The 57,671-nt window shown below is 43.4% G+C and carries 43 protein-coding genes (1 of these 43 cut by a window edge); 14 read left to right on the top strand and 29 right to left on the bottom strand.

Annotated features, from left to right (window positions below; all coding sequences use genetic code 11):
• A protein-coding gene (locus tag BET10_RS12875; protein ID WP_070985991.1) for a porin family protein crosses the window boundary here: on the bottom strand, positions 1-312 show its 5' portion. It extends 279 nt beyond the left edge of the window; only the first 312 of its 591 coding nucleotides appear in the window; the start codon lies at positions 310-312; the stop codon falls past the left edge of the window.
• 242 nt (positions 313-554) lie between these two features.
• On the opposite strand from BET10_RS12875, the gene BET10_RS12870 reads away from it, so the two are divergent.
• Positions 555-935 carry a hypothetical protein gene (locus BET10_RS12870; RefSeq protein ID WP_070985990.1) on the top strand — a complete coding sequence of 127 codons (381 nt, stop codon included), beginning with the start codon at positions 555-557 and terminating at the stop codon, positions 933-935.
• Between the two features lie 20 nt (positions 936-955).
• Here the strand turns inward: BET10_RS12870 and BET10_RS12865 are convergent, their stop codons facing one another.
• From BET10_RS12865 to BET10_RS12845, 5 genes are read right to left on the bottom strand one after another with little or no spacing between them, the layout of a single operon-like run.
• The gene (locus tag BET10_RS12865) at positions 956-2,305 is read right to left on the bottom strand and encodes a sensor histidine kinase (RefSeq protein ID WP_070985989.1); all 1,350 of its coding nucleotides are present in this window, start codon (positions 2,303-2,305) and stop codon (positions 956-958) included.
• On the bottom strand, positions 2,302-2,967 hold the full coding sequence (locus tag BET10_RS12860) for a response regulator (RefSeq protein WP_070985988.1): 666 nt from the start codon (positions 2,965-2,967) through the stop codon (positions 2,302-2,304). The genes BET10_RS12865 and BET10_RS12860 overlap by 4 nt, the downstream gene beginning before the upstream one ends.
• Before the next feature lie 19 nt (positions 2,968-2,986).
• Positions 2,987-6,025 carry an efflux RND transporter permease subunit gene (locus tag BET10_RS12855; protein WP_070985987.1) on the bottom strand — a complete coding sequence of 1,013 codons (3,039 nt, stop codon included), beginning with the start codon at positions 6,023-6,025 and terminating at the stop codon, positions 2,987-2,989.
• 11 nt (positions 6,026-6,036) lie between these two features.
• Positions 6,037-7,104 carry an efflux RND transporter periplasmic adaptor subunit gene (locus tag BET10_RS12850; protein WP_070985986.1) on the bottom strand — a complete coding sequence of 356 codons (1,068 nt, stop codon included), beginning with the start codon at positions 7,102-7,104 and terminating at the stop codon, positions 6,037-6,039.
• Positions 7,094-7,843, bottom strand: coding sequence for a MipA/OmpV family protein (locus BET10_RS12845; protein WP_070985985.1), 750 nt, complete (start codon positions 7,841-7,843; stop codon positions 7,094-7,096). The genes BET10_RS12850 and BET10_RS12845 overlap by 11 nt, the downstream gene beginning before the upstream one ends.
• A gap of 290 nt (positions 7,844-8,133) precedes the next feature.
• Here BET10_RS12845 and BET10_RS12840 point away from each other — a divergent pair, with 290 nt between their 5' ends.
• From BET10_RS12840 to BET10_RS12825, 4 genes are all read left to right on the top strand, one after another.
• Positions 8,134-9,246: a response regulator gene (locus BET10_RS12840; protein ID WP_240503697.1), complete on the top strand. Its 1,113-nt coding sequence runs from the start codon at positions 8,134-8,136 to the stop codon at positions 9,244-9,246.
• Between the two features lie 84 nt (positions 9,247-9,330).
• Entirely contained in the window at positions 9,331-10,386 is a 1,056-nt protein-coding gene (locus tag BET10_RS12835; RefSeq protein WP_070985984.1) for an HD domain-containing phosphohydrolase, read from the top strand.
• Positions 10,387-10,452: 66 nt separating this feature from the next.
• Complete coding sequence (locus tag BET10_RS12830) at positions 10,453-13,131, top strand: response regulator (RefSeq protein ID WP_070985983.1); 2,679 nt, start codon at positions 10,453-10,455, stop codon at positions 13,129-13,131.
• A gap of 64 nt (positions 13,132-13,195) precedes the next feature.
• On the top strand, positions 13,196-15,871 hold the full coding sequence (locus BET10_RS12825) for a PAS domain-containing hybrid sensor histidine kinase/response regulator (RefSeq protein ID WP_070985982.1): 2,676 nt from the start codon (positions 13,196-13,198) through the stop codon (positions 15,869-15,871).
• Positions 15,872-16,136: 265 nt separating this feature from the next.
• On the opposite strand, the gene BET10_RS12815 is transcribed toward BET10_RS12825, so the two are convergent.
• Positions 16,137-18,422: an aminotransferase class V-fold PLP-dependent enzyme gene (locus BET10_RS12815; protein ID WP_070985980.1), complete on the bottom strand. Its 2,286-nt coding sequence runs from the start codon at positions 18,420-18,422 to the stop codon at positions 16,137-16,139.
• A gap of 307 nt (positions 18,423-18,729) precedes the next feature.
• Here BET10_RS12815 and BET10_RS12810 point away from each other — a divergent pair, with 307 nt between their 5' ends.
• Complete coding sequence (locus tag BET10_RS12810; RefSeq protein WP_070985979.1) at positions 18,730-20,580, top strand: S8 family peptidase; 1,851 nt, start codon at positions 18,730-18,732, stop codon at positions 20,578-20,580.
• 358 nt (positions 20,581-20,938) lie between these two features.
• Here the strand turns inward: BET10_RS12810 and BET10_RS12805 are convergent, their stop codons facing one another.
• The 3 genes from BET10_RS12805 to BET10_RS21850 all read right to left on the bottom strand — a co-directional run bounded on the left by BET10_RS12805 (position 20,939) and on the right by BET10_RS21850 (position 22,274).
• On the bottom strand, positions 20,939-21,439 hold the full coding sequence (locus BET10_RS12805) for a hypothetical protein (protein WP_070985978.1): 501 nt from the start codon (positions 21,437-21,439) through the stop codon (positions 20,939-20,941).
• A 104-nt stretch (positions 21,440-21,543) separates the two neighbouring features.
• Positions 21,544-21,852, bottom strand: a complete 309-nt coding sequence (locus tag BET10_RS21855) for a hypothetical protein (RefSeq protein ID WP_240503696.1) — start codon at positions 21,850-21,852, stop codon at positions 21,544-21,546.
• Positions 21,849-22,274 carry a DUF4336 domain-containing protein gene (locus BET10_RS21850; RefSeq protein ID WP_240503695.1) on the bottom strand — a complete coding sequence of 142 codons (426 nt, stop codon included), beginning with the start codon at positions 22,272-22,274 and terminating at the stop codon, positions 21,849-21,851. Before BET10_RS21850 ends, BET10_RS21855 begins: the two co-directional genes overlap by 4 nt.
• A 594-nt stretch (positions 22,275-22,868) precedes the next feature.
• Here BET10_RS21850 and BET10_RS12790 point away from each other — a divergent pair.
• Positions 22,869-23,942 carry a PepSY-associated TM helix domain-containing protein gene (locus BET10_RS12790; RefSeq protein ID WP_070985976.1) on the top strand — a complete coding sequence of 358 codons (1,074 nt, stop codon included), beginning with the start codon at positions 22,869-22,871 and terminating at the stop codon, positions 23,940-23,942.
• A 60-nt stretch (positions 23,943-24,002) separates the two neighbouring features.
• Here BET10_RS12790 and BET10_RS12785 read toward each other — a convergent pair whose 3' ends face one another.
• The 8 genes from BET10_RS12785 to BET10_RS12750 form a co-directional block, all read right to left on the bottom strand.
• A complete protein-coding gene (locus tag BET10_RS12785) occupies positions 24,003-24,476 on the bottom strand; it encodes a VOC family protein (RefSeq protein WP_070985975.1) in 474 nt (157 codons plus the stop codon).
• An 82-nt stretch (positions 24,477-24,558) separates the two neighbouring features.
• Positions 24,559-25,011: a GNAT family N-acetyltransferase gene (locus BET10_RS12780; RefSeq protein ID WP_070985974.1), complete on the bottom strand. Its 453-nt coding sequence runs from the start codon at positions 25,009-25,011 to the stop codon at positions 24,559-24,561.
• Between the two features lie 30 nt (positions 25,012-25,041).
• Complete coding sequence (locus tag BET10_RS12775; protein WP_070985973.1) at positions 25,042-26,895, bottom strand: AAA family ATPase; 1,854 nt, start codon at positions 26,893-26,895, stop codon at positions 25,042-25,044.
• A 258-nt stretch (positions 26,896-27,153) separates the two neighbouring features.
• Positions 27,154-27,735: a nucleoside deaminase gene (locus BET10_RS12770; protein ID WP_070985972.1), complete on the bottom strand. Its 582-nt coding sequence runs from the start codon at positions 27,733-27,735 to the stop codon at positions 27,154-27,156.
• 57 nt (positions 27,736-27,792) lie between these two features.
• Complete coding sequence (locus BET10_RS12765; protein ID WP_070985971.1) at positions 27,793-28,305, bottom strand: cupin domain-containing protein; 513 nt, start codon at positions 28,303-28,305, stop codon at positions 27,793-27,795.
• 110 nt (positions 28,306-28,415) lie between these two features.
• Positions 28,416-30,407: a flavohemoglobin expression-modulating QEGLA motif protein gene (locus BET10_RS12760; protein ID WP_070985970.1), complete on the bottom strand. Its 1,992-nt coding sequence runs from the start codon at positions 30,405-30,407 to the stop codon at positions 28,416-28,418.
• Positions 30,391-31,437 carry a glutathione synthase gene (gshB, locus tag BET10_RS12755; RefSeq protein ID WP_139158579.1) on the bottom strand — a complete coding sequence of 349 codons (1,047 nt, stop codon included), beginning with the start codon at positions 31,435-31,437 and terminating at the stop codon, positions 30,391-30,393. Before gshB ends, BET10_RS12760 begins: the two co-directional genes overlap by 17 nt.
• Before the next feature lie 154 nt (positions 31,438-31,591).
• The gene (locus BET10_RS12750; RefSeq protein ID WP_070985969.1) at positions 31,592-32,218 is read right to left on the bottom strand and encodes a LysE family translocator; all 627 of its coding nucleotides are present in this window, start codon (positions 32,216-32,218) and stop codon (positions 31,592-31,594) included.
• Between the two features lie 114 nt (positions 32,219-32,332).
• On the opposite strand from BET10_RS12750, the gene ygjK reads away from it, so the two are divergent.
• Together ygjK and BET10_RS12740 are read left to right on the top strand one after the other, a co-directional pair.
• Positions 32,333-34,663 (top strand): alpha-glucosidase, encoded by a 2,331-nt coding sequence (ygjK, locus tag BET10_RS12745; protein WP_083330534.1) that lies wholly within the window; start codon positions 32,333-32,335, stop codon positions 34,661-34,663.
• A gap of 76 nt (positions 34,664-34,739) precedes the next feature.
• Entirely contained in the window at positions 34,740-35,486 is a 747-nt protein-coding gene (locus BET10_RS12740; protein ID WP_240503694.1) for an alpha/beta hydrolase family protein, read from the top strand.
• 50 nt (positions 35,487-35,536) lie between these two features.
• Here the strand turns inward: BET10_RS12740 and BET10_RS12735 are convergent, their stop codons facing one another.
• Both BET10_RS12735 and BET10_RS12730 read right to left on the bottom strand, forming a co-directional pair.
• Complete coding sequence (locus BET10_RS12735; protein WP_070985968.1) at positions 35,537-37,720, bottom strand: DUF6359 domain-containing protein; 2,184 nt, start codon at positions 37,718-37,720, stop codon at positions 35,537-35,539.
• Positions 37,721-37,832: 112 nt separating this feature from the next.
• A complete protein-coding gene (locus tag BET10_RS12730; RefSeq protein WP_070985967.1) occupies positions 37,833-39,872 on the bottom strand; it encodes a bifunctional 2',3'-cyclic-nucleotide 2'-phosphodiesterase/3'-nucleotidase in 2,040 nt (679 codons plus the stop codon).
• A gap of 252 nt (positions 39,873-40,124) precedes the next feature.
• Here BET10_RS12730 and BET10_RS12725 point away from each other — a divergent pair, with 252 nt between their 5' ends.
• Together BET10_RS12725 and BET10_RS12720 are read left to right on the top strand one after the other, a co-directional pair.
• Complete coding sequence (locus BET10_RS12725; protein WP_070985966.1) at positions 40,125-40,901, top strand: thioesterase II family protein; 777 nt, start codon at positions 40,125-40,127, stop codon at positions 40,899-40,901.
• 75 nt (positions 40,902-40,976) lie between these two features.
• A complete protein-coding gene (locus tag BET10_RS12720) occupies positions 40,977-41,468 on the top strand; it encodes a hypothetical protein (RefSeq protein ID WP_070986132.1) in 492 nt (163 codons plus the stop codon).
• Positions 41,469-41,560: 92 nt separating this feature from the next.
• Here the strand turns inward: BET10_RS12720 and BET10_RS12715 are convergent, their stop codons facing one another.
• From BET10_RS12715 to BET10_RS12680, 9 genes are all read right to left on the bottom strand, one after another.
• A complete protein-coding gene (locus BET10_RS12715) occupies positions 41,561-42,778 on the bottom strand; it encodes an Nramp family divalent metal transporter (protein WP_070985965.1) in 1,218 nt (405 codons plus the stop codon).
• 51 nt (positions 42,779-42,829) lie between these two features.
• Positions 42,830-43,951, bottom strand: coding sequence for a methyl-accepting chemotaxis protein (locus tag BET10_RS12710; protein WP_240503693.1), 1,122 nt, complete (start codon positions 43,949-43,951; stop codon positions 42,830-42,832).
• Entirely contained in the window at positions 43,938-44,495 is a 558-nt protein-coding gene (locus BET10_RS21845; RefSeq protein ID WP_240503692.1) for a cache domain-containing protein, read from the bottom strand. The genes BET10_RS12710 and BET10_RS21845 overlap by 14 nt, the downstream gene beginning before the upstream one ends.
• Positions 44,496-44,540: 45 nt before the next feature.
• Complete coding sequence (locus tag BET10_RS12705) at positions 44,541-45,398, bottom strand: substrate-binding periplasmic protein (RefSeq protein ID WP_070985964.1); 858 nt, start codon at positions 45,396-45,398, stop codon at positions 44,541-44,543.
• A gap of 35 nt (positions 45,399-45,433) precedes the next feature.
• Complete coding sequence (locus BET10_RS12700) at positions 45,434-48,040, bottom strand: TonB-dependent receptor domain-containing protein (protein WP_170829150.1); 2,607 nt, start codon at positions 48,038-48,040, stop codon at positions 45,434-45,436.
• Between the two features lie 248 nt (positions 48,041-48,288).
• Positions 48,289-49,218: a hypothetical protein gene (locus BET10_RS12695; protein WP_070985962.1), complete on the bottom strand. Its 930-nt coding sequence runs from the start codon at positions 49,216-49,218 to the stop codon at positions 48,289-48,291.
• On the bottom strand, positions 49,206-49,925 hold the full coding sequence (locus BET10_RS12690) for a glycoside hydrolase family 25 protein (RefSeq protein WP_083330532.1): 720 nt from the start codon (positions 49,923-49,925) through the stop codon (positions 49,206-49,208). The genes BET10_RS12695 and BET10_RS12690 overlap by 13 nt, the downstream gene beginning before the upstream one ends.
• Before the next feature lie 99 nt (positions 49,926-50,024).
• Positions 50,025-52,427: a hybrid sensor histidine kinase/response regulator gene (locus tag BET10_RS12685; RefSeq protein ID WP_070985961.1), complete on the bottom strand. Its 2,403-nt coding sequence runs from the start codon at positions 52,425-52,427 to the stop codon at positions 50,025-50,027.
• Between the two features lie 183 nt (positions 52,428-52,610).
• Complete coding sequence (locus BET10_RS12680) at positions 52,611-53,078, bottom strand: DUF3293 domain-containing protein (protein ID WP_070985960.1); 468 nt, start codon at positions 53,076-53,078, stop codon at positions 52,611-52,613.
• Positions 53,079-53,559: 481 nt separating this feature from the next.
• On the opposite strand from BET10_RS12680, the gene BET10_RS12675 reads away from it, so the two are divergent.
• The 3 genes from BET10_RS12675 to BET10_RS12665 all read left to right on the top strand — a co-directional run bounded on the left by BET10_RS12675 (position 53,560) and on the right by BET10_RS12665 (position 57,092).
• Positions 53,560-53,949 (top strand): hypothetical protein, encoded by a 390-nt coding sequence (locus BET10_RS12675; protein WP_070985959.1) that lies wholly within the window; start codon positions 53,560-53,562, stop codon positions 53,947-53,949.
• A 242-nt stretch (positions 53,950-54,191) separates the two neighbouring features.
• Positions 54,192-55,208, top strand: a complete 1,017-nt coding sequence (locus BET10_RS12670; protein ID WP_070985958.1) for a DUF4097 family beta strand repeat-containing protein — start codon at positions 54,192-54,194, stop codon at positions 55,206-55,208.
• A gap of 297 nt (positions 55,209-55,505) precedes the next feature.
• Positions 55,506-57,092: an ATP-binding cassette domain-containing protein gene (locus BET10_RS12665; protein ID WP_070985957.1), complete on the top strand. Its 1,587-nt coding sequence runs from the start codon at positions 55,506-55,508 to the stop codon at positions 57,090-57,092.
• The last annotated feature ends 579 nt before the right edge of the window (positions 57,093-57,671 follow it).

The raw sequence follows: 57,671 nt of genomic DNA, 5'->3' as shown, positions 1-57,671 counted from the left end.
ATCAGCAATTGGGTAAGTTAGTTTTAACAAAAGTGAACTTTGCAGATCCATATCTTCCTTATAAGAATGCGAGAAATCAGTCGCTGTAGTCCTCGCTAACACCCCCGATGTCCCCGTTGCAAATCGCCCCTCAAAAGCAACGTACTCATTCAGTTGATAACCCAACACAATCCCCGCAGTGTTAAAATCATTGCCCGGAGCATCAATATCTTGTTGGTTATAAAGAGCACCGACGTAAACATCACTTGCCATTGCATTTTGAGTATAAGCCGCTCCAAGCATAATCATGGCTGCAGGTAATAACACTTTCATTTTTAGCCCTTTCTTAAAATTCTGAGTAATAATTCAATTTTGTTAGAAGTGCTAACAATCGAGTGAGAAATTAACTTATATTTCAGTAAATTAATATTCCTATATTGTAAAAGTTTGTTCGGGTTATGGGGTCAGCGATGCGCAGCTTTGGATAATACGTATTTCACCTATCATAAAGTTGCGAATTAATGCAATTGCCCCTAAAGTGGACAAGCGCTTTGGTATCACTCAGGAAGGACTGTATGAATACGCTCATTTTCATCGCTGGTGTGATAGGTCTGATCACGTTTTGTATCCATGTATTTGCAGGGCAAATCGACCCTGTTAGACCTTTTCTAAACTCAAATCTTGCCGACATTCCCAAAGCCACTTTGCTGGCATGTTGGCATATGGTCTCTCTTACCCTGTTGCTCGGTAGTTTATCTTTGAGCTACATTGGCTGGCACAACTTATCTACGTACAACACTGTCGTCATGGCTATGTCTATCAGCTATATGTTGTTCGCAACCGTATTTATTGTGGTCGGTTGGTATTTTTTCTCTGCCAAGGTATTTGTAAAATTACCTCAGTGGGTACTGTTGCTGCCTATTGGTTTGCTCAGCTTGGCAAGGGTGCATCTATAATGGATGTATCTATGGTTGGATTAAAACAGCACTTTAAACGTGGCTCCTCCAAGTTCATTTTTACACTTGACCGTTAAGTGGGCTTGATGGCGATGCGCTATTTCTTTCACAATTGCTAACCCCAGCCCACTGCCAGTTAATACAGACTGCTCCTTGCGCCAAAAACGTTCAAACAACTTGTCTTTGTTTTCTTCATCAATACCGGGGCCGTTATCTAAGACTTCAATGTAGTTATTTGACGTTCGAACGATAATGCTGGCTTTATCTTTGCTGTGCCGAAGTGCGTTTTCAATCAGGTTTTTAACCATGATATGTACAGCCGCCTTATCGGCTTGAACTAACTCACCACTTTCATCGGGTTCCAATGACAACTCTTTATCCAACGAGACCGCCAGAGGTGCCAACATCATACATACCTCCTTACTGAGCATCAGTAAACTCAGTGGGCTTCTTTCATTGCCAAACTGCCTTTGTGCGCGTGATAAATCCAATAGCTGTTGTACAACCCGAGTCATATATCCCACATCAGCTAACACCCCTTCACTCGTCGCACTATCCATATCAGCGAGCTGCACCCGCGTATTAAGCACTGCCAGTGGCGTTTTTAATTCATGAGCAGCGTTGGCAACAAAACGTTTTTGTTCATCAAAGCCTGTTTCTACGCGATCCATCGCCTGATTAAGTGAATTTACGATCGGTTGAATTTCTATTGGTAAACCGTGCGAGCTTAAGCGAAAACTCAGCTGCTCTGGCGTAATCGCTTCAAGCTGACTGGCAACCTCTCTTACTGGACGTACAATTGAACGAATGGATAAAAACCCCACCAACATAAACACCACAAATGCAGCTACCATAGTCACTATTGATACCTGACTTAGCACAGGCATCACCGCTTCATTGGCAAACTCGCCAATCAAGTCGTTGCGTGCAAGGTCGACATAAACCGCTGTTCCCTGTACGTCATACTCAAGACGGTAACGGTCAATGCCTGCTTGATGGGAGTACCCCTTTGGTAAAGCGGAATCCAGCGCCGCCAACGCCTGTGAGCCGGCCTCAGACGAGATTGAATTCAGTATTACTTGGCCACTATTTTGCTCTACTACCCGAAAAGCAAGGTTATTAAATAATGCATCATAGCCCCATTTCTCAGCGACATTTTCTGGGTGATATTGCAGCCGTTGCTGCTCATCGAAATGCAATTGCTGAACAATGTCTTCGCTCATGCCATACATGCTGCTTTCAACCGCTAAGTTAGCGAAATTGATGGAAAACAAATACAAAGTGACCCCGATTAAGGTGAATACGGCGGAGCCTATTAGTAAAAAGTGCAGATAGATCTTTTTAGCAAGCGAATGTTGGCGAAAGTTCATGTCAGAATATACCCAATGCCGCGTAAGGTTTTTATGGTAGAGTCAGCGCAAGCAGCTTCAAGCTTCTTACGAATACGGTGTACTGCCACTTGAATTGCATTGTCCGTTACCTCAAACCCCAGCGCATAAATCGCATCATATAACGCGTCTTTACCCACAGTCAGTCCAGCATTTCGCAACAAATACTCCAAAATAGCGACCTCGGTCTTGCCCATACTCAGGTTGCTGCTGCCCACCATTACCCGCCTTGCTTTGGTATCTAACGCTAAATTGCCCTGAGCTAGCAAGTTTCCGGTGTAACTGTTTGGCCTTCTAAGTAATGCCCTCAGGCGGGCTTTGAGCTCATCAATTGAAAACGGCTTATTTAGGTAATCATCCGCGCCTAAATCTAACCCTTTGATTCTGTCATCAACACTACCACGAGCGGTTAAAATCAAGATGGGTACTGGGTTATGCCCTTGGCGAATACCTTGAATTACTTCTAAGCCATCCTGATCTGGCAAGCCAAGATCAAGAATAATGGCATCGTATTGCCAGCATGACAGCAATGCCCAAAGTTGAGACGCATCGTTGGCAACATCAACAGCATGTCCGTCTTGAGCAATTGCTTGTTGTATAAATTGTGCAAGCTGTTGGTTATCTTCGGTGATCAATATACGCATTTGGCGTTCAGTTTCCTTGCTAAACGTTACACTCAGCATGTTGTAATGCCCTCTTTGGTATGCACCCATGGATCACTATTGGCATAACGAACAGTATTACCAGCGTGGATGAAACCAACCCACCGATCACGGCCCAAGCTAATGGAGGCCAAAGAGGACTGCCACTAAAGGTCAGCGGCACCATGCCAATGATGGTTGTGAGTGTAGTTACTATAACAGGTCTGATCCGACTTTGTACCGCTAACTGAATAGCTCGTTTTTCACTCATGTCTTGCGCTAGGTTTTGCAACGTCGCATCAATTAGCAAGATGGTACTGTTGACCACAATACCTGTTAGTGCAAGCACGCCTAAAATTGACATAAAACCAAACGGTATACCCACCAAAGCTAACATTACAGGTGCCCCTAAGATGCCAAAAGGAATACTCAACACGACCACGCTCATCCACCTCAGTGAGTTAAATTGAACGATTAGGGCCAAGAGCAACAAAGCGATACCAGCCGGTAAGGTAGTCACCAAGGCTTGGTGAGCATTGTGGGCCTCTTCCAGTTCTCCACCAAACTCCAGCCGTACGCCATAGTGTGCGGCGATAGCCAATAATTCTGGCTGCAATGTTTCTAGTAATTGCTCTTCATCCACCCCAGATGCAACATCACTTTTGATAGTTAACACTGGAGAGCCATTCATTCGCTGTGAAAAACTGGGGGCACCGCGCATATTTTGGCTTGCCAGTGCGGCCAATGGCACAACATTTCCAGCGGTATTAATGATTGGCGTGTTCAATAAGTCCGTACTGCTTTGTGAGGCCTGTGAGTCATAAATCACCAGATCGATTGGCTCGTGTAAAAAATGCAGCTTAGTCGCCACCAACCCAGAGCTTCTCCAAGCAATATATTGGCTGACTTGTGATTCTAGCAACCCCTGCTGTATCAGCAGTGACTCATCAAATTGTATATTCAGCTGAGTGCTACCGTACGTGTAGCCACGACTTAAATTTGTTAATGCTTTATGCGTTCGCAATCGTTCCAGTATGACCTCTGCGGCCCTCATGCTTTGAATGCGGTCATCACCCAGTATTCTTAGTTCAACGGGGCTTTCGATAGGCGGCCCTTGACCTAGTTCTCTTGCATGTATCACCAACGCCTCAAACTTCGTTTTAAGAACCTGATTAAGCTCACTGACCAGCGCTTTAACTGAAACGCCTTTATGTGTTTCAAATACCACTCTGGCGACATGTGCTTCACTGGGCTGTTGTACTAGATTGTAATAAAAACGTGGCCCCGAAAACCCAGCAAACATCCAGGTTTTAGTGATATCATCCCGCTCATTTAGGTACTGCTCAACAGCTCGCCCTATATTTGTGGTATTTGCAATATGACTACCTATGGGCAGCTGAATATCAACATACGCCTGATTTCGGTTTGTTTTTGGAAAGAACTCACCAGGTTGTGACTTAACGTTTATCAATACGGCTATGGCCACAGCACAATATAACAGTGTACGTCTGGGCGCATTGAGTGACGCGTAGGCTATTCCGCTACCAATCGTTTCTAGCCTATCCTTAGACGCCTGCTGAGCACGGCGTAACCATGCAATCTCTAAATTCAATAGCTGAAATAAAACCGGTATCAAGGTCAACGATATTAAATAGCTGGCGATGATGCACAAGATCACCAACAGGGGAATTGTTGCTATAAAATCAGCGACACTGCCTTTTGCCAGCAACATAGGCACAAATGCAGCAACCGTGGTTAATGTTGCACAAGCCAGTGGCCCTTTGAGCTCTGTTACAGCTTTAATTGTAGAATCAAATTTGCTTTGTCCTTGCTCTAAAAAATGAGTTATCCGCTCAGTGACAATAATACCGTTATCAACCATCAACCCCAAAGACAATACTAACCCTGCGATGGTCATTTGATGGATCACACCATCAAATGAGGTAAACACAGCTATCACGCTCAGTACCGCAGCTGGAATAGATAAAGCAACGATCAAAGCACTACGCACTGACATTAAACATAGCAGCACTAGGACTACACCTGTCACACTCAAAAGTAGCGACTGCATCAAGCCTTCAATGCGCTTAACAGAGAACTCAGGTTGAAACAATTCGATGCTCACTGGCGCTTGAGTGTAGCGCGCGTTGATCTGCGCTATAAGTGATTTAATCTCCTCACCTACGAGTTCAACGTCTACAGCATTTGGCACTAAGGTAATAGCAAGTCCTAATACTTGCTTACCATTTTTCCAAAATAGCTCATCTGCTAGTGGGTTTGTCCGATAGTGAATATCAGCAATACTCGACAACGGTACATACGCACCGCTTGGGGTCAGTATCTGTTTTTGTGACAGATAGTGTACATCGCTCAGCCTATCAACAGCGCCAAGCCCCATCCCTGTCATGTTGCCTGATAGAGCGGCGTATAAATGTTGGCTGTTTGCCTGCTGTAACCGCTCAGCTAAATCCAAAGGAGACACTCCTGTGCTTAGCAGCTTAGATTTAGGAAAATCCACAGCTAACTGCAAGCCGGGATCACCCACCAAAGTAACGTTACGCACAGCACTTATAGCGAGTAATTGCTCACGTACCTTTAAGGCAAGTTGCCGATCTGATATTAGTCCGCCACCACTATCTATAGACAACAGGATCCCTTGCGTATCTTGTGCCCTGTCAACAATGTCGATTTGGGCATTATGAATGGTGCTTTGTAACTCGGCCAAGCGCTCTTTGATCCTTTGCCAGAGTGCATCCGTCTGGTACTCATCTTCTTGCAACTCAACATCCACTGTTGCGGATCCCAACTTTACCCGTACGTTGAGGCGGCTAATCTCATCGATACTGCTCAACGCTCGTTCGATGGGCTTTACGATAGAGTCCGTAAGTTGCTGCACACTCGCGCCTGGGCTAGACACCACAATAAAGCCATTTCTGTACGCAAAATGTGGATCTTCTTGCTTACTCGCAAAATGCCAGCCCGCAATGCCTGTTACGCAAAGTAGAAGCACCATACTCAGCGCCAATCGCGTGTTCAAATACCATGGCAGTCGATTTTTCACAGGCCTTCTCCTCATTTCTCAGAGGCTAAGTTCAGTGCCAACTTAGCCTCTGAAACAATCATCGCGTGCCCGCCCAAGTATTCGTTCGCACTGATCAAGAATGTATCTCCGACAGTGGCCACAGGCTTCACTAACACCTTTCGGGGAACCGCTTCATCAAGTAAAAGGTATGGACGATTAAATGGGTCGTAACGCAATGCATATGCTGACACTTCATAGAGAATGTCATCGCTCACAGGCAGTAAGAGCTGCACACTTCGGCCAAAGTGTTGCTCGCTGGTAAAGCTTTGCGAAGCGCTATCAAGTTCTATCGTCACTGTAAACCAAGGTGAGTGCGAGTTGCTCGGTAATGTGCGTTCCACCACACTCCCCTGCAGTTGCAGATCCAAACTCGGCACGGCTAAATTGACTAATGAGTCGCGTGATAATTTTAGCGCTTCTTGCTCAGGCAACTTGAATGCCACTCTATAAGCATCACTAGTTTGGAACCTAAGGATTGATTCACCGACCTTTACAAAGTCTCCAAGCCTTGTGTAAATGTCGCTTATCACACCAGCAGATTGAGCACGTATCTGATGATCAATTTGTAAATTAGCGATCTCCGTTAGCTGTGCTTGTGCGAGGTTCACCGACTGTAACGCTACTTCTTTGGCTGCTACTAGCCGATCCAAATCGGCCTCGCTTTGCAATCCCAAAGCCACCAACCTATTTGTCCTTTGCTGTTCCTCTTGTGCATTTTGCAGGCGAATTTTTTCCCGCTTCAACTTTGCTTTAGCAGCATCCAATTGCGCCTTCAACTCAGGAGAGTACAGTGTTACGAGCACATCGTTTTTGGCAACCTGCTGCCCAGCACTGACATGTAATTGAGCAACCCTTGCTACAGAAAATGAGGCGATATCAAAGCTTTCTCTACCTTCGATACGCCCATAAAACACTTTATTTGGTGCTTTATGAGCAACTTTTATCGGTAATGAAGCAGCCTCAAAATATAAATCTTTATTTTCAAATAAAACCGCTGCATTTACCTGAACGGCAACAGTGCACAGCAAAGAAGTAATTAGAAAAATTTTAGAAAACATAAACATAACCTAATATAATTTGAGCGTAGCCTGATTTATCTATCAAAGGTGAATCTTTGATTTCACTGGCGTAGCTGGTGTAACTAACATCAGCCTTAAGCATATGATGTTTGCCAAAAAACCAGTCTGAGCTCACGCCTATTTCATAACTTACAGAGCCATCACCTTGGTACAACGGACGGTTAATGCGAGCCTCTGTGGCACTTACACCATAGTAGTAATCCACTAAGTCTTCGCTTTCATAGCTTGCTGATATGTATGGTTTTACTGTACCTTTTTCGAAGCGAATTGGCGTACCAAAGCTCACACTGACCTCATAACCTTCATGGGTACTGGTCAAGTCGTGGATGAGCTCCAAACCAAACTCACCAAAATCGGTATCTAGTTCCGCCGACACGCCCATATCAAAACTCATATCTCTGTCTTCCATGCCAGCATAAAAATCTGCGTCGTCTGCTTCATAGCCATCCAAACGTAAATGGCCTGTGAGTGAAATTTCATAATTATCGGTGTCGATGATTTTGTAGTTAGCTCTGGGGCCAAGCAGTGAGAAGTTGCCATATTGAATTGCCAAAACGGGTACCAATATTGTTTCATTGCCTATGTCGATATAACCCTGATCTTGAGCAATCGCCGCAATTCCTACTCCCCAGCTAAATTCTTTATTATTTGCTTTAGGCTGTGCTATTGCCCCCGAACACGCCAATACCAATGTTGATAAAAATAGACCTCTAAACATCACTCATTTCCTTTTTTAGATTGTTTGTAAATTGAGCTAACCATTTGCTCAACAATATTTGTTATGGCTAATTTAGGTGCTCAAGCTTTCTACAAACTTACAGTTTGCAAAAAAGTCAGAATGGGAAGAGTGATACTCAAGAAACAAGCTTTATGCTCTGCATTGTACAAACCTAAAAATTTAGTGAGGCGTAGACATTACAAAAAGTTGCGATGCTAATTATTGCGGGGCCTATCTTCTTTGGCTATTTTTAAGACATTGCTCTAAAAACTTTGTGCTAAGGAAACCATGTGAAGATACTGTCTGTTGACGATAACCCGCAAAATAGAACGGTGTTAGAAAAGGCTCTCAATAAACAATACGATATCGTCTCTTCTGATGGCTCAGAGCCGATTATTCCTTTGCTGGAGTGCCACCAACCAGACGTTGTGTTGATGGATATTATGCTAGGGCAGTCTTATTCGGGTTACGATTTAACCAAAGAGATTCGAGCAACTCCCACTTTTGAAGAGTGTGAAGTCATCTTTATTTCAGCCTTGACTTCAAGCGAAGATAAACTTGCAGCCTATGGTAGTGGCGGTGACGATTACATTGCCAAGCCAGTCGATTTTAAAGAACTCAAAGAAAAACTAAAACGCGTCAAACTGCGTATCGAAGAACGTAACTCGCTCAAAGAGCAGTATGAAATGGCTTCCACAACCGCCTTTACGTCTATGCAGCAAGCCAGTGAGTTGGGGGAGTTAGTGACTTTTTTTACAGAAAACTTGCCAGTAACTGACATCAGCCAATTATTCAATAATATTAAGCGCTTTTTTAGCAATTCAGGTGTTAACTGCTGCGTTGAATTTAGAGTAGCGGGTGAGTTTTATCAGTTCCCCGAGCAAAGTCTCACCAACTTAGAAAGAGAAATTTTAGAATTGGGTCGTAGCGCAAAGCGTATTGTCCCATTCGGTGCCAATATTCTGTTCAATTCACCGCAGTGCTCCATGCTTGTGAAAGGTCTTCGTATCAATGATGAAGACGTAATTGGTCGCGTTCGAGATAATTTTGCCATTCTTTTGACCATCGTTGATAGTCGCATCGACTTCATTGAAGGTCAGATCGAAAAAGGCAATATTCGTAAAAAAGCACTGAATAACCTCAAGACTCAGCTGTTGGATGATTTCGGTACCATTAAAAACCTGTGCGAAAGTCAGGACAAGAAAATCGTCAAACTAGTGAATGACTTGTCTGAAGCAATCCAATTAAAAATCATTACCTTAGGTCTTGATGAAGAGCAAGAGTCAGAACTAATGTGTTTAGTAGACGAAACTAAGGATGTGGTTGAAGAAACTCTAGGGCTGTCGTTCGTGATTGAAGACAAGCTGTTTAATATTACCGAGCGACTAAAAACCGTTGAATAAAGCAAATCTGCATTTTATGCGATGCCCTCTAGAACGAATTTACTTCGAGCGCGCCTCGAACATGACAATTAGGCCAAAGCGACTGTGAAAGACTTGAGAAACAACTCTACCATTCTAGCGATAGATGATAACCCCACCAATCTAAAGCTTTTGCACAGGTTACTTAGTGCAAAAGGGTATAGCCATGTTCACTTGCTTACGGACTCCCGAGAAACCCTAAGCACATATAAAATGCTTCGCCCAGACCTGATCTTATTGGATATTAACATGCCATATATGGATGGTTTTGAGGTGATGGATGCGCTGTTTTCTTTGCAAGAGCCGCTCATGGCACCCATTATCGTTATTTCCGCGCAACAAGGCTCTGAGACAACTCTAACTGCGTTAGAAAAAGGCGCACGAGACTACATTACCAAGCCATTCGAGAGAAATGAGTTGTTACTACGAGTGCAAAATTTATTAGATGCGCACTTAGCACATAAGCTGCTTAATGATCAGGCTCAGGTACTAGAAAATATGGTGGAACTTAGAACCAAAGAATTGAACGATACACGCCTGAGTGTTGTGCAACGATTAGGTATGGCCGCTGAATATAAAGATGAAGAAACAGGCAACCATATTTTAAGAATGAGTCATTTATGCCAACTATTAGCGCAAAAAATGGGGTTACCCCCAAAAGACTGTGAACTCATCTTACATGCCAGCCCAATGCACGATATCGGCAAAATCGGCATACCAGATTCAATTCTTTTAAAACCTGGTGCTCTAGATGCACATGAATGGGAGGTAATGAAAACTCACGCTCAAATTGGCGGCCAGTTGCTAGGCGATGATGACTCTGACTTGATGATAATGGCTAGAAATATCGCACTCACTCACCACGAAAAGTGGGATGGTAGTGGCTACCCTAATGGCTTACAGCAAGAAAGTATACCAGTTGAAGGCCGAATAGCTGCCGTAGCAGATGTGTTTGACGCTCTGACTTCTCAAAGGCCATACAAACAAGCTTGGAGTATTCAAGAGGCTATTCAATATATTACAAGCCACAGCGGGACCCACTTTGACCCACAGGTTGTTGATGTATTCATTGCCCATATTGACGATGCCATACTCATTAAGAATCAATTTCAAGATGAATAACACAGTGCAAATACACACAAGGTTGCAACCTCGGCGCTTTAACCAAAGTACAGGAAGCACATAAGCATGTATCCAATACCACACTTACTCCACAAACTCATGCTCTTAAAAAAGCGTATTGGCCAAGAGAGTTTAGATCCGCATAAACTGCAAGAAACCATTAACAAGGTCAGCAAACTGATAGAAGAAATGTGCAGTGGCCAACGTGGTAGCGCAATTTATCCTGAATCGCTCATCCGAACGGTTTTCATCAACCAGTTGCATGCGTACCAGACAAACCCTAATACAGAATTAGCAAAATCAATAACCCGATCTATCGACAACATTTCCTATATTTTGTCTCAAAATCATATGTTCGCCAGAAGTATGCGCGTCGAAATGATGCAGGCAGGTCTGTTGGATTACCATGAAAACGTGGTTATTGTCGACGACAATATACAAGAAGCTGAGCAATTGATGGAGGTTTTAAACAACGCTGGATTCGATGTCTGTTCGGTAAAAAATGTAGCAGAGTTAGAATCGTTCCTGCATACACATCATGAGTATGACGCGTCTAGCATGGTTATTTTCAAATGGAATCAAGAACCCACCGAAACACAGCTTTATCCCAATATTACCAAAATAAAGAAAATGCTACCCCATGATGCGTCATTAATATTGATGTCGTCTGCTATTGATATACAGTTACGATTGAAGGTGCTCCGTGTTGGCGTTGATAGGTACATCCAACTACCAAGCCATGAGGTTTACATCGCTAATATCCTCAGTACCCTAACAGAGAATAATAAAGTCGAGCCCTACAGAGCGCTCATTATAGACGACAACCTAACTTCATTGACATTACACAGCACAATTTTACAAGGCCAAGGTTTTGAAACCATAGAGTTCAACAAACCGATGGAAGTATTTGAACATGTACATGAACTCAAGCCCGATGTGATCATCTTGGATTTCCATATGCCTGATATGATGGGACCAGAAATGGCGACACTGTTGCGTGAACAGCCTGACTTAATGAGTGTGCCTATCGTATTTTTATCTGTCGACTCCGACTACTCCTCCCAGCTCTATGCACTTAAAACTGGCGCAGACGACTTTCTTAAAAAGCCCGTTGACCATGACCACTTCTGTGGTGCGATTTCGGTGCGAGCACGCCGCTACCGCTTTAAGATGGCACTCAAAAAAAACCTGCAAAGAGAGGTTTATGAAAGAGACAAAGAGCACCTAGCAATTAACTCTCACGCTATCGTCAGTATTACCGATAGCAATGGTGATATCATCTATGTGAATGACTACTTTTGCCAAATAAGTGGTTACACAAAAGAAGAGCTCATGGGACAAAACCATCGCTTGATAAAATCGGATGTTCACAATAGAGAGTTCTACCACGACATATGGCAAACCATTTCTCGAGGAGAGGTTTGGAAAGGAGATATCTGTAATAAGAAAAAAAATGGCGGCCTATATTGGGTTCATTCCACCATCACACCGATGCTCGATCAAGAAGGGCATCCTTATCAATACATTTCGATTCGCACCGACATTACAACCAATAAAATGCTACAAGAGGCCTTAAAAGCAATGGTGATCAGCACATCCACAACGATGGGAGCTGAGTTCTTTGAAGAGACCACCATTGGCTTAACATTGGCCACTGGTGCAACTAGTGCCTTTATTTCTGTGCCTTCATCAAAGCCAAATACAATGAAAACTTTGTCATTGTTCCACAACGGAGAACACCTAGACTCATACGAGTATGATCTTGCTGGTACACCATGCGAGCAAGTAGTTAAGAACGGGTTATGTTTCTACGAAGAAAATGTTTATAAGCAATTTCCCAATGACCATTGGCTAAGAGAAAACCAAATTGAAGCTTATATAGCCGTACCACTGACATCAATAGAAGGAACAAGGTTGGGCCACGTTGGTTTGATGAGTAATCAAAAACTCTACAACTCCGACTACACTAAATCATTGTTAACGGTCTTTGCCGATCGCGTTTCGTTGGAATTACTCAGACTGCATAATGAAGAAAAACTCGTAAAAGCCAAAGAAGAAGCAGACAGAGCTAACCGCGCTAAATCCGAGTTTTTATCCAACATGAGTCATGAATTACGCACACCTTTAAATGCTATTCTTGGATTTGGTCAACTTCTTGAATCCTCTGAAGACTTATCAAAAAATGACGCCGATGATTTAGCTGAAATACTCAAAGCTAGCAGGCATTTGCTCAACTTAATTAACGAGATCTTAGACCTGTCAAAAGTCGAAGCTGGTAAGTTTAAAATCGACAATAAACGCACCGATATTTCTCAAGTCATTAAAGAGTGTACTAAATTAATTGAAGCAGATTGTAATAGTCGAGGCTTGACCTTGCACGTTGATAAACACTCACAGATAGAAGCTGTTTGTGACGGCCTTAGACTCAAGCAAGTGCTCTTAAATGTGCTTTCAAACGCGATAAAATACAACAAAAATAATGGTGAGATTCGCGTTGCCATAAATGAAGATAGCCACTTTTGCTCTATATCCATCACTGACTCTGGAATAGGTATTAGCGAAAAGGACTTAGAAAAAATTTACGAACCTTTCAATCGTCTAGGCGCGGAGGGCTCAGAAACAGAAGGCACGGGGATCGGGTTAACACTTACTAAGCAGTTAGTACACCTAATGAATGGGGAGCTATTAGTACAAAGTGAGCCTAGTGTGGGGAGCACTTTTACCATCAACTTATTGAAAAAGTGACAATGACGTATTGAGTGCAGTAACTCAATGATGAAAGAAGCGTGCTATGAGGTGTTTGCAAAAGATGAAGGCAGTTCAAACAACCCCCTACTCCTATGTGGTGATTTTACTCGTTTGCTTGTGCTTTAGTGCACTGTATTTGAGAGTCACAGAACAAACAAAGGAGAATAGCGCAACCACATCAGCAGCAACCCACCAAACCCACCTTGATAGTCAATTAAAACTACTGTCCTCTATAGCGAGAAAAATGGAGCCAAAAGCGGCGTTTTTAGCTTGGAAAAACAGCCTTGATGAAAGCCTACAGCATACAACCTCCGGCTACCTTATCACCATTGGTACGCAACGTGTGATCGACAGCACTGAGCAAATGGCAATAGATTCCCCAGCAATACAGGTCATAAGCAACGATGACCTGATTCTAGCTGCACTGACAGCAACAGAGCCCGTTTTTTTAAAAGTACAAGACTCTTTATTTGGCCTTATTAAAGCTTGTAATAGTGCTTCTGTAGCCGAAACACAGTGCTTTTTATATGCGCTGCAACAGCGGATAACTCAACCACCACAGCAGAGCCTACCTCAACAGCTCGTTTGGCTGCTATTCGCGTTTATATTGTCAGTGTCTATACTAGCCTACCTCAAGCTGCGTATACGTGGGCTTAAAAAGGCAATACAGAGCTTTCCAGATCCTCGTTCACTCAATGAGTTACAAGGTGATGAATTTTCAGTCATCGAACAGGGGATCTCATCTATCGAGGCTCAAAGTAATGCAGACAGCGTGCAATTAGAATCAGAGTTACACCAAAAAGATCTACTGTCAGTGCAACTTAAGTCGCAGTATTCACGCTTGTCAGCGATTATAAACACGGTCATAGATGGCGTGATCACCATCGACAAGCACGGCACAGTGGAGACCTTTAATCTGGCGGCGGAGAAAATCTTTGGTTATCGTGCTAACGAAGTCATCGGCAACAATGTAAAAATGCTTATGCCCACACCTTATCAGGATGAACACAATGATTACATTACTAATTATTTAGATACCGGAAACGCGAAAGTCATAGGCTCTGGTCGCGAGGTGTTGGGCCAAAGAGCAGATGGTGCACTCTTTCCTCTTGAGCTGTCTGTCAGTGAAATGAATGTGGATGGCGAGCGAATGTTCACAGGCGTTGTTAGAGATATTTCTGAAATAACAGAACAAAAATCCTTGCTCAGTGATCAAGTGTCGCGAACTCGGGCCATTATTGAAACTGTCATAGACGGTATCATCACCATTAATGAATACGGTGTAGTCGATAGCTTTAACCCCGCCGCAGAGAAGATATTTGGCTATACAGAACATGAAGTCATTGGGCAAAACATCAAAATGCTAATGCCAGCCCCTTATCAGCAGGAACACGATACCTATCTATCAAATTACAGAGACACAGGGATAAAAAAAGTTATAGGTTCTGGTCGCGAGGTTCTAGGGCGAAGAAAAGACGGCTCGGTTTTCCCATTATCCCTGTCGATAAGTGAAATGAACGTCGGTAAAAAAAGAATGTTTACTGGTATTGTTCGTGATATTACCGAACAAAAAAAGTATGAAATTGCACTAAGCCAATACCGTACAGACTTAGAGGAGAAAGTAAAACAACGTACCGCAGAATTAGAAACTGCCTCACAACAAGCTCAAGCCGCCAGTCAAGCTAAGTCAAAATTCTTATCAAGAATGAGCCATGAGCTTAGAACGCCACTCAATGCCATCATTGGCTTCACGCAAATTCTAGATGACGAACTTCTAACACCTGCTCAGCAAGACAGTTTGAATGAAATTTCCAAAGCGGGAAAAGATCTCATGACCATGGTGAACGAGATACTACAAATAGCAACTATCCAAACAGGTAACTTAGCAATCAGCAAAGAAGAAGTCCTGCTCAATGACAATATACAAGCTGCGATTAACCAATTATTACCGCAAGCACATAGCAAACACCTCACAATCACATTCGAGCAGACCACTCAGATATTTGTCAGCGCAGACTACACCAAATTAAAGCAGGTCATTACCAATATTCTAGACAATGCAATTCATTTCAGTCATGACGGTGGGACTATAAATCTTTCTTTGCAGACCCTTGATGAACAAGCACGTGTGATAATTGAGGACTTTGGTATAGGTATGTCACAGGACAAACTTACCAGCATCTTTGAGCCATTTGAACGTGGCTCAGATGCCTACTCTGGTGAGGAAGGAATAGGCATAGGATTAACCATCGCGAGTGAATTTTTACAAGCAATGGGAGGCACAATAACCGTCGAAAGTACCGAAGGCGAAGGCACCAAATTTACCGTTACGGTGCAACTGTTAAGAGAAGTCTATGACTGTCCCTCACAAGCCAGCTCAATACTATACATAGAAGACAATGTAACGAATAGAAAACTAATGAAGCGGCTCATCAACCGGGTTGACAATGTTGAGTATTTTGAAGCTGTAGACGGCGCAAGTGGTATTGATGCCGCATCACAAATCTTACCGAGCATCATACTGTTGGATATAAATTTGCCTGATATGTCTGGCTATGATGTTTTTAAACTTTTGAAGGAAAATGATAAAACGAAGAATATTCCAGTTGTAGCCGTTTCAGCCAACGCCATGGCAGCAGATAAAGAAAAGGCAACCGAGCTAGGTTTTACAGATTACATAACCAAACCCATTGAAATGAATGAACTTAAATCAGTACTAGAGACCCTATTGATCTAATCTTGCTTGCTATTTTGCCTAATACACAAAGTAAATAGCTGGTTATTTGAGTCAGCGATTACAGAGCTTACTAAGGAAATAATGAATCATCAGTAACTATATTCTGTGCCTTTTGTCGACCTATAGAGGAGAGTTGGGAATTGAATTTGCGCTTTTCTAGATTCATTCGCATAACAGCTTCAATCTGTTTTATTTCTCTATAAAAATCCTCAAAAAAGGGCCTGTAAAGGCCCTTTCCAGATATTGCGCTCATTCAGTTACTCTGTTACGTAGCTTGACTCAATGCATACCCACCCTTCAAGTGCCCCACATGTTCAAAGCCTAAACGGTTTAAGGCCTGAGCAGCAACTTGTGAGCGGCTGCCACTACGACAGACCAATATTAACTCTTGAGATTTGTTACATTGTTGCTGACAAATAAAGTCAGCAAGGCGCGTTAGCGGTACATTCATATCAAACTCTTGGCTATGGTTGAGTGCATACTCATGAGGCTCACGTATATCGATGAGCTTAACCCCTGGCGTAGAGTTTAATTTAGCTTTTAACTCAGGTGTATTGTACTCTTGTAACCGCTTTTGATTACATGAGCTAGTAAATGCACCACACATAACCTCCTCACCAATCTGATCATGAATATTCTTATCTAAATCGGCCTTATTTTGCATGAACTGCTGTTCACTTAGTTGAGACATTAAAACGCCATTGAGTAACTGGTTTCTACTTCTCTCTGCTGCAAAATTAGTAACGAATTCATTGTGGTAATCGTGGCTTGGGCACAACAGTGCATCGTCACCGACCAAATCAAAAAGTGTCTTCAAGCTGTTAAACATCAACTGCGCACTGCTGGTTGAAAAATTTGTACGGCCAAGGCTACCCATAAGCACCAAATCACCACAAAATACATAGCTCACCGCCAACTGACCATGTTGCAGCTTATGTTTGTCACATAGCACAAGGGAAATGCTGTCATCGGTATGCCCCGGCGTTGCAATACGTAGTAAATACTTATCACCAATAGAAATAGCTTCATATGACTGACCATCAAGTTCTATCTTTGCTACTTCCTCAGGCCACCCTAAATGGTTGGTATGCTGCATAGCCAAATGCTGCTTCGCCAATTCCACTCGCCCTGATTGGTGATCGGCATGACCATGAGTATCAATAGCAGCAACAAGCTGTAGCTGTTGACACTGTAAAATCGTCAGTAAACGGTTAGTCAGCTCAGGGAGAGGGTCAACTATAACGGCTGTTTTGGTTGTTGGATCAGCATACAGCCAAGTGCAACTGCCACCGACTTTAAACTGCACTAAACCTTGCAGCTGAGACTTTTCGTCAATATTTCCCATCGCATTTAGCAAACAACTGTGACCTAATGCCTGTGCACAATGCGCAATACGATCGCATGCCTGATCTATTTGTTGCTGAGTGACAGCAGGACCAAATGACATGCGAATAGCAGATTCACTCTGCCATGCAGGCAAGCCCATTGCATCAAGGACAAAGCTGCGTGTTACCTTAGAGCTACACGCTGATCCTGAACTAACACGTATATTCGCCGCATCAAACAAGTCCATGATTTCTTTAGAGCTAAAGCCAGGTATGGCAAAGTTCAATGTGGTGGGCACACTATTTGTGAAATCATGATTGAACACCACGGTTGGAAACGCATTTTTCAGAGCCAACGCCATTTGTGTACGAAACAATTGTAACTGACCAACACTGGCAAACACCCCGTCACCTTGTTCCAGTAGCTCATCAAAAATAACATTGAGTGCTGCCAAACCTGGTAGATTCTCTGTACCTGAACGCAATCCACCTTCTTGTCCGCCGCCAGCAATAAATGGTGTAAACGGCGCACCTTTGCGTATGTAAACAAAACCAATTCCCTTTGGCGCATATAACTTGTGACCGCTAAAAGGCGCATAGTCAATGCTGGTACTGGCTAATTCGAGGCAGCGTTTGCCTAGAGCTTGTACACAGTCCACCATCCAAAAGACATTGGCATTATTGCCTCGTATTACAAGTTCCAATGCATCTAAATCTTGATATACGCCAGTTTCATTATTCACCGCCATTGTGCAGATCATTAATGCGTTGGGTACTTCTTTCGCAATGAAGTCCATGTCCAATTTGCCCATCTCATCGACAGGAATAGGCTTTACTGTTGCATTTATTTCTAGGATTTTATTCCAGTGTTTCAAAGACTCCGGCACAGCTTTGTGCTCTGTTGCACCATAAAGAATGCTGTATTCTTTATCCGCTTGCATACTCTTTTTAGCGGCATATAGTGCTGATAGGATCCCTGTTTGGATTCCTTCTGTCGCTCCACTGGTAAAGATCACTTGCCCAGAGCCTGCACCTAGCACTTTAACTGCCTTATTGCGTGTTTCGTCCATTATTTGTTTGGCCTGTAACCCACTTATATGGCTACTGCTAGGGTTACCAAACATCGTTTCCATCGTCGACAATGCTGCCTTTGCAGCCTTCGCCAATACTGGTGTAGTAGCGTTTGCATCTAGGTAAATTTGGCTTAGCGCCTGTTGCTCAGACATGACAAGACCTTTATTTATATCTAACCACTTAGTTATAACTAAAAATTATAACTAATTACTTATTGCTATATTAGCAAGTTGTGGTGCTTATTCAACCATTAATTTTGTAAAAACATCGTGCAAGAGCTCTATATTCATGCATTTCAGGAGATTTTGATCTGATTATTGAGAAAAGTACTTATAACATTTATTGTGTATTTACAGTTAAACTAAAGTTAAAAAATTATAACAGAACAGTTTATTTTTTGTTCTTTTTCAGCCATCGTAGATAGCGAATCCACTTAAAACAACATGTAAAGGAAATAATATGAGAAAGCTAAACACTCTCACTTTAGCAGTTACTTTAGGTATTGCTTCAAACAGTTACGCGGCTCAAATGCTGTCTGTAAACCCTGATAGAGCGATTGAAGATCAGTATATTGTTGTGTTTGACACACCAAGTGTACTGAGCATGAACGACGAAAATCAGGTTGCAGCGTATGTTGAAACGCAAGGTAACAGTTTAGCGAATAAGTATAATGTGAATGTAAAGCGTAACTTTGGCACAGCTTTAAATGGTGTACTTGTTAATGCAAACAAGAAACAAATTGAAGCAATGTTAAAAGACGGCAACGTTAAATACATTGAGCAAGACCAAATAGTCACGGTTAATCCAATGGTTGGTACAGCTGCGGATCAAAACGGCGCAGTATGGGGCCTTGACCGTATTGACCAGCAAGACTTGCCATTAAATGGTGTGTATCACTACGACTATGATGGTTCTGGTGTTACCGCTTATGTTATCGACACGGGTGTTCTTGTGAGCCACAACGAATTCGGTAACCGCGCAAGCCACGGTTACGATTTCATCGACAATGATGCTGATGCAACTGACTGTAACGGTCACGGTACTCACGTAGCAGGTACAATCGGTGGCTCTACATACGGTGTAGCAAAGAATGTTAACGTTGTAGGCGTACGTGTATTGAGCTGTAGTGGCTCAGGTACAAACTCAGGTGTTATCTCAGGTGTAAACTGGGTTAAGAACAATGCAAGTGGCCCATCTGTTGCGAACATGAGTCTGGGTGGCGGCGCTTCTCAGGCACTGGATGATGCAGTGAACAGCGCGGTTGCATCGGGTGTTAGCTTTATCGTTGCTGCTGGTAATGATAACAGCAATGCTTGTAACTACTCTCCAGCGCGTGCAGCTAATGCGGTCACTGTTGGTTCAACAACAAGCAGCGACAGCCGTTCTAGCTTCTCGAACTACGGTACTTGTTTAGATATTTATGCGCCTGGTTCTAGCATTAAGTCAGCTTGGTACAACTCAAACACGGCAACCAATACTATCAGTGGTACATCAATGGCTGCACCACATGTTGCTGGTACAGTTGCACTTTACCTAGATGAAAACCCAAGCCTTACACCATCACAACTTGATCAGATGTTAAGCGACAAGAGCGCGAAGAACAAGCTATCTGATGCTAAGACTGGTTCACCAAACGAGTTATTACAAGCTGCAAGTGGCCCAATCGTAGAGCCTCCTTTAACAGAACTAACAAGCGGCGTTGGTGTTGCAGCTGACGGTGCCAGTGGTTCTCAAAATTACTTCAAGATTGACGTTCCTGCAGGAAGTGCAGCACTATCATTCGTGCTAACAGGTGGCTCTGGTGATGCTGATCTGTATGTTAAGCAAGGTCAAAAACCGACTCTGAATGACTATGCTTGTCGTCCATATAAGAATGGTAATGAAGAGCAGTGTGACTTCACAAACCCTGCAGGCGGTGAGTGGTATGCTATGTTACACGGCTATAGCTCATATAGCGGCGCGACGCTTACAGCAACAGTTGGCGGCGATGACACAGGTTGCGGTAGTGACTGCCTACAAAACGGTGTTCCTGTAACTGGATTAGCTGGCAGCCAAAATCAGCAATTAAACTACAAGATTGAAGTACCAGCAAACGTAACATTAAACGTGTCTATTTCAGGTGGCTCTGGTGATGCTGACTTATATGTTAAACAAGGTTCAGCACCAACTACATCAAGCTATGACTGTCGTCCATATAGAAATGGTAATAACGAAAGCTGCTCTTTCAGCTCAGGTCAAGGCGGTACGTATTACATCATGCTAAACGGCTACACTAGCTTCTCAGGTGTAAGTTTAGTAGGTCAATACTAAGCCATAGCAACCTAACGGTTAAATATAAAACCCCAGTTTAACTGGGGTTTTTTTGGCTTCTTATACAAACAAAACTCAACTTCCCCCAAATTACTCATTGCACCGCGTATCCAAACTTGTGCTTCATAAGTTCTGGTTGAAAAGCACCCAAATACTGCTGCATATCTTATCAGCATAGCTAAACTCACATATTCAACTATGACTAAGTTGCTGCGGATATTCTTGAAACGTTTGCATTGGAATACGCACAGAATTTAATGACGTGTTTTCTTTAACGGCGCAGAGAATACCTAATATTGATGCAACACCAGATGATGTTGCTCTTCGCCATACAGTGTGGGGAGGTAAATATATCTTCTTAATTTTTGTCAGCCTTGGCAGGCTTATACAATCCATCGAATACAGTTTGCCACTTCGTTGCTGTAACTTCTTTGCGTTCCCATAACTGACGGACTGTACCATCTTCATTTGGCGTCCAGGTAATACGCTCTATAACTTGCTTTTGGCTATCTGCAGAGCGCGCCCCGGAAAGAATCATGCATCCATCATTGAGCCCACCATCTAACCGTAGGAGTAAACCTGAGTTATCCACCCAAGTTTGATGCCAAGTGTTGGTATTAATATCGTAAATATTGAGACTTTCTCCAGAAAAGCCAGACTTTGTACTGTAAACCTCCTTTACAACACAACCGTCGTGAGATTTACTGATAGTGTTTTCCCCTGCAAGCTGGCCGTCTTTGGTAAATACTTGCCAGTGACCAAGCCAAAAGTCAAAGCTGCGATAGCCGCTTTCATTACACTTAGCCACTATCTGTGGACTCGCTATTAAACAGCCCATGATTAGATATCGTGTTAACATCGTACTACTCCATTTAGCAATAGGTGCCAACAAAATACTTTAGCGTTTAATAATTCACCATGCTAGGAAATTACAAACTTTAACCTTACTGACCTTAGGTGGCTCTAGAGGTCGCCCAAGGCTTTTTCGTGTTGCGGCTCAATAACACGCGGATGCAACCAAGAGAATACTCGCTCTAAAAACTGTTCTGCACGATGTTCCACAATGTGTGAATGGGCCATAATAATTGTTTCAGGACGCCAAGAGAGCATTTGTTCGATATGCTGTCTCGCTTCTTCTTTATGAAAAGTAAAGCTCAAACGCCAATCCAGAAATGCATCAGCCCCCGGTGTCACCACTCCTGCGAATTTAGCCAACCAATTTTGTGAAGGTTCACATCCAGCACTGACATCTCCTTCAATTAAATCAGTCACAATAAGCGAGCATGAGGGCCGATGAAAAAAACCGCCTCTTCCATTGCTGGTGACCCTGTAAACAGCAAGTAATCAATATCAGGTGGCCAAGAGGGTGAAAAATCAGCCGACAACACAGCATTAAACTCAAGATCATGGCGCTTTCTAACCACTTGCGCCGTTCCCATTAAAGCGGCTTCAGGAAACTGTATTTGCCAGTCGTACAAAAATAAATGATGTAGTTCATTAGGTGCTATCAGATATTTCACTTTCCCTAATGAGGATACTTCGTGAATAAGGGCATCGGTCAACTTGATAGGACTGTGTAGCCACAAAGAATTGTCGTCAAAACGTACGATTGTCATTCGGGTAGCATGAGGCAACGAAAAATAACATACAGATTCGCCGTCAAACACCCAGATATTGTCTGCTATCTTTATCATATTCCCTCCTATCGAAGCTTCTCTCCCAAATTTTGCTCGCATGGTTTTTTTCATATCAATGAATAATTTCATTTAATGCACTTTTAAGAATAATAAAGCTGACTGAATACCACCTTAAAGCTCAGTCAGCGGGATATATTTACATCTATCTAACACCTTTTGTTTAAATCTTAGGTAGATTCAAGTGACATAATTTTTATGGTGAACCGCTCGGCCACATTCCTTGTTCACTCAAACATGAGAAAATCACCTCAATATCACAACGGTATTTGTCTAGGCGTTTAGTCAATATGCGAAGTGCTTGGCCTAAAAGCGCTAAAATAGCAACACAAGCTTGATTTTGATAACCATTATCATTAGCATATGATATCGATTTGCATTTATAAAATCGCAATAAAAACTCTGATAAGGCACAGAGACATTGCGCTGCTAATTTTGCAATCAGAGCAAACAAGCTCACCAGTGGCATCTATGTTGCGAAACGCAATTTTTTCAATAAGTTGCTACAAATATTTGGTCTGATTACGCAAGAGTTACATAGCGTTTTCATCTATTACGGGTCGAGAGGCAAACGCTTCACGTTTTGAATTTATTATGCTTGTAAAAATACTTAGACAATGTCACCTAATGATCGCAGCAATTACCGCGATTCTTTTGCTATGTATCTGCATCAGTGGTGCTTTATTGGTATACGGTCACGAACTACAGCGCGCTTTAGCGCCCAGTGAGTGGCGGGTGACGCCTCAAACGCAAACTTTACGTTTATCTGAGCTTGTCACTGAGGTTGAGAAGCATACAGGGTCACATATTCGCCAAATTCGTCTTCAAGACGAGCCCGACTTAGCATGGCAAGTTTTTTTAAATGATATGACCGCTGTAAATCTAAACCCTTACACCGGTGAAGTCATCAAGCATTACCGCTACAGCGAAACTTTCTACGGGGTGATCATGCTGTTTCACCGCTGGTTGCTATATAAAAATGATGATGGTGAACGACCCTTCAAAGTGTTTATCTCTATCGCAAGTTTGATGTTAATTATTGAGATATTGATAGGGTTATGGTTGTGGCTAAAGCCCAAAAAGCCGCTGAAAAGGTTAAGAATTAATTGGAAGGCAAAACCTAAAGTTTTATTGTACCAATTACATATCACACTTGGTGTGATTTGTTCGCTGCCACTTATATTGATTGCCTTCTCTGGCATGACATTTCATTGGAAAGACGCGACTCAGGCGGTTGTTAAAACGCTAACGTTTAGCAACATTACCAAGGTCGAGGCACCAAAAATAGAACAAACAGGTCCATTGGTGTCTGTAGACAAGGCATATCAAACCATTTTAGATAACCTTGATGGTGCAAAGTTACAACGCTTGAGCTTTGCACATAACAATGCGCTTATGTCTGGACGCGTACAGTTAGAAAACGAGTTTTTTCCTCATAGTATGCGTTGGGTTGATATGAATACAGGCCAGTTAGTGAAAAAGTTTGACGCCGTTGATCAAAGTGCAGCAACCGCAACATGGAATTTTAGATATGTGTTTCACGTTGGTAGTTTTGGCGGACATTTCACTAAAATCTTATGGCTGATACTTACCCTACTTCCCGTTTTCTTGGTAATTTCGGGAGGCTATTTCTATGTGAAACGACAACGCAAAGGTAAAAAAAGCTAACCAACAAAAAGAGCGCTTTTATCAGCGCTCTTTAAGCTATGAAGATCTTTTGAGTTTGCCTTATACATCCTGTTGTTGACTCATAAAATCAACCATACGCTGCATGATTTCCTCTTGGCTTAGATCTTCTGTGTGCGTGGCGATGGTCCAAACATGGCCAAATGGGTCTTGTAATGTCCCCGCCCTGTCACCATAAAACTGATCATGAACAGGTCTTATCTCGGTAGCCCCCAAAGCAATAGCATTGGCAAATACGCTATCCACATCCTCGACATACAGCATGAGGCTTACGGCTGTACCACCCAGCGCTTGCGGATCTTGGAAGTGCACCTCTGAGCACATATCAGATAACATAATGTGTGAATCACCTATTTTGAGTTCTGCATGGGCAACCCCCCCATCGGGCATGGGAAGCTGTATGACCAGCTCAGCATTAAAAGCTTTTTGGTAGAACACAATGGCGCTCAATGCACCATCAATAATTAAATAAGGGGTAATTGAGTGAAATCCTTCTGGGATTGCAGATACGGTCATAACTTTTTCCTTTGTCGTTATTCGTTGTCCAATGAGACTAGCTGAAAATAAACAATGTGAACAGCTTAAAAAACAACCTAATTTAGCTTGATGAATATAACAAAGCGAGTTTTTTAATACCGTGTGGTGGAGTAAACCTCTCTATCTCTACAAATCCATGTTTGCGATACAATCTAATGGCTGGCTCATTTACCACCGCCGTCTCGACCCAAGCAGAAGTAATGTGTAATTCACTCAGCACAAAACACATCAGTTTATCTGCTATCCCCTTCCTGAAATGATTCGGGTCAACCACCAAGCTATGGATCTCTAGGTGCAGCTCGGTCATCTCAATTTCAATCACCGCAGCGACGTCATCGCTTTCCACATAACCATAAAAATCACTTTTTGCAGCTTTAATATCAGCCACTGTTCGAGACAGTGGTGGAAAATCTTCCCGTCCTATCAATTCTGCCTCGACGCTATAAGACCTTTGCGATACGCACCAGATTTGCTTAGCGATACGCTCATCGTGATGTTTTAGTTTAGTTATCATAGTCATCCTAGCTTTGGTTTCACCATTGTCCTAAAAAAAGCTTTGAATACTCGCTATCGTGGTTAACTCTCCCATTACCTGCACGACGTGCTCGGGTTCAGTGATCTCAGGCTTTCCTTTGTAATCGCCACAAGTATTCTCAAGAATGTAGTCCCATTGCAACAACACGGCTTCTTTTACTCCCTCAGAAGTAACTATCTTCTGCGGGTTTTTTGTTGCTTTTATCCAGTATGCGCTTACGGATGAGTTTTTTATGTTCAATGAAGTTGATTCAACATCAAAACCGGATTTTCGCAAAATCACTTTCATGTCAGATTCACAATACGGAACAGCATATTTTTCTGGGTGAAGTAAGGGATACAGCTCGATTATAACGACTTGCCCATCACCTTTTACCGCCTGAGCTGCTCTATTAATAATTTGTGCGAAATCATTCGGGTTACATTCATGTAGCACGTTGGAAATGACCACCAAATCATAGTAAGAAGTCAGAATATTCGCTTCAAGATTAATAATCTCTACATGATTACTGTCTTGTTCTATCAATTTGCCCAATTCTTCCCTGACATTTTCAAAAGGCTCCCAAAACGACCATCGAATATTGTTCTTAACATCGGGGAGCTTACTAACTTCAAAAAACGTTCTTCCATAACCCGCCCCTAAGTCTAAAACCTCTAGCCTCTTACCACTTTGGCTCGATAGTTTTCGCTTAATAAAATCAGCTAACTTGTCGTTTTGTAAATCAGGCTTGTTGGAGTTTTTATGTTGTACCGCACCGTAGTTGAAGGCTTTTGCGAAGCTTCTCAACACCGATTCAGACAAAGCAAGACTGTTGGACTGTGATAGTCTTAGCAAATTATTGTCATAGCCATCAAATAACTTGTAAGTCATGCTTACTTTCTCAAAATCACTTTCAAGATCCACTATCTTACGAGAAAAGGTTGGTAAAACCGCTCTCGATCTTTTTTCAAAGTCAATTTCAAGTTCAGGCTCTATACACTTAGGTTCATCAAGCTCTACATACCAACATTGATCTATCAGTTTTGAGAAAATAACGTGAGGATGGTGAGTCGTAACTATCGCTTGGGGGATTGTCTGTTTAATCTTCTCACACAAAAATGAAATATATTGTGGATGTAAATAAGTTTCTACTTCATCTATTAGCAAGATACTGATTTCTTTGTAGCAAATAAAACATAAGTAGAAAAACAACGCTCTTTGTCCCTGACTCCAAGAAGGATTTGGAAATATTTGACCGTCAAAGTATCTTAGGTGTAATTCTATATTTTTGGTTGCATTGTTATATCTGTAATATAGGTGGCCGTTAGTAATTGATTCTAAATCTCTTGTTACTTCACACGCACCATCACACTTATACAGTTTATCTGGGTTGATATTTGCACAATAGTCAAAACGATAACTTTTATCCGCTAACCACTTTTTCTTATCAAACTCATTTGCATGTTTGTCTCTGAGGTGCTTTCCAATAAACTCCCACAAAACCTGCCTGCATATATTTTCAATGTTACTAGCTTCGTCGTTAGTGATCCTGCCATCACCGAGTGGGATATAAGTAAACTTCTTTAATACATAGTCTAAGTCATTGAGTAAAAATACATTCTTACAGCTCAAATTAGGGTCTTGTAATTCAACTGCAACAGAAGAACGCCTCGGTGTAAAACCATCTTGAGAGCTCTTGTTGGCATTAGCATTGTGTTCTTTAATACTTCTATCAATATGATTGATAATATGTGATTTTCCCGAGCGGTTTTTACCCGCAAACACGATTAGCTTTGTTTCATTCCCGCGGGGAACTTTAATGTTCAATAGAATAGACTCTTGTTTACTTCTTGTTCCGACGCTTACTTTTTTTATGAAGTTCATTTATTTCCCTAATCTAAACAACTCACCACACGCTGAATATTTGAGTTTTCTAGCACCACGTGAGCGCACTCAACACGGCCCGCCTATTCACTAGGATATCGGTGCGCTAAGCACTCATTATTGATTTTTTAAGCTCTAACATGCATGACAAAGGAAAAGTGGTCAATACAAACAAAAAAATGACCACCAATTGGCGACCATTTTCTAGGGATGTCACGGTGTGCTAACGAAAGCTCAGCGCAAAGGGGTTACGCTAAACTACAGCACTCTTGGGTTATTCACCGCATTTAAGCCCTGCCAGTCTTCTAAGTCTTGTGCTGGTTTTTCCGCTCTAAATTTAGCGTACTGAGCAATACCTTGTTGATCTTCAAGTATCTCAACCGTCACCCCTTTCGCGCGAAGTAAATCTTCATTGCCCGACGCGTTGGTCACATCGCCTACAACCACTTTATCAAAGCCTCTCATGTACAAAAGAGTCGCACATACATCGCATGGGCTTAAGCTGGTAAACAAGGTGGTTTTACCAAAATCAATGCGCCCAGCATCACGAATTGCAGACGTCTCGCCATGATTATAGGGGTGATCCTCTTGTACTAAGGTATTGTGTCCTTTACCCACTATTTGCCGTGTTTGGTTGTCGATGATCACCGCACCAATGGGGCAACCACCCTCTTTATAGCTTTTTTGCGCTAAGAGCACGGCAATACGCATAAAATCAGCGTCCGTTAAAGCACAGGAAAACTCAGCATTCATAAGTGTTGGTAAGCTACGGGTGGGCATATGAGCAATAACAGCCAGTACCTCGTCTGAAACCTGTGTATTTTTAGTAAGTATGGCCATAGGTTCTCCCTTTAAAAGTAATTTCTTGTTGCCTCGCTTTAAAAGCATAGTTTAAATTCAGCTTTTATAGCGCTTGGTGCTCCCATCATGCATTTTTTTTCCAGCTACTGGTTCTTTAATAGCGTCAAGGTCGACCAAGTTCCAAGGCAAGCCTTGCTGGCGATAAATACGTTTTTGTAAGCAAGGATAATCTCCCACATCATGCGCCAAACGTTGCCCCACCACAATACATTTTAATGTTGTGGCACCACTGTTATAGATAGTGTGTGCAAGGCCACCAGCACGATAGCCAATAAAGTCTCCCGTACCAATGTGATATTGCTTCTCACCGATGGTCGCCGTTGCCTCCCCCTCAAGCACATAAATACACTCATCTTCATGATAATGCTTATGAAATTCAGTGGAATAAAAGCCGGGTTCAACCTCAATGATATGAAAGCCAAACCCTGTCAGGCCCGTTTCATCACCGAGTGATTTGTTTAGCCGCTGAGCTTGATCGTTTAAAAAGTGGGTCTTTTCGAGACCCCTAAGTTGCTCGATATCACTGCGCTTCAATAGGTACTTATCCATGTTACTTCCTTAATACAAACGGGAAATTCAGTGTAACATGTACTGTGATAACAACAAGTTAGGAAGGTTATAGACAACCACAGCCAGAGCAGACTGTGGTTGTAGTGAATTTACTTGATTGAGCCTATCACAAAATCCAGTACAGGATTACCTGAAGGCCGATAAGTTAAATCGAATAATGGTGTAGGTTTAGGTAACATGCCGCGTTCAACAATTTCAGAGATCACACTCAAATCTAGTAACCCTGCTTTGCCCATTAACAGATTGTCCAGCGATGTATGTTTAGCTAGATGTAACACATCTCTAAAACCTTTGAGGTATAAATGATCTTTGGTAAACCCACCACCACGATACACACGGGTTGTCAGTGTGAACGCCGACTCCCTACTGGCACCATGATCTTCCACCAATTTGTGAAAGGTTTTCACAAAGTCGCCATGCTCTAGCATGTACTGTACCGCCAATACACGCAGTGCGAGCGTTTTTAAACGACCAATTGTTAAACTGCCAGAGCAATATTCACTGTATATCGCAACCCCTTCTTGCGTATGCGTATTGCCAGCCAAACCCAGTGCAAAAATCTTCAACGGCAGCTTTTTGGCAATCAAGGTCGTCAACATGTGAATACCTAACTCATGGTAAGCATAAGCATGCAGCTCAGGTGCGGTAAACTTGGCGTCTTTGTTGACCATTAGCAGCGACTTCTCGCTGTTAACCATAGCCTTAGCAACGGTTTTGCTTGATTTTTCAATACGACAAACCAACCCCCACTGCTGCGCCATTTGCTTAAAATACTCAACAGCTTCATCTGCGTTATGTACAGCCTGATGCTGTTCCAACTCTGAATTATTCAAATGCAGAATAAACTTAGCATTTTCAACATCTGCTTTTTGCGGTGCACCGTAATACTTCAATGAGTTATATAAAAAGTTATCACTACCAATGGTGCTCAATAAATCGATTTTGTTTGCAAGGTTATCAATTACATGGCGATATAATTGCTGGATGTCCGCATCCATGATTTCATCAACTGGTAACTGATATAAATGCTCTCTAAACTTGTACGGGTTAATATTAAGCTGCTTGTACGTAAAGCTGGGACACACATCACTGCTTTTATTTAAAAACCGGCTTCGCTCAGTGGCGATATTCACAGGGTTAATGTAGTTTAAGGTCTCTACATTTTTGCACAATGAATACAACGCTTTATCTATCTTTAGTACATCAGGGCTAATTGAGGACGACAACACATCGGCTTTTTTGGTGGTTTTGCGCTTCCCATAGCGACGCACAAAGTAGGCCGCCGTGTCACTAATAGCATTTTTAAAACCTGCTTTAAGCTCTTCTAAAACCAACGGATAAACCTCACCCGTGGTCTCATCCATAAACACCTTTTTCACTTCCGTTGGCAACACTAAGGTATTGTCAAAGTGCGCATTGACGTGAGAAATTAAATACCCACGCCCTTGAAAAACTTCATCGGTTGCTGCACGTACATCAAGGTTTGGTAAGCTAATTTTATTAAGCTGCTTTTCAAAGTACTCACTCACTTTACCCCAACGTTCAACATCAATTTGACCAGAGCCAATGTTAAATGTTGGCGTATCACGCTCAATACGTTTGTAATTGTATGAGTGAATGTCAAATACAATAGCGTTTCTAAAGCGATGCTCAACCTCAGCGATAATCGCCTCCAGCACATTATAAAACGCCTGATGCTTGCGATGACTTTTTGCGCGCTGAGTGGTGCTCAGTGGCTTTTTCCACACCTGCTTGTTCCACGCAGTTTTAAAATACGTAGAAAGCGTTTTCGCTCGGTTCAAGTCATATTCAAAACGCGAGTCATTACCAATGAGTTGAATAGGAAATGATGAAATTAGCTCATCTGTGTATGGATCTTCCTCAAAAAATCGCTCTTCTTTGGTCAAAAGAAATGACTTTTCAAGATCGCTACGCAAGTTGTGGCCATTGTGTATGGCCGCACAAATGACCGGTGAGTACTCATCTATCTTAACGATGAAAGCACCCGACTCAACCTCAGCATCAAAGCACTCACCTTTTTTAATTAACGCAATACACTCGCGCTCAGACAGCGTTAGCATCTTCAATCACCTGTCTGAACTCAGATTTACGGCTGCGTACCAACTCTTTGGCATGAACAACACTTTCCACAAAATCAATAACCTGTGCCTGTAGACGCACGCGGTTAAGCTTGTTGATACGCACAATACCGCCAGGACTTAGCACGTTTACTTCAATCAATTTACCGCCAATCACATCGATGCCGGTGAAATACAAACCATCACGCACCAACTTAGGGCCGATATACTTACACAGCTTTTTCTCTTGTGCCGTTAATTTGTGTTTGACCACACGGCCACCTGCATGAACGTTAGCACGTACATCGTTGGCATCTGGAATACGCTTCATTGCGCCGATAGGCTCGCCGTTGAGCATCAGAATACGTACGTCACCTTGCTCAGCGCCTTCCACGTAATCTTGCAAGATCACATAGTTGCTGCCTTTACCGTGTTCATCACCACCTATGTAAAAGTCCAATAGTGAGCGGAAACTTTGTCTAGCGTTTTTCTCAAGCACGATCACACCACGACCACCATACCCATCCAGAGGCTTAAGGATCATACGGTTACTAGCGGATTCTTCAAAAATACGCTCAAGATATTCACGATTTTTTGATACATGGGTTGCAGGTATAAACTCACTGGCCGTATCTTGAAATGAAGCAGTGTAAATTTTGTTGTTCGCGATACGCAAACCATCTAGGTCATTCATGATGAAGGTATCACCACGAATCGAGTCCAAGAAATTCAACGCCAGTGTATCCAGCGGAGGATTTGCTCGCATGATAATGGCGTCAAAACCCGCCATAGGTAGCTGTACGCGTCTAAATTGTGCCGTTTTATAAAAGCTAGGGATATTGTCCGGACACTTATTGGCTTTTGTGAATACATCACAAAATGCGCTAGCAACACTATCACGAATCGTTAAATTGTTAACAGTTGCAAGCGCTACGGTGTGGCCGCGCTTTACGCACTCATGGATTAAACGCAAAGTTGAATCGTTTTCTGGCTCAACTTTATGCCACGGGTACATAATAAAACAAATTTTCACAGGCTTTGATCTCTTGTAGCTAAACGGCATTGCCAACATTGGCAATGCCTTAAAGAGCGTAGAGTACAAAATAGCGCCGCACGCTGCTGAGAAATATTTTTATCGTCACGATAAAAATACTTACATTGTGAAATTTTGTTTTTAACAGAGTAAGTTAGCGCGCTTTTTCCTCCATCAACATAGCGATGCCAAGACTGGCTATAAACGTTGCGCATAGGCGATTAAAGTATTGTTGAATATGCCTTTGTTTGAGCCAGTTTTTCGAAAATGCCCCTAACGCGGCATACAGGCAAATGACAGTTAGCTCTAGCAATAAAAACAAAGCGCCCAACGCAATGGACTGCGCCATGACAGCCGCTGTCGGGTCAATAAATTGCGGCAAAAAGGCGGTAAAGATCAATATGGCTTTGGGGTTACCAAGCGCCAGTAAACATTCTTGTTTACTCAACTGCAAAGACGACCTCGCCGCCTGGTGTATCAAAGGCTCATCTTGTATGCTTGGCGCGCGCCACAACTTGACAGCAAGCCAAAATAAATAGCCTGCGCCCATGATTTTGACTGTAAAAAAGAGCCATTGGGACGTCAGTAACACGACCGCCAGGCCACTGGTAACCAAAGCTATCATGATCATAAAAGCCACTAATCTGCCCAGCCCCCCCATAATAGCCGCAGCTAAGCCATAACGTTGTGCATTATTTAAGGCTAACAGGTTATTAGGGCCGGGCGCCATATTCAGCGCAAAGCACGCAGGAACAAATAGCAGTAATGTCGTAAAATCCATTTCAATCTTCTAAATTTAAAAGCGGTTTTAAAACCGTACCACTTAGCTTTCACCCACACAAGTATCACGCTTTATCGCCACTTGGTTGGCTTTACTCGCATAAAGATATATTGTATGCAAAAAAAAGAGAATGTCATGACTGCCTTTTATCACGCCATACTATGCGCTTTAATGCTGTTGTCTGGGTCAAGCTTAGCATTTAACAATCTTATCGACCGTGTTGGAGAACCCAGCATGATGCGCCCCAGCGATGAGTTTAAACACAGCCCATACAGTCCATTTTTTGATATGGGCGCTTGGCATGGGCATTTGCTTCCTAGCTCAGACGAAGAGTTGGGCGGCTTTACAGGTCATGCAGTCATTGCCGAAGAGTATTTGCTGTATATCGCCAAACGCTTTGATCGCTTACAGCTATATCGCCACGGTGAGCGGGTGCCGCTATCAGGTGAAGTATTTTCTCAACCGGGCGTTTTGATACAAAAGTTACATGGTCCTGAAGTTCGCGTCACCTTAACACTGCGCTTTGTTGACCATCGAACCTCTTTGCTTAAAACACATATCGAGTCACCACATCAACATACCCTGCGATTCGATGGTCAGCTGTTAAGCCAATTTGATGACAAGCGTACCCACACACAAGCGTTTGCCGATTATCAACCAGTGCTCACCCCAATCAGTAATGGTATTAGGGTCGAATTTGGCCGAGTTCGCGCGCCTTGGGAATTGCTCACATCGGGAACTTCTAGTTATGTGATGCAAAAAACACTGCCAATCACCTTCACAAGCGAGAAAAATGGCTTTCATGCTCAAGCCCGTGTTGATGCTAATACGACCTTTTATACGCTTTATAGCCACACACTCAATGACGCAGAATATAAAGATACTCGAAAACGCCACCAAGCTATTCTCAAATCTCCTGAGCAATACTTGCAGCAAAGTAAGCAGCGCTGGCACTCATATTTACAGGTAACGCAGAAAATTAAGTCCCCCTCGCATCGTCGTTTGTTGGCAAAAACTATTGAAACCTTACTTGGCAACTGGCGTGCGCCCGCAGGTGCCATCAAACACCATACGGTTAGCCCTGCGGTGACCGCACGCTGGTTTTCAGGCAATTTGACTTGGCCGTGGGATACATGGAAACAAGCCTATACCCTCAGTCACTTTCACCCATTGTTAGCCAAAGAAAACATTAACACCGTGTTTGCGCATCAAATACAACCAGGTGATAAAGTACGACCGCAGGATGTAGGAATGTTACCCGATTTGGTGGGCTACAACGTCAGCCCTGAACGTGGCGGTGATGGTGGCAACTGGAGTGAGCGCAACACCAAGCCCAGCCTTGCCGCTTGGGCGGTAATGAAAGTGTATGAGCAAACTCAAGATAGTCAGTGGCTAAAAACCATGTACCCCAAATTAAAAGCCTATCGACAGTGGTGGCTGCGCAACCGGGATCATAACCGCAATGGCGTACCCGAGTACGGCGCAACACTCGATAAAGCACACAACAACCCAAAGGGGCAGCTAAAATTTATACTACTTGAAGGCGATAAACACCGTGTTCTGTATGGCTTAGAACAATTTCGTACACTAAAAAGCCAAGGGAAGTCAGTCACACTGCCAGCTCAAACTGCCGCATCGTGGGAGTCTGGTCGAGATGATGCGGGTAACTTTGGTTTTATTCACCCACAGCAGCTCGCCGAATACCTCAAAACTGGCGGAAAGCGACAAGACTGGCAGGTAGATTTTGCAAAAAATGTTTCCACACATGGACAGCTGCTCGGTTACTCACTCAAACAGGAGTCGGTTGATCAGGCCAGTTACATGGTTGCTGACAATCGCTATTTGGCTAAGATAGCGCGTTTGTTGGGCCATACAGACGACGCAGAAGTGTTCGCAAAAGCAGCACAACAACTCAGCGATTACATTAATCGTTGCATGTTTGACCCAAACAGTGGCTATTATTACGATATTGAAATTGCCTCAGTACCACTGGAAAATGGCTGTGCAGGCAAACCTTTGAGTAAGCGTGGTAAGGGCCCAGAAGGATGGTCTCCTTTGTTCAATCAAGTGGCAACGCCTGCGCAGGCACAAGCTGTTCGTAACGTCATGCTCAACCCCAATGAGTTTAACAGCCATATACCACTTGGGAGCGCCGCATTAAGCAATCCAGCTTTTGGCCCGAATATTTATTGGCGGGGCCGCGTGTGGCTCGATCAGTTCTACTTTGGCGTAAAAGGGTTAAGCCACTACGGTTATCATCAAGACGCGCAGCAACTGATTGAGAAGCTTTTATCCAGAGCAAATGGACTAATGCAAAATGCCCCCATCAGAGAGAATTACCATCCACTCAACGGGGCCGTGCAGGGTGCACCCAATTTTTCTTGGAGCGCAGCACATCTATTTATGCTGTTAACTGAATTCAAACTAAGCAAACAAGATGTATAACCAATTAATTTTAATAGATAAAAAAACTAATCGCATGATACATTTTAGCATTAAAGAAATATCAATAGGGACAATGATGAAACGTATAATTGGTTTGCTAAGCTTATGTGCCATATTTGGCGCACACGCAACCCCTTCAACAATTGACGATAAAAAGCGAAACCGGACGATTCCGCTGGAAATCACCATGCCAACTAACGAGACACAGTGTACGGCACAAACACAATGTAAAGTGGCGTTTATCAACGCAGGCTATCGCGTAGAACATGATAAATATCAGTTTATTTCGAAGCTGTTAAACCAACGAGGTTATTTAACCGTTGCAATAGCCCATGAACTACCCGGCGATCCGCCTTTGTCGATCACTGGCAAATTGTTTGAAACCCGTCAAGAAAACTGGCTCAGAGGTACAGTCACCATTGCAGTGGTACACGAGCAGCTTAAGCAAAAATATCCACACTATAATTTCGACCAACTCATGTTGATTGGTCACTCCAATGGCGGTGATATTTCATCTTTACTGGCCAGCCAAAAGGTGAGCTTCATCAAGGATATCATTACATTGGATCATCGCCGCGTGCCACTGCCACGTACCCGTGACATTCGGGTGTTATCGATTCGTGCCAGCGATTACCCAGCTGACCCAGGTGTGCTGCCAACGCTTGCAGAGCAACAAAAATATCAAAGCTGTGTGGTCACCATAGATAAGTCCAGACACAACGACATGAGTGACTACGGCCCACAATGGCTTAAAACCCGTATTAACCGCTTGATTGAACTACATTTAGATGACACTGACTGCGAAGCCTTGAAAGCAATTTAGTCTCGTCAAAAAAGGGCCTTACGGCCCTAACCAGTCTTTGGGTAAACTCTTTAATCTAGCAAGGTCAACTTGCTGACATTGCGCACACCAGGGTGGCTCATATAATCATTTTTGATGCCTTCAACGCGTAGCCGTTTACCCAATACACTTGGGTTTAGCTGCGGGCTAAAAGCATCGCGCTGTGAAGACTCCAGTTTAATGTATAAGTTATCCGCGCTATTGTTATCATCACTTAGTTCAAGCGCATATTGACCATTAACAGGAGAAGTTATTACACCCGCTACCACTACAGCCTGACCATTTGCTAAAGCTAACACCTCGCTTACTGACATATCGCTACCGGTGTCTGGGTTCGTCGTACCATTACCAACCACTTCAATCGAGCTGACCTGACGCACACCCGGTGCGCTCATGTAGCTGTCGCGTACACCTTTGATCAGTAACTGTGCATTTAGAATAGATGGATTGAGCTGCGGACTAAACTCACTACGCTGAGCGCTTTCAAGTTTAACGTTAATGGTAAAACTCGGATTGTTGCTGTCTTCCAGTACCAGTGCATAGATATCATTCAGTGCCGACTTTACTCGACCAGTTAACTCGATGCTCTCACCCTGCGCCGTCGCCAATGCTTGCTCTACAGATAAAGCCGTCGGCGCAATTTGAATATCACTGACATAACGCAACCCAGGTTCGCCCATGTAACTGTCGCGCTTAGCTGTTACGATGATATTCTGATTTAAAATACTCGGATTGAGCTGGGGGTTAAAATCGCCACGCTGCGCGCTTTCAAGCTTTACGTAGATGTGGCTGGCTGGGTTGTTTAAGTCCGTCAGCTCTAACCCGTAAATGCCGTTTACAGCTGCGCTAACCTTGCCAATCACCACTAAATCAGTTCCCTGAGCTGATGCCAAAGCTTGCTCTACTGAGACCGTATTGCCCGGTGTAGGTGTCGGATCTGGGTCAGGATCGGGATTGGTTTGCCCATTTCCGTATGGCGCATTGTAGGAATTGTTTTTATATGTGTCAGTATCCCACGCATTAAACCCTGTTGCAGGCGTCCCCCATGGTTGCCCATTGTTAGGGTCGCTATACTCTTGAGTCGCCATTGGAGTCGGTGTGGCAACACCGCTGGTGTGACCATTACTGCCATCGAAATACTGATAACTTTCAGGCGTTGCCAACCAATTTACGATATTTACTGCCAACACGGCAGCGTTGCCCGTGTCCGTCCAACCTGGATAGGTTTTTTTGGTGTTACCGTTATCTTGACGAAGGTACTTAGGCGTTGCATCTTCTATCGGTGAAGAATCACCAATAAATGCCGCTTTACCTGCACCTGATTTTGCGATGGCGGCATACGGGCCTTCCGCTGCGCCACCAAAATATAGTCCCTGATCTTTAGCGTGTCGCCATTTAACTGGGGTGTCTGTTTGTGAAAAATAGACCAAGCCTTTTGCTTTTTGTGGGTTAACTATCGCCAGAGTTGCTCCCGCTGCCATCAAAATAGGCTGTACACCTTGCGTTATACCTTCCGTTTTTGAACTTTCAACAACACCGCTCACGCCTTGCTTGTAATCCACCGCATTAAAGCGAAAACGAATACCAAAGTTATCAACTAACCAGCCTGCGTTAGCATTCTTTGGGTTACGCCAGTCACCGTAGGCTCCACCCATATTGTATTTGCTTAAATCTGAGCGGTTATAGCCATTAAAAACTTCTGTTGCATCCCAAGTATTTAAATTACGGTCGGCATCATAGTGATCCGCAACAAAGAAAATCCCTTTTCCTGATGCAACAAATTGTTCTAGTGCTGCCTGCTCGCTAATAGTAAATGGGCGGTTAGTCTCAGCAAGTACAAATACGTCGGCTTCTTTAATCGCATCATAGGTGATAACCGCTTCGTTCTGATTTACTCCAACGCTGCGATCATCATAAAAGCGAATGCGACCATCATTGTTTAAGTCAACGCCTCGGTACTCTTTGACGGTATAACCTTCTTGTACCAAAGCATCAGCGAAATCAGAAAATGCGCCATCAATAACCCAGTCCGCATTGCCTTCAACACCGCCGTGAGACACATCAAAGTAGACGGTTTTACCGTTGTTATTAGCTATGCTTGGCGTTTTAACCGGTGCAACATTGTTCCAGTCATATGCATCTGCTGCGAGTGCATTCAGTGAAAGCGTACCACCGAACAACAACGCTAATGCACTATATCTATACATAGATTTCATTTTTAAAATTCCCGTTATTGAGTTAGAAATCCCTATCTCTTTGTATCAACAAGACATCAGCTAGGGCTGAAAATAAATAGCCCCACTCAAGGGGCTAGGGTTTAACCACAAGTTACTGCGGTTGGGTCAAATCGAGTTGGTAAATAGCAAAGCCTGATTCATCCACCTGTTCGGTGGTAATGATATGAGTAAACTGTTCGCTGTATGCCTTTGCCTCAGCGCTATTGGCACTGGGAAATTGGATCTGTACGTTGGCAGCTGGCGCAAAAGACCAGTTCATGTCGGCCGCAGGATTTAAGCCTTCACCATTGTTTGCTTGGCTTTGATAAGCAATATAGTCGGCAACCACTTGGCGGTTTTCATCTGGAGAGTCCACCACTATCTTATCCGCCCCAATATTTGGGAAGTTTCCACCACCAGAGGCACGATAGTTGTTAGTAGCGACTAAGAATTGCTGGTCGTGCGCAACAGGCTGGCCTTGATACTTAAGTTCCACAATACGTTGGCCATCGGAGACTTTTTCGCCTTTGGCGTTGTATCTAGCAGGTTGGGTCACATCAATTTGATAGGTCACACCATCTAACACATCAAAATTGTAAGAAGGGAAGTCACTGTTGATCAGCATTTGGACATCGTTGCTTTGCACGTCTATCTGATTGAACTGCCCCGCCGACATTTCTAACCACTCTTTAACTTGCGCGCCATTGAGTTTGAGCACTTTTAAAATATTGGGGTAAATATACAGGTCAGCCACATTGCGATAAGCAATATCACCCGATGGAATTGAAGTGTAGTCATCCGCGCCGCCACGTCCCGCTCTAAATGGAGCCCCAGCAGAGAGTATGGGCAAACCATCAAGCTCCGTCCCTTGGACAATCCTTTGCGTGTACCAAGTTTGCGCGTTGGTCACGATTTGAATCGATGGGTCATCATTGACAAGCGCGAAGTAGCTGTTAACGGGCCCCGTGATCTTAGCAAATGGGGCGTTGACCCATTCGCGCGTTTGTTGGTGAGCATCGTGGACCGCAGACTCAACTTGAGCGTCGTTATTAACCAAAGCGGTGGTGATACGGTTCTCGTCAGTTTCATAAATTGCTTGTAACGAGGATTGAGATTGACTCACTTGCCACTGGCCAGATTTATACTCCAGCGTTAGGTCAATAATCCCGAGGTGATTTCCCCAAAAGCCAGGCATAACTGCGGCTACGCCATTTATGGTGCCTTTGTCTATATCAATACCATGGTCAGTCAGGTTTTCATAGCGCGCACCAGGGAAATTTGCATGCGCATGACCAAACATAATTGCATCAATGCCTTCAACCTTCGACAAATAATAACTGGCGTTCTCAGCCATAGGTTTGTCAGCACTCACATCCAGCCCAGAATGTGGAATAGCAACAATTAAGTTCGCGCCTTCTGCTTTCATCTTAGGTACATAAAGGTTTGCCATCGCAATGATGTCTTTGGCAATCACTTTACCTTCGAGATTGGCCTTGTCCCATTGCATGATTTGCGGTGGTACAAAACCAATGAAACCGACTTTGATGGTGTGGCTGTTGCCCTTAAGGTCAACGAAGGTTTTGTCTTGAATGACATAAGGTTTGAACAATGGTTCATCATTACTGTCATCATCATCGCCGTCATCTTTAAACACATTGGCACTGATATAAGGAAAATTCGCGTCATCAATGGCTTCGTGCAAAAACTCTAATCCAAAGTTAAATTCATGATTACCAATATTCGCAACATCGTATTCAAGCGTATTCATCGCAGCATAAACCGGATGTACCTCACCATCCGCTAGCTTTTTGATTTTAGCCATGTAATCACCCAGCGGACTGCCTTGGATCAAGTCTCCATTATCAACCAGCACTGAGTTGCTCACTTGCTCACGCGCCTGACGGATCAAAGCAGCTGTTTTTACCAGACCAACCTTATCATCTTGCTTATCTGAGAAATAATTAAAGTTCAGCAGATTTGCGTGTAGATCCGTGGTCTCAAGTAAACGAACTTCGATTTGCGTCCCCTCAGTAATAATTACAGGTTGCTTTTCGCTTGGCGTCTTTATTTTATTGTTGTCTGAGTCTGAACAACCAGCAAATAATGCGCTAGAGCCACACAATATTGCTAATGGTAATAACTTTGTCTTCATAGTCCTTGCTCTTTGATTTATCTAGAATTAGAGCAAGTACTATAGAGATCTAAAAAGACAATTAAGCGAATTATTCATGGCATATTTGTGCAATAAATATGACTTTTTAGGGACGGTCACATTGAGGAATTTTGGATAATTTTCATCCAATCAGCATTGAACTTTGGACATTATTGCACGTTTCATTTTGTCGCCCACCAAGGTAAACTAAAATGCATAACTGATTTAAAAAGAATAAAAAAGGATTGAGAAATGAGTAGTGCATCACACAGCCCATGGCTATTTATTCCTAAGCCTAACCCACAGGCATCACTCAAAGTTATCTGTTTCCCTTATGCAGGTGGTAGCGTTAGATCATTCAGTGATTGGAAAGATACACTGCCAGACTTTGTGGAGCTTATCATCATCCAGATGCCAGCACGGGGCGCGCGTATTAGTGAACCACCAGCACAATGTATGGATGAATTAACAGATACGCTGATCACAGAGCTTGCCCCACATTTAAACTGCGATTTCGTATTTTATGGCCATAGTTTGGGTGCCAGAGTAGCATTCGAAGCACAGCGTAAAATGCGCCTAAACGGCATGACCGGACCATGCCACTTTGTAGCTTCAGGTAGTCCAAACCCAGGTAAAGACCGCAGCCACGAAAAAACGCATTTATTAGATGATGAAGCATTCAAAGCCAAACTGAAAAGCCTCAATGGCACGCCTCCTGCGGTGTTAGAACATGAAGAACTGATGACATTGTTCATGCCGGTACTACGTGCTGACTTCAAGCTGGCAAACACCTATCGATATACTGGCGATGAAAAGAGCCCATGTAGCTTGAGTGTGTTTGCTGGCAAGGATGACGAAATTACCGTCGAGGAGCAACAAGATTGGCAAAAGTACTTCTCAGGAGAGTACACCTTCACCTTATTTGAAGGTGATCATTTCTTTATCGACAGTTCCAATCAAGAAGTTGGAGAGGCGTTTAGTGAGGTGGTTAAGCAGCTTTATACTGAACGTGCACTCACCAGCGCATAGTTGGTATTAAAGCATTATTTGACTCGGTAATGGTGTTCTGCTTTTATGGACTTAAAAGCAGAACAAGGAAGCCTCATGATCTCAGAACAACAATGGCAAAGTGCCAAAAGCGTGTGTAAGGCTTCTTTATTTTCTTCGTTGCATTATGCTATCGCCTCAGTAGATGAAAATGGCTCACCACATCTCACCCCAATCGGCTCTTTGATGCTAGGCACTTTAACCAATGGCCAGGCCCAAGCCTGCTACTTTGAACGTTTTACGAAACAACTCCCCAGCAACGCCAAACACAATACCAACGTCTGCATCTTAGCGGTAAATAGTAGTAAGTGGTTTTGGTTTCAATCATTATTAAAAGGGCAGTTTTTGCATCAACCAGCAGTGCGACTGGCAGGTCAACTTGGACCGTTAAGACTCGCTACCGATGAAGAGATTCAGCGCTGGCAAAGACGTGTAAGGCTATTGCGGTTTACCAAAGGCCACAGATTGATGTGGCAATCCATGCGCCATGTTCGCGATATAACTATCACGGAAGTGAAAGCAGTGAATATTGGGAAAATGACCCGTTAGCACACCTTGAGTTAGTAAGTATTTGCAAACATTATAAGTGCACTTATATAAAATGAATGGCTATTTCACACAAGGTCCAATAAGTATGTCAGTTAATACAAACCAAGTGCCTTAGCTATCAACCTTACGCCTAAAACGGCGGTAAAAATAAGCACCGAAAAGCCAAGAAAGTTAGACCATTTGGTATTAGCATGACGGCCAAGCAGCTGTCTATTGTTCATCGCGTACAATAAAAACATAGCAATAATGGGTAGCAATAAACCATTAGCAAACTGGGCAAGAATGATGATTTGAATCGGTTTAACATCGGCCATTGATAAAACAGCCCCGATCACAACGATACTTATAGTGATCAGTCTAAAAGATTTAGAATTCACATCTCCTTTTAACTGCAAAATCTCAGAGATCACATACCCTGTTGCCAACGGTGCCGTGATCACGCTGCTTAGCCCCGCTGAGAATAAGCCTATGCCCAACAAATATTTTGAAAGGCTGCCAAAAGTCGGCTCAAAGATCACTGCCATATCCAGTGCGTTATTGACGCTCAGCCCAAACGTAAAAATACTGGCGGCCGCAGTAGAGGTCACTAAAATCGCGATCAGCCCCCCTAAACCAATAGAGACTATCGTATCTGAGCGAGCCTTTGGAATATCTTCGGGTTTAGACCAATGAGATTTGGCAGTCGATGCATGTAAAAACAAATTGTAAGGCACCACAGTGGTGCCAATCAGCGCTATCACCGTCAGCAAGCTCCCCTCAGGAATTGCAGGCATGACAAGCCCTTTAAATAGCTGGGTAAGGTCTGGCTTGACCAAAAAGAAGGTGACGATAAATGCCAGTGCCATCACACACACCAAAGTAATCAAAATACGCTCTATTTGCCGATAAGTACCTTGCATTAAGATCACCGCGCCAATTGCCGTCAAAGCAATGATAGAGCCCCTAAAAATCCATTTATTGGGGTTGGTGATTGCTTCAATACCGAGCGCAGCCCCCACTAGGTTGCCAGCCTCATAGGCCGCATTTCCGATACATATGGCGACAATGATCAGCGCAAACAATGGCCACTTCCATATAGAATCATGAAGTGAGTGATTAATCACTTCACCCAACCCTTTTTGCGTCACTATCCCCACTCGCGCCGACATTTCTTGTAAAATAATGGTTGCAACCGTTGCAAACACCAGTGCCCAAAGTAAAACGTAGCCATACTGCGCGCCTGCAAGTGTGCATGCGGTAATCGTGCCCGGACCAATAAACGCCGCTGTCACAATAACACCAGGTCCATAGTTATTTAATCTTTTTAGCATGGTTATCTTCCCATTCTCTGCCGCCTTGGCACTTGCTTTGTACAATGATGACTATATTTTAAAGCGATTCACAATCGCAGCTAACTCCCCCGCTTTCTCACTGAGCTTGGAGCTAATTTCCAAATTCCGATCCCCTATAGCCGCAGACTCTTTGGAGTGTTCAGAGATGGACTCAGTTCTCTCGCTGATCTCTTTATCCACGATATTTTGCTCTTTTGTCGCGCTGGCAATGTGCTCATTAACATTTAGAATTTCGTGAATAAACTGCACAATATTTTGTAAGGATTCGGATGCACTGGCGGCCTTATCAACCGTTAGCGCACTAAAACTCTTACTAGAGTCCATAGCTTGTACTGCGTCTTTCGAGCCATCAGTCAGCGTCTTTATCACACCTAATATTTGTGCTGCACTTTTTTGCGTGCGCGTGGCAAGCTCACGCACTTCATCAGCAACCACCGCAAACCCTCGACCTTGCTCGCCTGCTCGAGCTGCTTCAATAGCTGCATTAAGTGCTAATAAGTTAGTTTGCTCGGCAATTTCTTGAATGATTGATAACGAGCTTGAGATATTTTTTACATCACCTTCGAGCTTTAAAATTACATCACTGGCTTGGTCAAGCTTCTGCGCCAAGGTATTCACTGAATCAGTCGCTTCATCGACCGAGTTTTGCGTATCATCGGCGCTGCGGTTGGCATTTTTTGCTGAGTTTGCCGCTTCGTTAGCATTGCGAGAGATTTCTTCAGCAGAAGCGCTGAGCTGTGTCATTGCGGTTGCTATCATTTCGGTCTCAGACTGTTGGCGCATCAACAACGAATTTATTTCAGAAGAGGCCGTTGCGATTTGTTTGGTTTCATTAACCACTTCGTTGGTCAGCTTAGCAACCTTAATGATCAATGCGTGTAACTGGCCGAGAAAAATATTGAAATTGCGGCTCAAGCTATCAAACTCAGGTAAAGTAAAATCTGGAATACGCGCGGTTAAGTCCGCGTCTCTGGCGGCAAAAATATCTATGGTATCTTCAAACTTCGATAATGGCACGGTGATACTCTTGCTGATCAGCAAACCAAATATACCCACTACGATCGAAATAATGAGTGTAAACAACAAGATATCACGAATACTTTTTACCACCTGCTTATCGTTCTTCTCACGCATAGATTTAAGCAAACGCATCCACATCCTCGGTGTAAAACCCAGTGCCAACGATAAGGTCCCAGTCGGGTAAATAAATACTATACGCCAACTTGGGGATAGCCTCGGTTTGATCCGGTTTCGGAAAGTAATACACAGAATAACCATCGCCACTTTTCGCCGAGTCGATGATATCTTGAACCAGATAATTTCCTCTTTTATCTTTTAAATCAATGAAGTTTTTGCCAATTCCCTGATCGCTATCTCCTTGCATCACCCGCGTACCATCACTTCTAAACGCAAATAAGTAACCTGACTCTCCAAATTTAACGTTTTTCAATAGGGTGATCACATCCTCTAGTGGCCGCCCTTCATTTTGGATTGGTTTGATCACGCTTTGGGCAATTTCTAAATAAGCTTTTAGCTCGTCTCGCTTCATACGCATCATTTCTTTGCGACTTAATGCCTCTTGCGCCTCACTGAGCATAGTCGCTTCACTGTAGGTGAGCGTAATCACAACAGACGAAATGATGATAATAGGGATCAAAGACAATAATATCAGTCTGGACTTTATGGTGAGTTTCATGCTTTTGTTCCTCGTACAAAGCGCTTGCCCTGCTCCTGTGCTAAACTAATTGACCGACTGAGCAGACCCAACTGGCGTGCTTATCACAGGTTTAATACTTCGGTAATGCTGCAAATACTCTGCGATTATTTTCTGGTAAGAACCATCTTCTTTCATTGCTCTGATGGCGATGTCTAGACGTTGTTTAACCCCTTCCAAATAAGGCTCTTTTGCAAATGCAATATAACTTGGTATGTCGTAGTCATAAGAAGGGACTTGGCGAATTTTATCTTCTATACCTAACTGCTTGAGTATCTCCAAACCGCCGAGTTGGTTACTGATCACCACATCCACTCTATCTGCTAGTAATAGCTTAAAACTGTTAATTCCAGTATCTGTGGTTACAATATTTTCTAACACGCCTTTGGCCAGCGCCGCATCTATTTCTTCGCCATAGCTGACTTTTCTTACAATTCCAATACGATAAGGAGACAACGACGCAATGCGCCCATCAAAGTAAATTGGATATTCTTTGCGAGCAAAAAAACCTATGGACTGTTGCACCAAAACTTCCTTGGAATAGCTCATAAAGGTTTCCCGCTCTGGTGTTTTATAAATGGTAAATATGCCATCCACCCGACCATTTTTAACTTCTCTGATAGCACGCCCCCACGGCAAAAACTGAATCGAAAAAGGTTGATCGATACGACCAAACGCTTCACGAACAATTTCGACTGCAATACCACTTGCATCCTGTGCCCCCTGAAACTCATAGGGTGGATACTCTAGCGTCACCAAGCGAATTACCCGCTCCTGCGCTGCTAGGGGCCACAACAGCCCCATCAAAAACACCGCCGAGAAGATTAATTTACCAGCCATATCTAGCTTCTCTTGTGACTCTATTGTGCCAAACCACTTGCACATACTCACTGCTCGACAACCAATCGGCCCTCAATGAATTAGAAGCTGATCTGTAGTTTTGCATAGGCACGACGTCCTCTTGGGTCACCTGTGCGAGGGTCATAACTGCCCGCAACCGCAACATAGGGTGGCGCTTCATCGGTAACGTTGATAACGCCAAGCGTCAGTTTAGTTTCAGAGTCGCCTTTGAGCACTTGCCCCATATTCACACTGTATTGCACATCGAGTGTATTAAAGGCATCAATTGACTCATCGCTCACATCATTGTTGTAGCTCGCTACATGCCTAATAAAAACATTGGCGCGATGTATGCCGTTTGACCAGTTTAAGCCTATGCTGCCTCGTAAGCGTGGTGATGGATTGCCCACGGTATTGAGGTTGAGTTGACCGAGTCCATCGGTGGTTTGCCCGCTGGCATCCATCAAATCGTAACGCAGTAGATAAGTTGCTGTTAATTGTGGAGAGAAATCCCCAAAGTCACTTTGATAAATCGTTGAGGCGTTTATATCGATTCCTGATGTGTCTATTGCCTCGGCGTTAACAAACTTAGTATTGACGATTGAAATGGTGCCAGCTGATGTTCTGATCACGCGTGTAGGGTCATTCGGATTAGCATTCACCACTGCTTGGTGGCTTTCTCTGGTGAGTACATCTTCAAATGAGAAATCCCAATAGTCGATATCAAATGCATATTCATCATAGCTATATGTGAGACCTAGATTAAGCGCTTCTGAGGTTTCGGGCACCAGATCAGGGTCTCCTATGGTGCGGTTTCCCCCAAAGGTGGTTGATCCATCTTCTGGGTCAGTGATGTTAGCAAAATTAGTCTGTACGCCTTGCAATTGGTGTACGGATGGCGCTCTAAAGGAAGTACTAAAAGTGCCTCTAAGCGAGAGCGTATCGCTCGCCAGCCACAAGAATGAAAATTTGGGATTAGTGGTGTCACCACCAAAATCACCGTAGTCCTCATATCTCACCGCTGCACCTATTTCTAGATTTTCAGTGATTGGCATAAGTACTTCGGCAAACACAGCTTTTACATCACGCTCACCTGTAAAGTTCTGATTACCTATAAGAAATGCAAAGCTATCCTGTTGTGTAAACGAGTCATACACATTGGTGATCGACTCATCACGGTACTGTATCCCGATGGCGTAACCCACATCCCCTCCTGCCACTTCAAACAATGAGTCTCCCGTTATAACCGCTTCGAAGACGCGCATTTCGGACTCAGCATCGCCAATATAGTCACCAATGATAAAGTCTCTCAGTAGCTCATTATTTGGGTCTTGTGGATCAAATGGATTGAAATAATAACACTCTCCTACCCCAGCCTCAGACGCGGTTGTACCGTTACATTTGTTGCCACCAAAACCATGCAGTGCAGCCTGAAAATTATCAGTAATAACATCTCTTGGGTTAACCAACGCATCATTTGCCGCAGCCACAAAGGAAGCCTGCCAATAGATGCCATCACTTATTTCACCGTCGACACCAAAGGCGAAACGAGATGTGGTATGGTCGTAATAATTGATCTCGGTAGGTTTGCCCACCCCATAAGGCCTGCCACGAAAGAATACATCTTCTTCATATGGGTTATCAGGGTGAGAGACCAATACACTGGGCGCATTAAGCACTGGAAAGCTGGGAGATACTTCACGACTGATTTTATTGCGCGCATAGCCAAATTCCGCCCACATTCTAGTCGTATCACTCCAATCCCACAGTGCGCGTGCATACGCCTGTAGCCTATCTTCATTAGGAACAGCGGTGATCTGAGGTGCAAAATCAAACAAGCAGAAGGAGTTATCGTTAGAACTCTGCGACACGCTTCCACCGTTAGCCTCACAATTCGGATCCGCAACGGTCAAGCCATTTGGGTTATTTTCATCGGCTAATGAGGGGATCACAAAGCTGCCGGGATTACCAAAGCTACTGGTTGCTGGCTTCACCCAATCGACCTCATCCAACAATAAGCTGGAGCGCTCCAAAAAGCTCACTGCAAACAGCATATGTGCAGAATCTCCCACATACCCACCATAAGCAAAGTCTATTTTGGTCTCATCTTGGCTACCCTCACTCCATCGAGTACGATACTCGTATTGTACTTCGGCGCCCTCGAGATCATCTCGGGTAATAAAGTTAACAACCCCCGCAACCGCATCCGAACCATAAATTGCCGAAGCACCATCTTTGAGTATCTCAACGCGTTTGATAGCCAGCGCAGGCACCAAAGAGGCCGTATCAACAAAGCTCGCTCCTTGGTCGGTTACAACGGCGGATGTAACCTGACGAATACCATTGAGTAGCACTAAGGTTGAAGATACACCTAGACCGCGTAGATTGACGTTTGAGGTACCCACCGTAAAGTTTTGCGTTAAATTGTCTGAGTTATTCTGTGAGCCTGCGTTGAAGGGTAAAACCTCAATAAGGTCACGTACGTCATTGGCCCCAATATCCGCAAGATCGCTCAATTCTGTACTTGAAATAGGTGACGAACTTTCTGACTGTACCGATCGTTTAATACGTGAACCGGTGACGGTGATCGTTTCAATGGATGTTTGTTCTTGAACTTCAGCATAAGCGGTGGTGGTCATTGCCATAATACAAAATAAAGAAAGCAACTTAGGATGGTTATTGCTCATCATATCCCCTTATCAATTTCACAGTGAGCGTTTGGGCCAATGGTGCCCTTGTGATGCAAAGAGTACGCAAAATTAATGCAAGCTTAATAAATCATAGTTCGGTATTGACTAAATACATCAAAAATGCGTATTTAAGCGCAAGAGCAGCCTAATAGACGCGCAAAGTAATAAGTGGTGAGGACACAATGAGGTGTAACCCCACCAAAACCAGTAAAGGGTCAAGGCAGGGCAATGTGGAGTCTCTGGTGCTATTTGGCTGTTGCCTTTAGCTCTGTAATGAATGAAGGGGGCGTGCCTAATAAACTATGCAAACAACGCTTGATGAGCAAAAAAAGTAGCCCAGCAAACAACAAAGGGAGTAACACAAAAGCAATAAACTTATGTGCCAAGTTATGAGTAACCACGCTGTTGGCTTTTAACAGTTTATTTGGCAGCTTCACCGCGAGCGACTTATGTAACACCTTAACACCATGCTTTGCATGTTCCTTAAGATCGGTACTGGATAAACTGGTATTCATCTCCTTAGCTACATCACGAAAATAGCCTAAATCCGCCTTATGGCCCAATTCCGAGGCAACTATTTGAGAACTTTTTGCACTCACATGAATACTGTAAGGTATCACGATATGACACAATACAAATACCAATGCAAAGGCTTTACCCAGCCACTGTAGGCTTGGTCGATATACCAGCTGCGGTTTTATCACGCATAACGCCGCCCACACAATGCTGTATAACAACCCCACTTGCAATAGCCAAGGTGACAGCTGCTCGGCCAAAAAGGTAAGCGCCTGTATCGCACCAACCAGAGCTAACGACCAAAACAAATAGTGACTGCTTTTTTCTAACAAGCTGGAGAAATCCGCCAACAAACTACCTATTTGTACGTTAAAATCAACAATAAATGAGATGCCAAATTGGCTACTTTTTGCAACGTTGAGCGCAGCGTTTAGAGCGTTCACGTCAGCTAAATCTTTCATGATCTGCTGCTCGACCAGTTGCAAATATTGTAAGTTGGATTGATACAACTGTTTATTGTCCTCTACCAAAGCGCTGTTTTCAAAATGGCCTTGTACAATGGCGATGAGTAACCAGGCAAAAAGTATACAGCTTAAAAGTGCAAATATCCGATACCGCTGTTGCTTAGCTTCTTGATGAAAGGATGTTAATAACTGCATTTGAGCGCCTCCAATGCGTGTTTACCATCTAGCACTTTATCTAGGTCAACTAAGGTGTTGATCCCTGCCACGGTGCCGGTCTGTGAATACTGCCAAATTTGAATATTTTCAAGTCCTTCGGGAGGATTCATGGTGTCGCCGTAGTGGGCAAACCAAAATGGATAGTCATTGAACGATGGACCAATATTAGCCTGCCATAAGCTACTATTACTGTACACCAAGGGCTTGCACCCTAGCTGCTGCTCAAGCCCAGTTAAAAATTCATGTAGCCGAGACTTAATTTGTTCTGCGCTTTGTTCACGAGTGATTTCCACATCCACCATAGGTGCTAATGTGAGCCCTTTACCTTTGATACGCGATAGAAAATTATTCAGTTGTTGCTCTGGTGCATCTTCAGCTTCAAAAAAGTGGTACGCTCCCACCGCCAACGAGGTGTTTTTGATGGCCGCTAAGTTATCGAAATATTTAGGATCGGTATATGTAATACCATCGGTCGCCTTGAGATAAACAAATGCAATGCCGCTTTGCGCCACCTGCTGCCAATCTACTTGGCCTTGATCGTGAGAGACATCAATGCCCTGCACAACCGAAACAGAGTCATTATCCGCACTGAGCCATGCAACAGAAGCAAACAGCACTGGCCTTTTAACGCATAAGACAACAATGACCACCATCAGCAGCAGCTTAATTACCAGTTTATAATTCATTTCTATTCCTTGATGTTCACAGCAAAAGCCGCCAACTTAATACTCTTCAATAGGTTATATTAAATATATCAACAGTTTACCTTGCCACCAAGATAAAAATCACAAGTGATTAACATTAAGCCAACGCGCGAGCACTTCCTTCAGTTTCGCTTGTTCCACAGGCTTACTTATAAAATCGTCCATACCAGCATTGAAACAAGCGTTAATGTCTTCTTTAAATATATTGGCTGTAAAAGCGATGATTGGCAGGTTTTTAAGTGTGCCGTTTTGTCTGATCCGTTTGGATGTTTCAAGACCATCCAAATTCGGCATATGAACGTCCATCAAAATCAAATCAAAGCGCTGTGTTTCAAGTGCCTCAAGCGCAAGCAAACCATCTTTTGCTGTGCTCACCTCTAGGCCAAGCTTTTTCAGCATTGCCGTCACAACCATCAGATTAACATCATTGTCTTCAACGAGTAGCACATGGCCCTTGAGTTCAGACAACGATGATACCTGTTGCTGTAAGGGTTTATCTAGGCTAGACACGGCCTCTACAGGGATTCTAAAAAACACGTCTGTGCCTTGGCCAAGCTTGGATTCAATACCAATCTCACCGTCCATAAGGGCTAACAATTCCTTGCACAGGCTCAGGCCCAGTCCAGTACCGTCAAATCGGCGTGTTTTACTACCATCGGCCTGTTTAAACGGTTCAAAGATATGCTGCAAATCTTGCTGTGAAATACCTACTCCGGTATCAGAAACAACGAACTTCAAGTCCACTTTCTTTGCGGATCCAAAGCTTGAATTTCTAAGTAATACCAGCACTTGCCCTTGCTCTGTAAACTTAATGGCATTGCCAACTAAGTTGATTAAGATCTGTTGCAAACGCGCCTGGTCACCGCGAATAAATTGGGGCACCTCATCATCTATCACATAATCAAGCTGCAATCCTTTTTTGACAGCCAACGGGGTGAGCAAATGATTAACATCTTCAATTAGGTCTTTTACCGCAAAATCATTGTACTCAATTGTGACATGCCCCTCTTCGAGCTTAGATAAATCTAGAATATCGTTGATCACATTCAATAAATGCTTGCCTGAGTGTGTACAGATTTTTAATAACTGGGTCTGCTCTTTGCTAAGCTCAGAACTATTGTTTAGTAGCTCCAAAGTGCCCAAAATACCGTTCATTGGGGTACGGATCTCATGACTCATGTTGGCTAGAAAGCGACCTTTGGCTTGCAGTGCTTGCTGAGCTTGTTGTCTGGCTTCTTCTAACTCTTGAGTGCGTGTATTAACCAGCTCCGCAAGCTTACCTTCTCGCTGACGCAACTTGTTGCGCATTTGCTCGAAGGCGCGCGTAAGTTCTCCAAACTCGCCCTTATTATGGCTGCTCATTGGCTGGTCATAATTGCCTGATGACATATATCTCGCCGCTTCAGTGAGCGATTTTATGGGCTTATAAATGACGTTTGAAATCCATATTGCAACGACACATACCAAGGTGAGTACAAACACCAGTACAATCCAAAATAATGTTCGCAGTTCATGTACCTGAGCAAACATGACATCATCAGTTAGAACAATGGAAATACTGTAGTTAGCTGAGTCTATTGGGGCAAAAAATACGTGTAGCGGCTGATGGGTATTTGGGTCTGTGATCTGCTCATAACCTCGATGCCCGGCTATCTTTCGCAGTCCAAGCGCTTTTATCTGAGGGTCATCATGTTGGGTAATATAGTGTGACTGAGATGCGCGCTCGCCACTCACTTCATTGACCCACTCACCCTCTTCAGTTTTCAAATGGACAATATTTTCTTTGTCCCAATGAGAAATATAAGCACCATGGCGAGATACCAACATAATGCGTGCTTTGCCCGCAAATGACGCAGCTATATTGTTTTCGACCTGAGTAATTAACCGTTCAATTTCATTCCAAGCTATTGCTCCTGCCAATAGCCCTACAAGCTTATTTTGTTCATCCAAAATACTGGCACTGACCACTATTTGCTTGGTATGGGTGGTGTAGGAAATCATGGGGTCGGATACATAGACTACGGGGCGAGCTTCAATATTCTGCCCAATCGTGGCTTGCCAGTAATCCCGTTTGATTAAACTTTTTGGCTCAGCATTTGGGTTTGTGTCATCAAAGGTTCTGACCATACCTTGTGCGGGGTTGCCACCTTCCGTGTTATAAAAGCGGCCGTCCAACTCCCCTACAATAAACTTTTCATAACCCCCTTGGCTGCGAGCCTTGGCGTCTTTGAGGTAAGCTTTCATTTGTGCAAAATCCATGCTTTGCACACGCTTATCATTCACCATGGTCGATAATTCAGCTTTGCGCGCACTAAAATATCTCTCAAAGGTCATCGCAGCGTTGTTTACTTCCGCTTGTGCTGCAATCACCCTTAGTTGTTTGGCCTGCTCACTACTTTGGGTTATCGCGAGCCAGAACATCACAAGTAACGGCAGCAACGCACAGCCAAGCATTAAACCAACCAATTGGTTCTTTAAACGCATATCATCTTATTAGAATGAGAAACATGCACTACAGTCTAGTAGATAAAACGCTCAGGCTCTAACAATGATTGCTGTTATTTTTGATTTAAATTAGCAATAAATACAATAAGGTAAGATGTAAAATATCGAGTATTAAGCCAACCCTTAGCATCAAAGTATCACAGCACCTTCGATACTCTTTGACTAGCTCAGCGCCATATTGTCTCTTTTGCCGCCCATATTCACGATTCTACGCTTTGCAGATCCACAAACACGTTGCTTATGCTCACTTGCATGGGTGCTGATCAGCCACAGTGCACTTGCATCATCAATATAATAAAACGCCAATTGCTGGCTTTGCTTGGCTAACTTTAAGGCGGTATGAAACGGGCACGACACGAACACACTGAGCTCCTTGTAGCGCATATTTCTGTCGCCGCCCCACAAAAATGAGTAACGCAACCCTTGGTTATTGAGACAATTAATAATCTTATGAGCAAACAACCTATTTTTCCTATGTGTACATATTTGTCCACACGGATTCCAAATACTAATGATAGCGCCGCTTTTTGGAAACCGCTGACCACGGTTGCCAGGCACTAGTGAGTTGCGTAAATCACAAGGTTGAAAGTACACCTGATGATAGATCTCCCAAAGCTGTTCATTTACCACATTAAGACTCCTAACGACCAGATGCACATTTCTAACACAGCTTAGCCCACAAAACAGTGACTTGGCCCTTACCAACTGTAAAGGGGGTTGATAACAGCGCCTGTTACCAAGATATAAGCCTCTATAGGTAACTAAAAGCAGCACTTTTTAACTAATTAGCTAAACGCAACAAGAAGAACAAAATTAATACAAAAAATCACTTTTAATCAAATAAAAAAACCGGCAACAATAGAGCTAAAATTATTAATATTCAAGTTCCAGACTATAATATTTAACCGCGTTAAAAGCTGTCATAAATTTACAGTTGGCAAATATAAGTGACACGCAAACAGCCAACATTAACTATTGATTTATATCAATTTTTAAAATCAAAAACGTCGCTAAACTGTAACCAAAGTTTAACTTGATGAACTCAATTTAAACGTTAGGATACACCCGCCATTTAGGCATTAATCACTTTTAAATTAGAAGGAATTTTCTTGTGAAAAAATTACTGTTAACCACAATTTTTGGTCTAATTTCATCTGCTAGCTTTTCATCTTTAGCTACACCAGACCTAGCGTCAGGCTATTATACTACGCAAGAAGTATTAGAGTTTGGTCGTAAATACCAAGTGGTGAAAGAGCAGTTAAACAACTCTGGTTATGAGCTTCAAGGCTGTGAGCAACAACCAGTGTACTATTTTGCGCAGCCAAGCGAAGACGTCTACTTGTTTAGCCAGGCAGAGTGTTATTATTCAATCCCTAAAGACCCGAATGTTTACTCATTTAGAACTGACTATGCAACGGTAGTGGTGGATATTTATTATCATCAACTGAACTACCTGTATCATGAGGGCGATGTAAATGTGAGCTACTTTACAGCCTACTAAACCTCTACCGGATGGGGTGGCTTGGCCACTTCATCCAAGTTCCCACACACAGAACCTTGCCTTACCCCCTACACCTTTAGTCAATCTGACCAATATATTGCATAAGCCACTAAAAAAGTGAATAATGAAATCAGCAAAAATATTAAAAAGCTTATAAAAAACAATAACTAAATTTTTGGCATCTTATTTGCTCCATGAAAGGACAACGATTTACTACCAAAAACAAAATACAGGGACATTCCATGCTTAAAATACTGACCCCTTTAGTGAGCACCTTAATTCTAAGTGGCTGCATCATTCATGTTAATACAGCCTCTGCAGAGGCAAAAGAGCATGTACAACGCCAACTGCAACTATCTACCAATAACATTTCGTCACTCACTGCATTGACCAATGCGGGTGATCTAAAAATTATTGCCTCGTCAGATACCGATGAGATCACCGCCAGTGCAGACATTTACACCATAGAACCAAATGACTTTGTTTTTACACTTGAGCAGCAAGGTAATACCGCAAAGCTGGTTGCAAAAGTTAACTCTGAAAATACTTGGCGTTTTGGTGGTAACAGCCCAAAAATAGATATGACCATTACCATGCCAAGTCAACTTGCGTTAGATTTAACCGACTCATCTGGTGACATTGATATAAAAGGGCTGACCAATAACATCCAAATCAATGATGGTTCAGGAGAACTGACGATTGATGGTGGAGACAACATCACGATACGAGATGACTCAGGTGATATCACTTTACTCAATGCCAAAGGTAACTTGGCCATTAACGATGGCTCAGGCGAGATAGTCATCCGTGGCGGACAGCAGCTCACCTTACGAGACGATTCGGGCGGTATTGAGATTGCTAATGTAACAGGTGATATGCAGATCACTGACGGCTCGGGCGATATGGACATAGTGGGTGGCAATAACCTCGTGATAAAAGATGACTCTGGAGACATCAGTCTTGCTTCAATCGCGGGGTCTGTATCTGTGGTTGATGGCTCTGGTAATTTAACCATTGATGGTGCACAAAGCGTCAGCATTGATGATGACTCTGGGTATATTAAAGTCAATAACACCCGTGGTGATGTAAAAATAGAAGATGGTAGCGGCGACATTTGGGTGCGCAACGCAAAGGCTGTGACCATTGACGATGACTCGGGCGACATCAATATCGACACTGCACAAAGCCTAGAAATTTTGAGCGATAGCTCGGGCGATGTACGCACGAACGATATCAAAGGTGGCACTAAAATACGCTAACCGACACCATACCCATCACGCAGTTAAACACCATATTGCTGCGTGATGCTTTATTTTTAACCTCTAAACCCTTAGACTAACCATCCCACCTACTTCAAGGAGTGAACGCCAACATGAACAACTAATGCCTGTTATCCATTTTCATTTATTTTCTTTGGATCTACAGGGTTAGTGAGCGTGGCTATGCGTTTATACCTTTTCATTTTTGCTTGTACGCACATTTAGACTGAGCGTTACCTTTTAGTTGTATTGTTTGGCCTCGTTGACTGCCCCTATTTGAATAATTAGGAGGCCACGATGCCCGTGTTAACCGCACAAAACCTAAGTTACCAATTTGCTGATGGCAACGTAATATTTAACGCCCTCAACTGCTCCATTGACCACACTCGCATCGGGTTGGTTGGCAAAAATGGGGCTGGTAAGTCTATTTTAGCTAGATTACTCGCTAAACAATTAGCGCCAACACAAGGTCGCATTCACAGCCAAGCATCCATCGGCTTTTTTGATCAACATGCCAAGCAACACCTAGATAGCTCAACTACCATCGCGCAATTTCTTGGTCACGACAGTACACTCAAAGCGCTGGAAAAAATCAGCAACGGCCACTGTGAACCCGCACTTTTTGACGCGGTAGAGCAACATTGGCAACTGCCACAAAACCTGTCTCAGCAGCTCGTTGCTATAGGCTTACCCAATGACTATCACATGCTTTGCAAACACCTCAGCGGCGGCCAGCTTGCGCGTCTGCGTCTTTGGCAACTTTTTGACAGCAATGCCGAATTACTCATTCTGGATGAACCCTCTAACCACCTTGATGCCGATGGCCGGCAGTGGCTAGCCGAGCAATTGAGTGCGTTTAGAGGCCATGTTTTACTGGTTAGTCACGACCATACGTTGCTAAAGCAAGTAAGCCAAATATGGGAGCTAAGTGAGTTAGGATTAAAACAGTATGGCACCGACTTTGATAACTTTTTAATACAAAAACACACCGAGCAAAGCACACTGAGCAAACAAATTAACGCCGTGCGCAAGCAACAATTAGTAGTAAAAAGACAAGCGCAACTCAATAAAGAAAAGGCACAAAAGCGAGCCGCTCAAGGCAACAAACTGCGAGCAAATGGTAGCCAAGCAAAAGTGCTACTCAATAGCAAAAAAGACAGCGCCACAGCGAACGCATCGAGCAACCTTAAAAATCAACAGCAACGGCAAAAAAAGCTCCAAGATAAACACGCTCAATTAAGGCTCAAACAGCAACAACACCAAACCCAACAACTTTATTTAGGCAAACTATCCAAAGCAGACACCAATAAGCGCTCGTTAGTCAGCGCACAGCAATTAACACTTCCCTTTGGCCAGCAAAAAGCGCTCAGCTTTAACATTTATCAGCAGCAAAAATGGCACATACAAGGTGCCAATGGCAGTGGTAAATCTACCCTGTTAAAAGTGCTACTAGATCAACGCTCTGCAAAATCTGGCTCAGTGACAATCAACACCACTTTGAGCTATATCGACCAACACTTTTTACACCTAACGTCCCACCAAAACTGTTTAGACACCTTAATGCAAACTTGTCCAGAGTTAACACACTCAGTCGCACGTACTCTACTTGCGGGAGTAGGGCTGAAAAAAACTAAAGTCAGCCAGCCAATTAGTACCCTAAGCGGCGGAGAAAAAATGAAACTCAGTATGCTTTGCGCAAGTCAGCAAAGCCCCACCCCACTATTATTACTCGACGAACCTGACAACCACCTAGACTTTGACTCAAAGAAACAGCTCGCAAAGGCATTAAGCGACTACTCAGGCAGCTTTCTAATCGTTAGTCATGATGAGTATTTTTTAACAAACATAGGCATAACCCATGAGCTTTCTTTAAATCCAGAGTAATCGAAACTGTAAAGGGGGTTGACGGCTTGGGAGCGAACCGTATTTGATTTAACTTTCACAGCACAGTCATTACATCCCCTGAACAAATCAATAGCGCGACCTCATCCCTCGACTGCCAATCCGCCACCCTGTACCCAACCCGTCACTCAACTCCAAACCCCGTCACCCTGAACTTGTTTCAGGGTCCATGTGCTCATTGCAACAAAACCGACACAAGATCCTGACCTTCGTCAGGATGACGATGGTTTTCCTGCATCGAATTCCGTTCCCCTACTTCCAACCCCTCATCCAATTCCCAACCCCTCATCCAATTCCCAACCCCTCATCCAATTCCCAACCCCTCATCCAATTCCCAACCCCTCATCCAATTCCCAACCCGTCACTCAACTCCAAACCCCGTCACCCTGAACTTGTTTCAGGGTCCATGTGCTCATTGCAACAAAACCGACACAAGATCCTGACCTTCGTCAGGATGACGATGGTTTTCCTAAGTCGAATTCCGTTCCCCTACTTCCAACCCTTCACCCAATTCCCAACCCGTCACTCAACTCCAAACCCCGTCACCCTGAACTTGTTTCA

The organism is Pseudoalteromonas amylolytica (genome assembly GCF_001854605.1).
Taxonomy (GTDB): Bacteria; Pseudomonadota; Gammaproteobacteria; order Enterobacterales; family Alteromonadaceae; genus Pseudoalteromonas; species Pseudoalteromonas amylolytica.
Note: the sequence above shows the minus strand (reverse complement) of the source record. Positions and strands in the feature narration are given on the sequence as shown.

Bases quoted from the DNA above. Each gene is read 5' to 3' on its own strand.
- BET10_RS12870 (WP_070985990.1), top strand. From the start codon at position 555: ATGAATACGCTCATTTTCATCGCTGGTGTGATAGGTCTGATCACGTTT.
- BET10_RS12865 (WP_070985989.1), bottom strand. From the start codon at position 2,305: ATGAACTTTCGCCAACATTCGCTTGCTAAAAAGATCTATCTGCACTTT.
- BET10_RS12860 (WP_070985988.1), bottom strand. From the start codon at position 2,967: ATGCGTATATTGATCACCGAAGATAACCAACAGCTTGCACAATTTATA.
- BET10_RS12850 (WP_070985986.1), bottom strand. From the start codon at position 7,104: ATGTTTTCTAAAATTTTTCTAATTACTTCTTTGCTGTGCACTGTTGCC.
- BET10_RS12845 (WP_070985985.1), bottom strand. From the start codon at position 7,843: ATGTTTAGAGGTCTATTTTTATCAACATTGGTATTGGCGTGTTCGGGG.
- BET10_RS12830 (WP_070985983.1), top strand. From the start codon at position 10,453: ATGTATCCAATACCACACTTACTCCACAAACTCATGCTCTTAAAAAAG.
- BET10_RS12825 (WP_070985982.1), top strand. From the start codon at position 13,196: ATGAAGGCAGTTCAAACAACCCCCTACTCCTATGTGGTGATTTTACTC.
- BET10_RS12815 (WP_070985980.1), bottom strand. From the start codon at position 18,422: ATGTCTGAGCAACAGGCGCTAAGCCAAATTTACCTAGATGCAAACGCT.
- BET10_RS12810 (WP_070985979.1), top strand. From the start codon at position 18,730: ATGAGAAAGCTAAACACTCTCACTTTAGCAGTTACTTTAGGTATTGCT.
- BET10_RS12805 (WP_070985978.1), bottom strand. From the start codon at position 21,439: ATGTTAACACGATATCTAATCATGGGCTGTTTAATAGCGAGTCCACAG.
- BET10_RS21850 (WP_240503695.1), bottom strand. From the start codon at position 22,274: ATGATAAAGATAGCAGACAATATCTGGGTGTTTGACGGCGAATCTGTA.
- BET10_RS12790 (WP_070985976.1), top strand. From the start codon at position 22,869: ATGCTTGTAAAAATACTTAGACAATGTCACCTAATGATCGCAGCAATT.
- BET10_RS12785 (WP_070985975.1), bottom strand. From the start codon at position 24,476: ATGACCGTATCTGCAATCCCAGAAGGATTTCACTCAATTACCCCTTAT.
- BET10_RS12780 (WP_070985974.1), bottom strand. From the start codon at position 25,011: ATGATAACTAAACTAAAACATCACGATGAGCGTATCGCTAAGCAAATC.
- BET10_RS12775 (WP_070985973.1), bottom strand. From the start codon at position 26,895: ATGAACTTCATAAAAAAAGTAAGCGTCGGAACAAGAAGTAAACAAGAG.
- BET10_RS12770 (WP_070985972.1), bottom strand. From the start codon at position 27,735: ATGGCCATACTTACTAAAAATACACAGGTTTCAGACGAGGTACTGGCT.
- BET10_RS12765 (WP_070985971.1), bottom strand. From the start codon at position 28,305: ATGGATAAGTACCTATTGAAGCGCAGTGATATCGAGCAACTTAGGGGT.
- BET10_RS12760 (WP_070985970.1), bottom strand. From the start codon at position 30,407: ATGCTAACGCTGTCTGAGCGCGAGTGTATTGCGTTAATTAAAAAAGGT.
- BET10_RS12750 (WP_070985969.1), bottom strand. From the start codon at position 32,218: ATGGATTTTACGACATTACTGCTATTTGTTCCTGCGTGCTTTGCGCTG.
- ygjK (WP_083330534.1), top strand. From the start codon at position 32,333: ATGCAAAAAAAAGAGAATGTCATGACTGCCTTTTATCACGCCATACTA.
- BET10_RS12740 (WP_240503694.1), top strand. From the start codon at position 34,740: ATGAAACGTATAATTGGTTTGCTAAGCTTATGTGCCATATTTGGCGCA.
- BET10_RS12735 (WP_070985968.1), bottom strand. From the start codon at position 37,720: ATGAAATCTATGTATAGATATAGTGCATTAGCGTTGTTGTTCGGTGGT.
- BET10_RS12730 (WP_070985967.1), bottom strand. From the start codon at position 39,872: ATGAAGACAAAGTTATTACCATTAGCAATATTGTGTGGCTCTAGCGCA.
- BET10_RS12725 (WP_070985966.1), top strand. From the start codon at position 40,125: ATGAGTAGTGCATCACACAGCCCATGGCTATTTATTCCTAAGCCTAAC.
- BET10_RS12720 (WP_070986132.1), top strand. From the start codon at position 40,977: ATGATCTCAGAACAACAATGGCAAAGTGCCAAAAGCGTGTGTAAGGCT.
- BET10_RS12715 (WP_070985965.1), bottom strand. From the start codon at position 42,778: ATGCTAAAAAGATTAAATAACTATGGACCTGGTGTTATTGTGACAGCG.
- BET10_RS12710 (WP_240503693.1), bottom strand. From the start codon at position 43,951: ATGCGTTTGCTTAAATCTATGCGTGAGAAGAACGATAAGCAGGTGGTA.
- BET10_RS21845 (WP_240503692.1), bottom strand. From the start codon at position 44,495: ATGAAACTCACCATAAAGTCCAGACTGATATTATTGTCTTTGATCCCT.
- BET10_RS12705 (WP_070985964.1), bottom strand. From the start codon at position 45,398: ATGTGCAAGTGGTTTGGCACAATAGAGTCACAAGAGAAGCTAGATATG.
- BET10_RS12700 (WP_170829150.1), bottom strand. From the start codon at position 48,040: ATGAGCAATAACCATCCTAAGTTGCTTTCTTTATTTTGTATTATGGCA.
- BET10_RS12695 (WP_070985962.1), bottom strand. From the start codon at position 49,218: ATGCAGTTATTAACATCCTTTCATCAAGAAGCTAAGCAACAGCGGTAT.
- BET10_RS12690 (WP_083330532.1), bottom strand. From the start codon at position 49,925: ATGAATTATAAACTGGTAATTAAGCTGCTGCTGATGGTGGTCATTGTT.
- BET10_RS12685 (WP_070985961.1), bottom strand. From the start codon at position 52,427: ATGCGTTTAAAGAACCAATTGGTTGGTTTAATGCTTGGCTGTGCGTTG.
- BET10_RS12670 (WP_070985958.1), top strand. From the start codon at position 54,192: ATGCTTAAAATACTGACCCCTTTAGTGAGCACCTTAATTCTAAGTGGC.
- BET10_RS12665 (WP_070985957.1), top strand. From the start codon at position 55,506: ATGCCCGTGTTAACCGCACAAAACCTAAGTTACCAATTTGCTGATGGC.